Origin of the sequence: Faecalispora sporosphaeroides DSM 1294 (genome assembly GCA_000383295.1) — a bacterium.
Lineage (GTDB): Bacteria > Bacillota > Clostridia > Oscillospirales > Acutalibacteraceae > Faecalispora > Faecalispora sporosphaeroides.
Genome location: KB911069.1, coordinates 1 through 57333 on the forward strand (window position 1 = coordinate 1; position 57333 = coordinate 57333).

The window sequence follows — 57333 nt, forward strand, 5'->3', positions numbered from 1 at the left end:
AATGTGAATTTTTAGCCATGGTTATCTCCGTTTCTGTGCTGCCGCCATCGGAGAAGACGAAGGGGCTCCGCCCCTTAAACCCCGAGGTTTATCGCTTTTGTTTCCAGAAAGGCAGCAAAAAAGCAGCACCTGTTGAAGATGCTGCCTTCCCGCAAACCCTATGCGCCGCTCAGGTCGCTCCTCAGCGTTGCCCTATCCTGCGCATAGGTAAAGTATTATTATTGTAAGTTACCGTTGGGTGTGAGTCAAGAGCTGCTGCAATGTTTGTAAGAGTTACTTCCGGGTGCTTTTTTGCAAGAGTAACTTCAGCCCGACTGCCCATCCAACCGGAATTTAGTTTTTCTATTGAGGTATGTGAAATTAATTTCTCCCTTTTGAAAGAATGCTTTATCAATAAAATGAAAGATTTAATCTGTGTAATTTCATAAACGGGCAATCTTATTCGATGAGAAATCTGTCGGAACACCCATATTGCATGCCGAAGAGCAGCGGCACCGTTTTTTTGGCAGTCCTTTGCCGTATGAATCCCCTGCCACTTTAAAAATGGCAGGTTTCCTCTGCGGTTTGGGGCGGGGGAGGGACGCTGTATTCGCATGTCCGTTTAAAAAAGAAACTGCCCATTGAGACATTGCACACGGAAAATACGATTCATCATAGGACTAACGATAAGAAATAACGATAAAAGCAGACGAAATATTTCGGGCGGAAGAAAAAAGCGGCATTCAGGAGCAGTGCTCGCCGGAGTTTTAAATTTTTTTTTGCTTTTATCCCCTTTGAAATTTCAATTGATGTGCAGCAAGTTTAGAATGTTTTTACTTTGTAGAATATATTCAGTGATATTGCAAAAATAATGCAGCACTGCGCGATTCTGTTGATTAACATTTTAAAATCGAGGTATGTAAGGGGGGGACGAATCTGTTCAGACAATATGGTCTGGAAGAGGATCAAAAATGCGAAATGATGTGTTATATGCTTTAGTAAGTTAACTTGATAATATAGTAGGGCAATAGATTTATTCGGAACTCAGACGAAAATGATGATTTGCTCATCATGAGAAAATCAATGGATACCATTGTTTTTTTTGTGAGAAAATTTACTGCTCATAAAAAAAAATAGTATTTTTGGTATTTCAGAATACCAAAACAGCCCAATTTTTTTTCCCCTGCGTTTTGATGGGAAAATCAACAGTGTGAATATGAAATGAATAATAATACATATCGCTTACTGAAAGATGGGGCGATATTTGATTTTTTGATAATTTTTTTGTAATAAATTGTTGCTTGTCCCAAAGAAAATTTATAAAATATTCAATAATTTATTCGTTTTTCACACGTTTTTTAGACGTTTCTTTGACAGATGACAATTATAATTAAAGAACAGTTAAAAGAAGATTCTATAAATATTATCTCTTTCCAAAGTATCATAAGTCATCCGTTTTCTTTTGATTTAGCATGCTGATGGATTAACTGAATGCTCTTCCCACAGGGTAACCTGCGGCCGCTCGTTCTCTTTTGAGAATGCCCGGCCAACCGATTGTATCCCATCCAGTCTTATTGGGACTGAGAATGATAAAAAGGAGAAAGAAATATGAGGCTGACACAAGAACAGCAGGATATGCTGGACGGTAAATACGGCAAAGGAACCGCATACGCAATGAAAATACAGGTTGCGATCGGCGAATCCTTTGGCGCGGAACGGATGGTGCCCATCACAAGGGCGCACGTTGCGCTGAGCAATCAGGAGGCAGACCTTTGGTTTGCGGAAAAGCTGCTGAACGCGGGCGCAAGATGCAGGGTAGCGCCCACGGTGAACCCCGGATTTTGTCTTTCGTTTTTCCAAAGCCGCGACATGGTTTCCCCCGAGTACGCGGATTTGATGCAGAGAACCCACAACGCTTACAAGGGCCTCGGTGCGGTACTTAGCTATAACTGTACGCCTTACATTGATACGAACGTTCCGAATTACGGGGAGATTATCGCGTTCTCAGAGTCCAGCGCGACACCCTACGTCAATTCCGTGTGGGGAGCGAGAACGAACCGCGAAGGCGCAAACAGCGCCCTGTGCGCCGCGGTTACCGGCTTTGTGCCGGAGTACGGCCTTCTGCTGGATGAAAACAGAAAGGGCAATATTCTTGTCGAAGTTCAGGCAGAGATGAAAAATGACTACGATTACCACATGCTTGGCATGATGGGAAAGAAAATCGGCAACGGAATCCCGGTATTCACGGGCCTGCCGAAGCACATCAGCAAAGAGGCGCTGAGAAACCTCGGCGCAGAGCTGAACACCTCCGGTGCTTACGGCATGTATCATATCGTCGGCTTCACGCCCGAGGCCCCCACGCTCGAAGCGGCATTCGGCGGCAAAGAGCCGGAGCGCAAAGTGGTCATCACCAACGAGGATTTGCAGGAGGAGCTCAAGAAGATTTCCCTCGAGGGCAACCGTCAAATCGATTTTGCCATGTTCGGGTGCCCGCACTTTACATTGGAAGAGGTAAAGCACATCGCGGAGCGCATTGAGGGCAAGAAGCTCCGGAAAGAAATGTGGATTCTGACCTCGAGCCATGTCAAAGAGATGGCGGTGCGCATGGGTCTGGACGAGATCATCACACAGGCCGGCGGCTTCATTGTTCCCGATACCTGCCCCGACCAGCCCTGCTGGGGCCATCTGAACGGCAAGGTCGGCATCACGGAATCCCCCAAATGCGCGTACTATCCGCAGCGCAGAGGAATCCATTTCGTCATCAGAGATCTGGATACCTGCATCGAGGCGGCATTAACAGGTGAGGTGAAATAAAATGGAGAAAAAGGTATTTCAGTGTCATAAAATTTCGGAAGGTGTTGTAGAGGGAGAAGCGGTCGTGTCGAAGGATGACATCATGTTTTACCTGATCGACCCCAAAACAGGCACCGTTATTGAGCCCGGTCACGATTTGGAAGGCAAGAGCATCGCCAGAAAAATTTTGATTTTCCCGAGCGGCAAGGGCAGCTCCGTGGTACAGGCCGACGGCATCTACCAGCTCAATACAAAGGGAAACGCGCCGAAAGCGATGATCATCCAGCATCCGGAAACCGTTCTGGTATCCAGCGCGATCATCATGGAGGTTCCGATGGTCGATAAGGTAGACCCGGCGTTCTACGATGTGGTGAAGGACGGAGATATTATTCGCGTGGATGCCGACCACTCCGTCGTAGAGATTTTATCGGAATAAAGCGCGCAGGCAACCCCCCGCCACCGTATGAAGGAGGAAAATGAAAATGAATCGTCCGCTGTTTTGGTTTATCGATGAGGAGTGGAAGGACTATGAGATAGAAGGAAACGTCCTGCGGCAGCAGTACCCCGATTGTGAGCTGCGGTTTTCCAGCTATGATTATGAAAAAGATCTGGAGGAATTCGGCTGCCGCGCGGATGCCATCATCGCGCAGGTTTACGCGCAGATTCCCGCTTCTGTGATCCAGCGGCTGCAAAACTGCAAGGGAATCGCCGTGCTCGGCGGCGGGTATGACCGCATCGACACAGCGGCGGCCCGCGCAAAGGGAATCGGCGTCACAAACGTGCAGGGCTACTGTGCGGAGGATTTGGCCGACTACGTGCTCGCAGCTATTTTCCATTTCTATAAGAGTTTGACCTTTTACCACGACAACTTGAAGAATGGGGAATGGGGGGCGCAGGCCGCGGCCCGGGTTCCCCGCCGGATTTCTCACTCCACCCTGTTTGTGATCGGGTGCGGAAGAATCGGCAGCACGGTGGCAAAGCGCTGCCGGAGCCTTGGCATGAGAGTGATCGCCTATGATCCGAGCCGGAGCGACGAAGCGCTCCGGAAGCTGGATATCGAGCCGGTCACCATGGAAGAGGGCCTGCGACAGGCGGATTATGTCAGCCTCAATGTGAAGCTGGACGAAAACACAACCGGCCTGATCGGCGAGCGGGAATTCTCGCTCATGAAGCCCACCGCCTATTTCATCAATACCGCCCGCGGGGCGATTGTGAAAGAGGAAGAGCTGATCCAGGCGCTGGAAAATCATGTGATTGCAGGGGCCGCGGTCGATGTGATCGCCCATGAACCGCCCAGAGAGCAGGAGCCGATCTTCAGCGCGCCGAATTGTATCGTCACGCCGCATATTTCGTATATTTCTCAGGAATCCTTTGAAGAACTGCGCAACCGGGCCGCGTGGAATGCCATTCGGATGCTGCGCGGCGAACACCCGGATGACCTGGTCAACTAAACCCGTCTGCTCGGCAGCGGCGTCCTGCTCCTGAAAACGACAGTCATTGAGAAAGGAACTTTGCCATGAGATTGCGTTGCCGCGATGTAGTGGAGGGAATGGACAGAGCCGAAAACAGGGCCTTGTTCAAAACAATGGGATATACGGATGAGGATTTGCAAAAGCCTCTCATCGGGGTCGCCAACACCTGGAGTACGGCCGTTCCCGGGCACTATAACCTGCGGCAGGTGGCGGACGCCGTTAAAGACGGCATCCGCATTGCCGGAGGAACGCCTGTGGAGTTTGGTTTGATCGGCGCCTGCGACGGGATTGCCGAGGGACATATTGGCACCAGGTACATCCTGCCCACCAGAGAATTGATTGCCGACAGCGTGGAGGCAATGTCGCAGGCCAACCGATTTTCCGGAATGGTGCTGCTCGGTTCCTGCGATAAGATCATTCCCGGCCTGCTAATGGCAGCCGCCAGAATCGACCTTCCCGCACTGATTGTCAACGGAGGGCCCTCGCTGGGGGGCTGCGACTGGAACGGCAGAGCCGCGGACGCCACAAGCCTTGCGGTAGCGCTGGGCGCTTATCAGGCCGGAAAGATCACACAAGAGGAATTCGAGCGGCTGGAGGACAGAGTTATGCCTACCTGCGGCTCCTGTTCCATGCTGGGTACGGCAAACACCATGAGCTGCGTTGCGGAGGCTCTGGGAATGATTCTGCCGGGTACGTCGACGATTCCCGCCGTTTATTCGGAGCGGCTGCAGGCGGCGCAGAAATCCGGCAAAGCTATAGTCGAGCTGGTTCGGCGGGGAATTGCCTCCAGACAGGTTATGACACAGGCCAGTCTGAGCAACGCGGTGCGCCTTAGTTCAGCGATCGGCGGTTCCACCAACGTTGCGCTGCATCTTCCCGCCGTCGCCTACGAGCTGGAGCTGGAATTCGACATGAAAGAGTTTGACGCTCTGTGCAGAAGCACTCCGCTGCTGGTGAAGCTCAATCCCGCGTCCCCCTATAACATGGTCGATTTTCACCTTGCCGGGGGCGTCCCTGCCGTATTACAGGAGCTGAAGCCTCTTCTGGACTTGAATGTGATGACCTCCGCTGCCCGATCGTTAGCCGATGTTTTGAACGCGTTGCCCTCTTTCGCGCAAACCGATCAGGCCATCATAAAGAGTCTGGAAACACCGTATGCGGGTTCCGGTGGTTTGGCCGTTTTATGGGGAAATCTCGCGCCGGATTCGGCCGTTACAAAACCCGCGGCGATTGCCCCGGATATGCAGGTGTTTCGGGGAAAGGCCCGCTGCTTCGATTCGGAGGCGGACGCTCTGAAAGCGGCTCAGGAAAACCAAATTCAACCCGGCGACGTGATTGTGGTGCGGTATGAGGGGCCCGTCGGAGGGCCCGGTATGCCCGAGCTGTATCTGCTGATGAAGCGGATCGACGGTTTGGGGCTGGCAAAACAAGTCGCGCTGATCACGGACGGCCGTTTTTCCGGCACAAACAGCGGGTGCTTTGTAGGGCATATCTGTCCGGAGGCCGCTGTCGGCGGCCCAATCGCTTTGCTGCGGGACGGAGATTCCGTTGTGATCGATATCCCGCGGCGTTCGATTCATGTGGATCTCAGCGATGAGGAATTGGCGGCCAGAAGAGAAACGTTCCAAAAAGAGGCGCCCTGCCGCATCAAAAGCGGGTATTTGAATAGATACCGAAAACTGGTGGAACCCGCGTGGAAAGGCGCCGTGATCAAACATAGGGATCTGTAAACAGGGGCGAGTCAAAGGCTGAAATGCCGGTGATAGCCAATGAAACAGATCGCAAATTCTGTTTGTCCCATGGCGGCACAGGGGATCAAACAGTCATCTCAAAACACGCGAGGATGGAGCAGAAGATCGAAACTCGCGTGACGAGAGGAGGGGAAATTGCCCGGGTTGACGTAAATCAACCGAAGGGCGAAATGCTTTCAAAAGGGAATCGCGTTGTTTTTCCGGCAGTTCAGTGTGGTGCGTGGTAAATCAGCCGGGGAGCATTCCAACGGTAAAAGCAGAAAAGTTGTAAAGAAAAAAGGAGGGTACTTAATGATCGCATTATTGACTAACCCGATTATGGTAGCGGTTATTGTCATGCTGGTTTTGTGTTTTGTCAAAGTCAACGTTGTTTTTTCACTCATTATTTCTTCCCTGATCGGCGGGCTTTTGTCCGGAATGAGCGTTTCCGATACGATGGGCCTGTTTACGGAAGGTATGGCGGGCAACGGTGAAGCGGCGCTCAGCTATGTGCTGCTGGGAGCCGTTGCCGTAACGATTGAGCGGTGCGGCCTCACGACAAAGCTGTCCGGGAAGATGGGGGGCATCATCAAAGGCAGTAAAATGAAGCTGCTGGCGATTTTGATCTTCATGTCTTTCCTCTCACAGACCTTTATTCCGATCCATATAGCGTTTATGCCGATGATCATTCCCGCCATGCTGGTGCTGATGAACCAAATGAAGCTGGACAGACGCCTCGCTTCCTGTGCGCTGGCGTTTGGCCTCAAGGGAACCTGGGTCACGTTCCCGATCGGATTCGGTTTGATCTTCCACACCATCGTATCTCAGAACATGACAAAGTTCGGCATGCCGATTGCGGTAATGGATGTTTGGCACTACACCTGGTTCCTTGGCTTGAGCACGATTGTCGGCTTTATTGCGGCATATTTCCTCTACAGAAAGCCCAGAGAGTATGTGATGGAGGGCATCGGCGGTGTGCCGGAAGAAATCGTTGCTGAGGATGCCAACGCACCGGGCGAAAAGACCCTGATGAAAACGCAGTGGGCAACGATGATCAGCGTGATTTTGATTGTTGTGGTTCAGCTCGTTTTCGACTCCATGATCTTGGGTGCTCTGGCCGGTTTGCTGCTGTTTTTGCTGCTGGGCGTGGTAAAGATGAAGGATATGGGCGATGTGGTTAATCAGGGCATTGGCATCATGGGCTTTATGGCGTTTGTCATGCTCACGGCAGCCGGGTTCAGCAACGTGCTGAGCAGCAGCGGACAAATTGACGCTCTGGTTCAATCCACCATCAGCGTGGTTGGTACCAACAAGCTCGTCATCGCGATTGTTCTGATTCTCGTAGGCCTTGTACTTACCATCGGTACCGGCTCCTCGTTCGGCACGGTTCCGATTTTGGCGGCGCTGTATGTTCCGTTCGCGCAGGTGATCGGCTTCAGCGTCGGCGCAACTGTCATCCTGATCGTCGGCGCGGCGACGATGGGCGAGGCAGGTTCCCCTGCTTCCGACTCCACCCTGGGGCCGACGGCTGGTCTGAATGCCGACGGGCAGCACGACCATATTCAGGACAGCTGCATCCCGCAGATCATCACCCTTGTCTCGAGCGCTTTGGTCTTTGGCATTGTGGGAGCAATGATTTTCTAAGGAAAAACGGCTCGGGGCAGACTCATCCATTGCGGATGGGTCTGCCCCGAATACATACTTGAGCTTGCCGTGTGCGGGTCGCACCCGGGTTCGCTTTTTTCCTTCTCTAACTTTTGGGTTGCTCATCTCACGGTAAATGAAAAGGAAAGCCGGTTTCCCCAATCCCCGAATCAATTGCTTCGCCCGAGCAGCAGCTTTCGGGGAGGGGACACTCCGCCAGAGGCTGTTCCTTTTCAGCTTCCGCTCTCGTCATGCGCGATGGTTTGCCCCCCTACTGAATGACGACCTTCGTATCATTTTTGATGTTGTCATAGAACCATTTTGCGTTGTCCAGCGAGAGACGCACACATCCGTGGGAGGCGGGTTGTCCCAATTTTTCAGCTTCTCCCGCGATCATTTCCCTGTTTTCATCGAAAGGGGGACTGTGGAACAGATAGTTTCCGTAGAACTGCGTCCAGTAATAGGCGCCTTCCTTCAGGCTTTTGTTATAGAACGATTCACCGCGGTTCGTAACCGTATAGGTTCCGGTGGGCGTTTCATAGCCTTCCATTCCGGTGGAACAGGGAAAAACCTGAACGACGAGGTCTTTTGCGTCCACAACGGTAACTTTCTGATCTCGTATTGAAACATAGACGGTGAGCGGCTGGGCCGCCTTTGCGTAGGAAACCTGCGCGAAAGCGGGGAAGGTCTCCTGCTCCCTTGCCGCGTTTGAAGCATCGGGGAGATCCGCCGGTGTGATTTTTAGATAATTCTTATTGCACCAGCCGGTTCGGCCGTCCGGCGCTTTCACTTTTACCCAGTCGCCGTCGGCTCCCTCCAGAATGCTGAGTCTGGTTCCTTTTGAAACGGCAAACACAACGTTCTGATCCATTCCGGCGGAAAGCCGAATGTTCAGGCTGTCCAGCGCTTCCCCCTGGTACACCGGTTTTTCCGGCGGAGTTTCTCTGCGCGGGGCTTCCGAGTCCGCCGCCGGGGGCGGTTGGGAAGACGGGGAAGAGGAGGTTGGGGCAACGGCACTTGAATTCGGCTGCGGGGTGTGAAGCACGTCCACATTTTGCAGCGCGTATCCCGCAGTCAGGCAAGCGGCGGCAGCCAGCAGCAGCGCGATCCACTTTTTCGGTTTTCTATTTTGTCTTCTCATCATTCCCGGTTCCTTTAATCAAAATTTCGGCATCTGTCATAAATGCACCTATTTTGCATTTGAGCCCATTATAGTTGGATATGATTTTCTTGTCAAGCATAAGGAGCCCGAAACAGTTTCCCAGTGCGCGGGATCGTCCCCCTTGCGTCCTGTTCCCTGCGGGAGAGAAGGGGAAGATAAAGTCTGCGCAGACCATGGCGCTTGTGGCAGCCGGGACAGGCGAGTCCGGCTGGAACCCGTGCGGCAGAAAAATGCCGGGAGTCACTTCCTTTCGTGGCTCCCGGCTTTTATAGAAATCTGTATTTTTCAAACGGCCCCTTTTATACGGTGCCAACTTCAGAACAATCCTATTTTGAAGCGCACGGGGAATCGTGCGGCGCCGGCCCCAACGGCGGTTTGCTGCCGCTGATCGCCCTTTCGCGCCTCAAAGATGCGCTGCGGGAATCGCAGCTTGAAAAGCGGATGATTTTCAGGTGAATGGATTATAGGGCAAGCGTTTCGTTCATGCTGCCGGTGCGGTAGCCTGTTATATCGATCGAAACATAAACAAAGCCCAGGGCTTTGAACTGGTCGGAGATGGTGTGCCGAAGCTCGCGGTCGAGCAGCTTCGGGTACTGCTCCTCCTCCACCTCAATGCGGGCCAGATTGCCGTGGTGACGCACGCGTACCTGGCGGAATCCCAAGTCCAGCAGGATCTGTTCGGCCTTGTCAATCTGAGAGAGCTTCTCTTCCGTGATCCTTTCGCCGTAGGGAAAGCGGGAGGAAAGGCAGGCAAAGGAGGGCTTGCTCCAGGTGGGAAGACACAGCTCCTTCGACAAAGTGCGGATTTCCGCCTTGGAGAGATCACAGTACCGCAGGGGGCTTTTCACATTCTGCTCCGCCACGGCGATCAGCCCGGGGCGGTAATCGCCGTTGTCGTCCAGATTGGAGCCCTCCACAATTTCGTTCAGGCCCAGCCGGTTCGCCACCTCCCGAATTTTTTGGAACAGCTCGGTCTTGCACAGGTAGCACCGGTTCACCGGGTTTTCGGAAAACCCCGAAATGTGCAGTTCTTCCGAATCGACAAGGATGTGCTGAATCCCGTTTTGGTCGCAAAAGCGTTTGGCCTCGTTCAGCTCCCGCTGCGGAAAGCTGCAGGAGCGCGCCGTGACGGCCACGGCTTTCTCCCCCAGAGCCTTGTGCGCGGCGGCCAGCAGAAAGGTGGAATCCACGCCGCCGGAAAACGCCACGGCGACGCTTTCCAAAGAACGCAGGTACTGCTCCAGCTTTTCATATTTTGCATGCAGCTCGTCCATGTGTATTCCTCCCACTAATCGGCTTCATTGCGTTTGAGCGCGTCGTATACTTTTTGAATCGGCACCCCGTGCCGCTCCGCGGCGGCCTTGACATCCTCGAATTCACCGTATCTTTTGACAGTCCCGCCATAGGTCACTTTTTTCACCCGGATTTTCCCATAGGGAGTATCTGCGGTTTCATGAACTCTGTCCATCACGGTTCTCTGCACCGGAATTCTGCGGATGCCGATCGTCGAGGTTTCTTCAAATACAATCTGCTCCAACGCCTGCACCAGAGACGCTTCGCATAGGAAAGAGAGCGTGACGGCGGGGCGGCATTTTTTCATATAGATGGGGGTGAAGAATACGTCCAGCGCGCCGGCCTCCAGCAGGCGGCCCATCACGTAGCCGAGCACCTCCCCGGTGGTGTCGTCAATATTGGTTTCGGCCAGAATCACTCCGCTTTGGGGCTCCGGTTTCTCTTTGACCGAAATCGTCTCGCCCAGAATCAGCCGCAGGGTGTTGGGGATTTCCAGATCATACAGACCGGCGCCGTAGCCCACGGCGTGAACCTCCATTTCCGGCTGCGGGCCGTATTCCCCGGCCAGAGCAGCGAGGATTGCCGCGCCGGTGGGGGTGGCCAGCTCCTTTTTGATCCCGTTTGCATAAACCGGTATGCCGCCCTTTTGGATAATCTCCAGCGTAGCCGGAGCCGGCACGGGGATCAGGCCATGCTGGCAGCGCACAAAGCCGGAGCCGACCGGCAGGGGAGAGGCGACGATGCGGCCGGGATTCAGGCTGTCCACACAGATGGCGGTACCGACTATGTCGATAATAGAATCGATGGCACCCACCTCGTGAAAATGGACCTTCTCAATCGGCTTGCCGTGAACCTTCGCTTCCGCCTCCGCCACATAGGAGAATATTTTTTTGGAGAGCTGCTTGACCCGGTCAGACAGCTCGCTGCCGTCGATGATTTCGGTAATATCCTGCAAATTGCGGTGCGGCGCGTGCGTATGTCCGTGTATATGCTTGTGCCCGTGCTCATGTTCGTGCTCGTGCAGGTCGTGTTCATGGTGCTCATGATGATCATCATGAGTATGGTCATGGTGCGCTTCCCCGTGCCCAAGCAAAGAGTACACTTCCTCTGTGTGGGAGTGTTTGCCGTCGTGACTCAGGAGGTACTTATGTTTTTTCTTGTGCTTCTTCTTTTTTCTGCCATACTTATCCGGCAGCTTGTTTTTCCCACAGATACAGTAGGCACGGTGATGCTTACAGGTGCATCTGGGCAGAGCCTTCTGTTCTGCATCCGATTCCTGATCTGCTCCCGGCACATCTTCCTGGTGAGAGGAGGGGGCTTCCTCCGGAATGACGTCGAAATAAGTGCCTGTAATCCCGTTTTTCTGTTTTTTGTTAATTTCAATCCGGTAGCCGTCCACATGCAGCTTTTCAAGCTCGCGCAGCAGCAGCTCCTTATCCACGCCCAAATCCAGAAACGCGCCGATCGTCATGTTGCCGCTGATGCCCGAAAAGCAGTCCATATACAGAGTTTTCATTCCATTTGCCTCCGTTTCATCGATTCATTTATGCCTGCCGGATCCCCGGCAATATCGTCCATTCTTTTGAAAGCCGGATGGCTTTCAAAAGGCTGTTCCCGCAATGCGCCCTTCAGGTGCGAATTCACCGGGAGGGGCAGCAAACCGCCGGCGGCGGTTCCCCGCGCTCCAAAACGCTCTCGTTTAGAGGTTTGTTTGTACAGCGCTGATGTGAAAAGCGGATATAAGAAAAACCACGAAGGAACAAGCTGCATACGGCAGCTAGAACCTTCATGGTCAGATTCATCTTCCAATCCTTTTTTCGCCGTTTTCCGCATGCTTGGGGCGGCCGGAGAATTCGTTCCCCGTGGGATGATTTCCGGATGATCATTGCCGAAAGAAAAGGTGTTTTTTAGGAAGTGTCGTTTTGTGGGTGCGACCAGGCCTGTAAGCCGAGTTCTGTCGTGAACAGTCATCTATCTTGGCCGGGCGTTGCCGCCGCAGCTCAATGCCACCTGTTCGGGACGCGCCGGGCCGACGCATTTGTCCCATTCCGGTGTTGCTCCGAATAGGGTTTACATAGCCGCGCGGTCTCCCGCGCGCTGGTGGGCTCTTACCCCGCCTTTCCATCCTTACCCGCGCAAAGCGCAGGCGGTATCTCTCTGTTGCACTTTCCCTGGGGTCGCCCCCGGCGGCCGTTAGCCGTTATTCTTGCCCTGTGGAGCTCGGACTTTCCTCGGATAGGCCCTTTCGGGCGTTACCCGCGACTGTTCAGCCTGCTCGCATTGCTTATTTTAACGGTTTTTTATTTTGTTGTCAAGCTGTTGTCAGGCTGCAGTGCAATCTCATGCGCACATGGGGGATTTCGCCCTCCAAAAACTCGTCTGAAATCTGTCGGAACTCAGTGCTCTTCACAGAGCGGTTTTGTTCCGCCGCAAATACCAAGACTCGGAGCTTCAAAATCCGCACAGCCTTTCAATCGTCGGCTCACGATTCTTTTTAGGATCAGCTCCATGTTGTCCCATTCTTTTTCAAGTTGTGCGAAAAGCGAATTCTCCCCCGCCGGAGCGGGGGAGAAACAATTGTTTTTTTATGGCGCGCATCACACCAGATCGGCTGGCTTGTCAAAGTTGTGGTTCGTGATCAGCCTGTCTTTCATCTGCCACAGCCGCTGTGAAAGGTCAACATAATAGCGGTGCGGATTTTCAAAGCGGGTAACTTCCTCCCACAGCGTGTCTACCTGCGCGATGCAGTATTCACGGATCTCATGCAGATCGCGCGGCTGCATGATGCATTGCCCGGCCTTGAAGATCTGAGTCATCAGCGGTACCGCGCGAAAGTTCTCCACACGCTTGCGCTTCCAGATGTATTCGGGGTCGAAGATGACATAGGGCATTTTGTCGTCGATCAGCTCGTCGTGCAGCGTGATCACATCGGCAATCGCCTTGCCGCTGTGACGGTCGAACAGGCGCCACAGGCGCTTAAAGCCGGGCGTCGTGATTTTTGCCACGTTTTCGCTGATTTTGATTTTGGGCTCGATGCTGCCGTTTTCCCGTTCTACGGCAACCAGCTTGTACACCCCGCCGAACACCGGTTCCGAGGCCGAGGTGATCATGCGTTCGCCGACGCCGAAGCTGTCGACCTGCGCACCCTGTATCAGCATGTCGCGTATGATGTATTCATCCAGAGAATTGGAGGCGCAGATGCCGCAATCCTCGAACCCGGCGGCGTCCAGCATCTCGCGCGCCTTGCGGGAGAGGTATGTGATGTCGCCGCTGTCGATGCGGATTCCCGCGGGGCGAAAACCCTTCGGAACCAGCTCTTCGTTAAAGATGCGTATCGCGTTCGGAATGCCGGACTGCAATACATTATAAGTGTCTACCAGCAGAACACACTGGTTGGGGTATTCGCGGGCATACGCGCGGAACGCGTCGAGCTCGGTGTCGAACAGCTGCACCCAGCTGTGCGCCATGGTGCCCATTGCGGGGATGCCGAAATCGCGTTCGCAGATGGTGCAGGCGGTGCCGGCACAGCCGCCGATGTACGCCGCTCTGGCGCCGTACACCGCGCCGTCAAAGCCCTGCGCGCGGCGGGAGCCGAATTCCATCACGGAACGGCCGCTGGCGGCTCGCACAATCCGGTTCGCTTTCGTCGCGATCAGGGTCTGGTGGTTGACGCACAAAAGCACCATGGTTTCGATAAACTGCGCCTGAATCACAGGGCCGCGTACCGTGACAATGGGCTCGCCGGGGAAGATGGGGGTACCCTCCGGAACCGTCCACACATCGCACTCAAAATGAAAATCGGCCAGATAATCGATAAAGGTCTGGTTGAACTTTCCGGTGGAGCGCAGGTATTCCAGATCCTGCGGCGTGAAAGAGAGGTTCTGCAGATATTCCACAAGCTGCTGTACGCCAGCCATAATCGCAAAGCCGCCGCCATCCGGAATTTTTCTGAAAAACATATCAAAATAAACGATTTTGTCCTGAAAACCGTTGGTGAAATAGCCGTTGGCCATGGTTATTTCATAAAAATCGGTGAGCATTGTCAGATTCTTGCCAAATGGAGTTTGTGTTGTCTCCTCCAAATCCATACACCTCGTTAGTAGCAATGATTACAGCATAATCTCTTTGCGGTGTTTGTGCATATTATAAATCAGAAAGCAAAGAGGGAACGCTGCGCGGGATTCAAGCTTTTTGCCCGAAATCGGGGCAAGCCCCAAAAACATGCCGGACGCTTTGTTGAATAGTATTATAACAAGAAACCCTTTAAATAACAATGTTTTTTTGACATTCGACAAGGTTGGGGCCATTCCACGGGAAACCAGCAAATTAAACGGATTAATTCTTAAAATTTTGTATGATTTTTGTTGCGTTTTTCGATTTTATCTACTATAATGGAATGTATTCCGGATAGTGGTATTTTTATTTCTTATAATGATACTTTGCTTTCAAAAAAGCGACAGCAATTTTGTACCTTTTTTGTTGAAGAGGGGAAAACTGATTATTATTTTCTGGCCGGTAAAATACGGCCTGAGCAACGGGGAGATGAAAGAATGAGATTACGCAAGCAAGCCCTGGGTAATCGCAATTTGGTAGGTGCCCATGTGGAACTGGCCAGGAAGAACCTGGGCATGAAACAAAAGGAACTTTTGGCTCAGCTGCAGGTGAACGGAATTGACATGAATGCATCAGGCCTTTCTAAACTGGAGGGGCAGATCCGCTACGTAACGGATTTTGAACTGGTGGCTTTATCGAATATTCTGAACGTATCTGTTGACTGGCTGCTCGGTCGTGAAGACTGATTCCGGCGGCATCTTTGCAAGAGAATCGCATCCCGTATTTCTTCGCGGTGTTGCAGGAGTGTTTTTGTTAACCGTGGTGAAATTTGGGCAGTATGGATCGGCAGACAGTGGGTGTTCACTGTCTGCCGATCCTCTTTTGCGCGGCTTTTGCGAATATAATGGGTATGTATATGGTTTCTGAATCGCATTGTCAGGGAGGCCGACAGCAGATACAGACTTCCCGCGGGGCTGTTTCCCGTCACGCTCCCCGGCCCCGTACCCGCTCAAGCGTAAAGCCCGAAGATGCGTTGCTTATGTGCACGGCATGAGGAAAAGAGAACAGGAAAATCTGTTTTGCAGACTTCCCTGTGCATGATGAATCCCGAGAGGATCGGGCAGGGCAATTTTTACCCGCATGCCGCGAGCTCCTCCTTTTGCCTGCAACTCAGACAAACTTGTGGTTTTCCCGGCTTGCCCTTGTGACCCATAAATAGAAGCAGCCTCCTCGAAAGGAGACTGCTTCTATTTGGTTAGTGTGTATATAAGAAAACGAACTTCTACCAAACGGAAGGAGTTCGCTTTCTAAATATTATGGTGGACCCGAAGAGGATCGAACTCTCGACCTCCGCGTTGCGAACGCGGCGCTCTCCCAGCTGAGCTACGAGCCCATAGCATTGTAAAATCACGGCGAAAAACGCCGGCGAATTTCAACGCTGTTTATTATATCATGGGGTTTCTATTTTTTCAAGAAGATTTTTCAAAAAGTATGAATTATTTTTTTACCTTGGGTTCCGCCAACTCCGATATCCCTGTTTTGCAAAAACCGTTCATACAGCAAATTTCGCAGTGCGCTGCTCTCGCCTGGCATACGGCCCGGCCGTGCAGTACCAGCCGGTGACAGAAGTCGTTGGATTCCTCCGGCGGCAGCACCGCGCGCAGATCCTTTTCCACCTGCAGGGGAACCTTACTTTTCGTCAGGCCCAGCCGCCCCGCAATGCGGATGCAGTGCGTGTCGGTTACAACGGCGGGCTTATGATAAATATCCCCAACCACCAGATTTGCGGTTTTTCGCCCTACGCCCGGCAGCTTGGTCAGCTCCTCGACTGTGTCGGGGATCACACCGCCGTATTCCTCCGCAAGCTTTCGGCACATGGCAAGAATGTCGCGCGCCTTCGTTTTATACAGCCCGCAGGAACGGATCAGCTCCTCGATTTCCTCCACGTTGGCCTGTGTAAAAGCCTCCAGCGTGGGGAAACGGGCAAACAGGGCCGGCGTTACCAGATTCACCCGCGCGTCGGTACACTGGGCCGAAAGGCGGGTCGAGATCAGAAGCTGGAGCGGGTCGCGGTATTCCAGCGAACAGATGGCATCCGGATATTCTTTTTTCAGCGCTTCCACGGCCAGCTTGGCCAGCTGCTTTTTTGTCATTTTTGGCTCATCCTTTTTGCGGCATTTTCTTTCATTCTAATACAAAAATCGACAAAAGGAAAGATCATTTTATAGAAATGACCGGATTGCCTTTTGCCGAAATCGCGTGTATAATAAGCGGTAAGAAAACACGAGAGAGGGTTGCCAATGTTCAGTGAAATGATGGATACCATCGGATTTGTTTCCCGTTTCGACAGTGAGGTTGGGGCTGCTATGGAGCAGGAGCTGGGACGCCAGCAGAGAAATCTGGAACTGATTGCTTCTGAAAACATGGTTTCCCCCGCGGTTCTGGCCGCAATGGGGAGCATCCTGACCAATAAGTATGCCGAGGGTTACCCGGGCAAGCGCTACTACGGCGGGTGCCAGTATGTGGACGTTGCGGAAGAGATCGCGCGGGAGCGCGCGTGCCGCCTGTTTGGCGCGGAGCACGCGAATGTGCAGCCCCACTCCGGCGCGCAGGCGAACCTGGCGGTGTATTTTGCGCTGCTCCAGCCCGGCGACACCGTAATGGGTATGAATCTGGCCGAGGGCGGGCACCTGACGCACGGCTCTCCCGTGAATATGTCCGGCAGCTACTACCGTTTTGTTGCCTACGGCGTGGATGCCGAAACCCATCGCATTGATTATGACAAGCTGTACGAGCAGGCGATGGAAGTGAAGCCCAAAATGATCGTGGCGGGCGCTTCGGCGTATCCCCGCGCGCTCGATTTCAAACGCTTCCGCGAAATCTGCGACGCGTGCGGCGCTTACCTGATGGTCGATATGGCGCATATTGCCGGTCTGGTTGCGGCTGGGCTGCACGCAAGCCCGATCGAGTGGGCCGATGTTGTCACCACCACCACGCACAAAACCCTGCGCGGCCCGCGCGGCGGCATGATCCTGTGCAAAGAGAAATATGCCAAGGCGATCGACAAGGCGATCTTCCCGGGCACACAGGGCGGCCCCCTGATGCACATCATCGCGGCCAAGGCGGTTTGCCTTGGGGAAGCGCTTCAGCCCGAGTTCAAAGAGTACCAGCAGCAGATCATCGACAACGCGCAGGCGCTGGCCAACGGCCTGACAAAGCGGGGCTTAAGGCTGGTTTCCGGCGGAACGGACAACCACCTGATGCTGGTCGACCTGAGCGGCGAGGAGCTGACCGGCAAGGAGCTTGAGCACCGGTTGGACGAGGTGTACATCACCGCGAACAAGAATACGGTTCCGAACGAGCAGAGAAGTCCCTTTGTTACCAGCGGTCTGCGCCTTGGCACGCCTGCGGTGACCACCCGCGGCCTGAATACGCAGGATATGGATTTGGTTGCCGAGTGCATCGCAATGGCCGCGCAGAGCTTTGAGGGCAATCAGGACGCGATTCGCGCGAAGGTGGAGAGCATTTGCAGCCGTTACCCGCTGTATCGCTGATCCGGCCAGTTAACCCGATATTTGTCAGAAGCGGCGCAGCCCGAATGCTGCGCCGCTTTTTTGAAAGGATGGATTTCAATTGTCAGTGCCTTTGGCAGAGCGCCTGCGCCCGCAGACGCTCGATGAGGTGGTGGGGCAGCGCCACCTGCTGAACCCGGACAGAGCCCTGCGCCGCATCATCGATTCCGGCGAAATCCCGAATATGATCTTCTACGGGCCGTCCGGCGTGGGGAAAACCACCGTCGCTTCGATCATCGCCCGCAAAACGCAGCGCAAGCTGGTGAAGATGAACGGCACCACCGCATCCACGGCGGATATCCGCGCCGTGGTGGAGTCTCTCGGCACGCTGGAAACGCTCAACGGAGTGCTGCTGTATCTGGATGAAATTCAGTACTTCAATAAAAAGCAGCAGCAGACGCTGCTGGAATTCATTGAAAACGGACAGATCACGCTGATCGCCTCCACGACGGAAAATCCGTATTTTTATGTGTATAACGCGATTTTAAGCCGCAGCACCGTGTTTGAGTTCAAAGCAGTGGATACCGGGGACATTCTGCACGCGGTGGAGCGAGCGTTTGCTCTGCTGGAGCAGGAGCGCGGGGAGAAGATCACACGCGCCGACGGGGTAGACCTGCACATTGCCCAGTCGTGCGGGGGCGATGTGCGCAAGGCGATGAATGCGGTGGAGCTGTGCACGCTTTCGGCCAGGCGCGGGGCGGGCGGCCTTTTGGTGGAGCTGGAGGCCGCGAGCGAGCTGACGCAGAAAAGCGCCGTGCGCTATGATAAGGACGGCGACGAGCATTACGACCTGCTTTCGGCGTTTCAAAAATCCATGCGCGGCTCCGACCCCAACGCCGCGGTGCATTACCTGGCAAGGCTGCTCGAGGCCGGCGATCTGCCGTCCGTTTGCCGCAGGCTGCTGGTGTGCGCCAATGAGGACGTCGGCCTTGCCTGGCCGCAGATCATTCCCATTACAAAGGCCGCGGTGGACACCGCTCTGCAGGTGGGCCTGCCGGAAGCGCGGATTCCGCTTGCGAACGCGGTGATTCTGGTCTGTATGGCGCCGAAATCCAACTCCGCTTATTTGGCGGTAGATGCGGCGCTTGCCGATATTCGCGCGGGCAAATCCGGGCCGATTCCGCGCGGGCTGCAGAATAAGCACTTCGACGGGGCCGATCAGGCGAAGAAGGGGCAGTTTTATCTGTACCCCCACGATTACCCGGATCACTGGGTGGCGCAGCAGTATTTGCCCGATCTTTTGAGCGGGGCGCGGTACTACACCCCGGGCCTGAACAAAAACGAGCAGGCGTTTTTGCAGTACTGGAAAAAAATCGTGGAGGAAAAATAAAAATAAGCTCTTGTATCTTTGCACGCTCGGTGCTATGATATATATAATTTTGGACTCATGTTGGATCCATGGGGAGGGATACTGATTGGATAGTACGATTTTAACTACCTTGTCATACGGAATGTACGCCATTGGCGTAAAGGGTGAAAACGGGCCGTCGGCATGTATTGTGAATACGGTGATTCAGGTTACGAACACGAATCCTCCCGTTATTGCTGTCAGTATGCATCACGATAATTACAGCCACGAATGTATCCGGGAGACCGGAATTTTTTCTGTTTCCATTTTGTCGGAGGATACCCCCGGCACTGTCATCGGTGCGCTGGGCTTCAATTCCGGGAGAAATTCCAACAAGCTGAAAAACATCCGTCACCGCGTTTTGGCGGAGGGGGTTCCCGTCATTAAAGAAAACGCCTGCTGCTGGTTTTTGTGTAAGGTGGTCAGCCGGGTAGAAACCTCCACGCATACGGTGTTTCTGGCCGAGGTGATTGCCGGCAGCGACAAGGTGGTCGGCACGCCGATGACCTACGCGTATTACCATCGGGCGCTCAAGGGCTCCGCTCCCAAAAACGCGCCGACCTACCGTTCCATTGCGGAGAGCAACTCCGGTTCGGACGGCGGAAAGTTCATTTGCAAGGTTTGCGGTTATATTTACAACGATCCCGATGTTCCGTTTGAAGAATTGCCGGAGGATTGGCTTTGCCCCATTTGTGCGGCGCCAAAATCCGCATTTATCAGAAAATAGAAGACCAGATAAGCTCAATCCGATGTGCTTTGCACACCGGGTGGGCTTTTCTTTTGGCCTGCTTTCGGCATTTATTGCTGTTTGCGGCTGATTTGGTAGGCTTTTGACATCCCGTTTCATCAAAGGCCTACTTTTTTGGAGCCGTTTTTCAAAAGACCTTCTTTTGCAAAAAAGACATGAAAACAGGGATACCCCGCCGAAGACGGGGAAATACGCGGCTCTTTCTGCAGAGGAATAACGATATTCAGATAAAAGAAAAGGATGATTCAAGCTATGTCAAAACACATCATTCAAACCCATGAAAAGCCGCCGCTGAGGCAGGCGATCCCGCTGAGCGTACAGCACATGTTCGCAATGTTCGGCGCGTCTGTGCTGGTTCCCACGCTGTTTGGGATCAACCCCGCGGTCGTTCTTTTGATGAACGGCGTCGGCACACTGTTTTTCTTTTGGATTACACAAGGAAAATGCCCGGCGTACCTCGGTTCCAGCTTTGCGTTCATCGGCCCGGCCCTCATCGTCATCAACCGGTATAAGGACGCGCCCGGCGGCGGGTTTGCCTATGCGCAGGGCGGCTTTGTTGCGGTTGGCTGCCTGGTGGTGGTTTTGGCACTGGTCATCAAGCGGTTCGGCTCCGACTGGATCGACAAGCTTCTTCCTCCGGCCGCGATGGGCCCGGTCGTCGCGCTGATCGGTCTGGAGCTTTCCGGCACGGCGGCATCCACCGCCGGAATTCTGACGCAGACCAGCTATGTGCCGGTCGAGGGCTCCGCGGGATTGTTTCAGCAGGTGGTTACAGCGGTAGACCCCAAAAACGCCATCGTTTTTCTCGTTACGCTGGGGATTGCGGTGTTCGGCTCCATCCTGTTCCGCAACTTCCTTTCTGTTATTCCCATTCTGATCGCCATCATCGGCGGGTATATTGCGGCTGCGGTTCTCGGTATTGTGAATTTTGAGCCGGTAGAGCAGGCCAGTCTGTTCTCTCTGCCGCATTTTCAGCTTGCGCAGTTCCGGCTGGACGCGGTCGTCACCATGCTGCCGGTTGCGCTGGTGCTGATCTCGGAGCATATCGGCCACCAGATCGTCACCGGCAAGGTGATTGAAAAGGATCTGCTCAAAGACCCGGGCCTGCACCGCTCGCTGATGGGCGACGGCTTTTCCACCATGGCCTCCGGCATGGTGGGCGCGGTGCCCACCACCACCTACGGCGAAAACATCGGCGTGATGGCGATGACCCGCGTATACAGCGTGTGGGTGATCGGCGGCGCGGCGGTGCTTTCGATTGTCAGCTCCTTTATCGGCAAATTCTCAGAGCTGATCGCGACGATCCCCGGCCCGGTCATCGGCGGTATTTCGTTTTTGCTGTACGGCATGATCGGCGCATCCGGTCTGCGCATCCTCGTGGATTCCCGCGTGGATTTCGGCAAGAACCGCAACATCATCATGACCTCGGTCATTTTTGTCACGGGTCTGTCCGGCGTATCGCTGCATTTGGGCAGCGTGGAGCTCAAGGGCATGGTGCTGGCCTGTGTGGTCGGCATGGCCATGGGGCTGATCTTCTACATTCTCGACCGCCTGCACCTGACCAACGACAGCGAGGAGGATGGCTCCGAAGCAGTGGCAGATTAAGGCTTTGAAGATTCTTGATAGAAAGAGTGAAGTCATTAAAATGAAAAAAATAATATGTTTTCATAATGCAGATGAGCCGAATGGTTATTTGAGTAATTGGTTTCTTTCAGATTTTGAAAAAGACGGCATGAAATTTTCATCAATGGAACAATATATGATGTACCAGAAAGCGATGCTCTTTCAAGACAGTGAAATCGCTTCGCAGATTTTAGGAACATCTGATGTAGGAAAAATCAAGGCATTAGGACGCTCTGTTCGCAATTATGAGGAAGCAGTCTGGAGCGGTGTCAGACAAATTGTCGTATACGAGGGATTGATCGAAAAATTTGCACAGAACAGTGAGCTGAGAGACTTGCTGCTTGCAACTCACCAACATATTCTCGCGGAATGCGCGGTGCAGGACAGAATTTGGGGAATCGGTCTATCTATGAAGGATGAAAAGCGGTTTCATATGAATGAATGGAATGGGCAGAATTTGTTGGGGTTCTCGTTGATGAAAGTCCGAGAAAGATTGTAATGGTAGAGCGGCTTTGGTTTGCCAAGGGGCTGCTTGTAAAAGCAAAAGTCGGCGTTTTTCAATTTACAAACAGCCCTAACCGACAGATTTTTCGGTGCAAGCGTTTTGAATATACAAAAGCAAACAGCCCCTTTTCTGACCGGATGGAACCGAATTGGAAAGGGGGCTGTTTTTCGTTTTTGGATTATCCCAGCTCGGCGGCAAACGCGTCCAGCGACGCTTCATCGTCGGGCTTCGGCGGCTGGTCAATCCGCTGCAGGGTCAGATTTTCCACATGACGCACGGTGTTGCCCGGCTCAATGTGATATAAGGGGCTCAGCGATTCCATTTCCAGAAAATCGCCGTTGGTATAGGATTCATACGACGCTCCAAAATCCGGGTAGGCGGCGTGAACATTGTGTACGTATCGTTTGATGAGGGCGACGTTCTTTCGGAGATATGCGGCCCAGCCCACCCGGTTGTTCATACCGATTTTAAAGGCGGAGGCGACGGAGGAATCGTGGCGCATGGTGATGAAGCGGTTGCCCCAGAATACGCGGGGGTCGCGCAGATCGGAATACGGCCACAGAATCAGCGAGCGATCCGGCTGCAAAGGGTCTTCGCCCTGATTTTGCGGGATGATCTCGAACCCGCCGGGGGCCATCATCGTAATGGCCCACAGCGCAAGGGTTTTCGGGTCTTTCGAGCAGTTTTTGGCGCTGTGCACCACCATGATGTCCGAGGTGTTCTCGTTCATCATCACCTCAAAGCCGATCTGTATGTCGTTGTGCTTCTGCCGTGCGGGCAAAAAGCTGACACCCTCCGAAAGAATGCCGTACACCACCGGCTCGTTGTCCGGGTAGTAGGTGTCGGGGGTGCTTTCGGGGCTGAGCCAAAGCCGGTGGCCGCCGTAATTGTAAAAAACGGAGCCTTCCCCGTACAGCTGGTCGAATTCCTCCCCGAACGCGCGGTACTTGCGGTCCTGATCGGTGAAGAGCATGTTTTCTCCGTTGACCAGAGAAAAGTGAATGATCCGGGGGCCCACATCAATCGTCACCATTACTTCGATGATGCCGTTGCTGATATGTACGCACCGGCCGTAGTTCAGGTATTCCGTTTCCTTGATTTGAATTGCCAAAAAAATCCTTCCTTTCCCAATATGCGCAGGTCATTTCCAGCCCGCAGGGGCCCTTTTCCGGGGTGCAGAGGGAATAAAGATCCGTTGTGCTGCATTCTGTTTCAAACATCGCCCTGGCGCCGCCGCCAAGCCGGGTAAAATCGCCGGCGTTTGTCACAATCGGCAGGCTGGCCGTGTGCCTCATCACACGCAGCATTTCCCGCCCGGTTTCATTAAAAGCCAATACTCTAAGGTACGCAGGGGTTTCCGGAAGCTCCCGCTGATTCAGGCCTAAAAAAGCGGATAACAGGATTCTGCGGATTCGTGCATGGGAATATCGCTTGGATTTGATCGAAATGAGGAGCTGCTCCAGAGAAGCGGAGGTGCGGATGCTGCTGTAAATGCGGTTTTCCAGCCCCTCGCTGATGTCCGGCAGCAGGGAGAGCTCTTCTCGGCTCATGGAGCGGAGCCGCGCCAGAAGGGCGGTTTCGAGGGCGGAGAGGGACGCGGGCGCGCGCCCGGCCAAAAGCTCCCGCTGAAAAATGGGGTAGACCTCTTCCGGAACATAAGAAGCAAAGGATTCGTTTTGCAGCAGGCGCTGCCGAATCTGCGAAGCGGAGGCAATCTGGGTTTGGGGGGCGAAAGACTGCGCGTCGTGCGGAGCGCCGATGCGCTTTACCGTTTGCGGGCGCATGGAGGAATGGGTGCGAAGCAGCGCCTTGCAGTATTCAATGCCTAAAATATTGTTGGGCTCTTGCAGAAGAGCCGCCGGGTCGCCGAGAAGCTCCCGCGCCGCGGCCTGCCGCGCTGCCGCGAACGGTACGCCAAAGGCAAGGCGGTTTTTCACGGCTGCCTGAAATGCGGGGCTGAGCAGCGTTTCGGCAATGAAAAACAGTGCCTTTACATCGCCGCTTTCGCTGCCGAAGACGAGGCGGTCGACACAGCCCAGCGCGTTCAGTACCGAAACGGCACCAAAGGCGAACCGTTCGGCGCCGGCCACGGAAAAGCTGACCGGCAGCTCCAGCACCAAATCGGCGCCGCAGCGCAGGGCCGCCAGCGCGCGCGGCCATTTGTAAAAGACGGCGGGTTCGCCCCGCTGCACGAAATTTCCGCTCATAACAATGGCCAGCCCGCCGGGAGAGGACTGCTTTGCCTGCCGGATCAGATAACGGTGCCCCAGGTGCAGGGGATTAAATTCGGCAACTATGCCGGAAATCAAGGGTTTCTCTGTCATTGGGTAAAAAACTCCTTGAAATATTTGTGAAAATGTACTATGATAGTGTACGGTTCTATAGTACAGTATTGTAAACACACTTTCAAGCTGTTTTTTTACAATATTTAGAAAGTTTAGGAGGGAATCCGATGAAGATTCTGGTCATTAACGCGGGGAGCTCATCCCTGAAATATCAGTTGATTGATATGACCAATGAAGAAGTGCTCGCAAAAGGAAACTGTGAGAGAATTGGCCTTGGAGACGGTATTTTCGGCCATAAGACCGCCGACGGCCGCGAGAAGAAGCTGACGGTGGACATGCCCGATCACATTGCGGCGTTCATGCAGGTCAAGAACGCTTTGGTAGACGCCGAGGTGGGCGTGATCAAAGATCTGTCCGAGGTCACCGCGGTAGGCCACCGCGTGGTGCAGGGCGGCATGAAGTTCATGAACTCCGTTCTGATCAACCAGGAGGTTATGGATACCATCGAGGAGTTGATCCCGCTGGCCCCGCTGCACAACAGCGTAAACCTGCAGGGCATTCGCGCCTGCCAGGAGGTTTTTGGCGAGAAGGTTCCGCAGATTGCGGTATTCGATACGGCCTTCCATTCCACCATGCCGCCTGAGGCTTATATTTACCCGATTCCTTACGAGTATTTTGAAAAATACCAGATTCGCCGCTATGGCTTCCACGGCACCTCTCATCGTTTCGTCAGCGAGCGCTGCGCAGAATTGATGGGCAAGCCGATGTCAGAGTTGAAGATCATCACCTGCCACCTGGGCAACGGTTCCTCCATCGCCGCTGTGGATCAGGGCAAGGTTGTGGATACCAGCATGGGCCTGACCCCTCTGGACGGCTTCATGATGGGTACCCGCTGCGGCAGCTTGGATCCCTCCGTTGTCACCTTTATTCAGGAGAAAGAAAATCTCTCTGCGGAGCAGATGAGCGACATCCTGAACAAGAAATCCGGCCTTCTCGGCATTTCCGGCATTTCCAGCGACGACCGCGACGTGACCAAGGCCGCGGAAGAGGGCGTGCCGAGAGCGATTCTGGCCCACAAGATGCTGGTGTACCAGATCAAGAAGTTCATCGGCAGCTACGCGGCAGCTATGAACGGCTGCGACGCCATCGTGTTCACCGCCGGCCTCGGCGAGAACCAGACCGATCACCGCCAGAAGGTCTGCGACGGCCTGACCTATCTGGGCGTGAAAGTATCGAAAGAGCTCAATGAGAAGATGATCCGCGGCAAGGGCGGCAAGATCTCCGCTCCCGATTCAAAGGTGCAAGTGTTTGTCATCCCCACCAACGAAGAGCTGGTTATCGCGCGCGATACCAAGGAGATTGTCGGCAAGCTGTAATATCTCGTCAAATGCCTTGCGGCGGAGAATGCATTCTCCGCCGCTTTTATTTTTTTCTGCCTGTAATTTCATTGTCACGGAACAGCAGAGAGATGCACCATATTCCGGCAAGGCCCACGAGCGTATAGATGATTCGGCTGATGATCTGAGTCTGCCCCTGAAACGCCCAGGCAACAATGTCAAATTGGAATACACCGATCGAGCCCCAGTTGATTCCCCCGATGATCAGGAGGATAAGAGCAATCATGTCCAGCATTGTGTTTCCGCCTTTCAAAAAGATTTTGTTTGATTTAGTGTAATCCAAAAAGAGAAAAATATGCGATATGCGCAAGAGTGGGCAAGAAGGTTGAATAGCCGCTGCCGTTTATTGTACAATAGAACAATAAAATACAAGGAAAAGGCGGAGGAAAAATATGAAGACAAGAGAAATAGGAGAATCCGGGCTGATTACCGGTGTGTTGTCTTTGGGAGCGTGGGCCATCGGTGGCGGGAGCTGGTGGGGCGAGAACGATGATTCTCTTTCCGTGCGCGCCATCCACTGCGCGTTGGATCAGGGCATGAACTGGATCGACACCGCGCCGGTCTACGGCTTTGGGCACAGCGAGGAGGTGGTGGGCCGCGCGTTGAAGGGCCGCAGAGAAAGCGCGGTTCTCTCGACCAAATGCGGCCTGCAGTGGCGTGATGCCAACGGCACCAACCATTTTGAACGAGACGGCCACAATGTGTACCGCAATCTTTCCGCTCGTTCCATCCGGCAGGATTTGGAGGACAGCCTGCGCCGCCTGCAAACGGATTACATCGATATTTATTACACCCATTGGCAGGCCCCGGAGGGCGGCGCGCCGATCGCCGAAACGATGGCGGAGCTGTTGAAAATGAAGCAGGAGGGCAAAATCCGCGTAATCGGCGCTTCCAACGTGACGACGGCGCATCTGGACGAATACCTGAAATACGGCAAGGTAGATGTGATTCAGGAAAAATTCAGCCTGCTCGACCGCCGTGTGGAGGCCGCGCTGCTGCCTTACTGCGAGCAGCATAAAATTACCCTTCAGGCGTATTCGCCGCTGGAGCAGGGCCTGCTGACCGGCAAAATAACGATGGATTACGAGATTCCGGCAGGCTCTGTGCATGAAAACAAATTCTGGTGGATGCCGGAGCATCGCCGGTTCGCGCTGCAAATGCTGAACGGCTGGCTCGACCTGACGGAAAAATACGGCTGCACGCTGGGGAATCTTGTGATCGCCTGGACGGCGGCCCGCAGCAAATACCTGAACGTGCTGGGCGGCGCGAGAAAGATGGAGCAGGTGAAGGAAAACGCCAATGCAGGGGAGCTTGTGCTGGAGCAGGCAGATTTGGAAAGAATGACGCGCGACGCCGACGCGGCGATCGCAAACGCGGAATAAGCGCAGCGATTGCGTATCAGCGGGGAAGGGCTTTTCCCATCAATCAGTTTGCAAACAGCCGCCGACGGCCATATCGGCGGCTGTTTGCAATAAAAGAGGGCGGGTATCATCCGGCCATACCGTTTCAGGCAGAAGCGCTTTCATACTGAAATGAGCGGGCGATTCGGAAAAGCGCTGGAATTGCCAAAAAAGAGGGAGATTTTTAGGGAACGTTGTCTTTGCATGTCAATTGAAACCTCTTGTGAAAAATGATATATTTAATAACTGGTATGACCATAACACCAATTTATTCGATCCAAAGAGGGGCGTAAATTTCCAATGAAGTATTTAAAGCAATTAATGATCATCTTAGTTACCTATGTTGCGGGACAGGTGGTGCAGACCGTGCTTCATCTGCCGGTTCCGGGCTCTGTTATCGGTTTGATCCTTCTCTTTCTAGCGCTCCGCAAAGGAATCATTAAGGTAGAGATGATTGAGGATGTGTGTGAATTTCTGCTCTCGAATATGTCTTTTTTCTTTATTCCGGCCGGAGTGGGGCTGATCACCTCGTTTGCCGCGCTAAAAGGGAATTGGGTCGGCTTTCTCACCATTTTAATCACTTCAACAGCAGTGGTTTGGATTATAACGGCATCTGTCATCAGGCTATTCAGAAAAGGAAACTCCCATGAATGAAATTACCCATTCCCCGGTATTCGGTGTGCTGCTGTCGCTCATCGCTTACGAAACAGGCACTTATATCAATCAAAAAAGTAAGCTTTCCATTTTCAATCCTTTGCTGATCGCCATAGCGATTGTGATTGTTTTTCTTACGAAGCTGAATATCAGCTATGAAAGCTTTAACGCGGGCGGCCAATTCATCTCATTCTTTTTATATCCGGCGACGATTGCTTTGGCCCTGCCCATGTATAAAAGATTCTCTTTGTTTCGGGAAAACGCGCTGCCGATCCTTACAAGCGTTTTATGCGGCAATGTCTGCGGAATGACTTTTGTCATCCTGAGCTCCAAACTGTTTGGAATATCGGATGTGCTGACCAGATCGCTGATTCCCAAATCCATTACGACGCCGATTGGAATTGCCGTTTCACAACAGCTGGAGGGAATCCAGTCGGTTACCGTCGCAGCGATCATCCTTACCGGTATCATCGGTTCGGTGTTGGGCCCGGTTTTATACAGACTCTTTAAAATGGACGACAGGGTTGCGTTTGGCATTGCGATCGGGGCGTCCTCCCACGCGATCGGCACCGCAAGGGCAATGGAATTGGGAGAAATCGAGGGGGCGATGAGCAGCCTGACCATGGCGGTTTCGGGAATTACCACGGTGTTTTTGGCGCCGGTGATATGGAATGCGTTTGTTGTATTTTTTCATTAAACCATACGGAGGAAGTTTGATATGCGTTACTCTGGAATTGTTTTCGATGTGGACGGCACTCTGCTCAACAGCATTCAGGATCTTGCCGATTCCATGAATTTTGTATTGAGCAGACACAGATTCCCTATACACGACACAGAAAAATACAAGCAGCTTGTCGGGAACGGCATGAGGGCTCTGGCAATCTCCGCTCTGCCGGAGGAAGAACGCGAATCGGAACAAGTAGACCGGTATGTAGAGGAACTCGAAAAGCAGTATGAAAAAAAATGGAACCAGTCCACAAAGCCCTACCCGGGAATCGAGGAACTGCTCCGCCGCTTGGAGAAATCGGGAATACGGATGTTCGTGCTGTCCAATAAGCCGCAACGCTTTACCGAAGAAGTGATAGAGGCTTTTTTCGGAGCAAAGCGCTTTGAGCTGGTTTACGGCGCCAGAACGGGTATACCGAAGAAACCGGATCCCTGCGCCGCGCTCGAAATATCCAAGCGTTCCGGAATTCCGGTTTCGGACTTTCTGTATCTTGGTGATTCGGGGGTCGATATGAAAACGGCGGATGCGGCCGGCATGTATGCGGTGGGCGCGGCATGGGGATTCCGGGCGGCGGACGAACTGTGGAGGAACGGCGCCAAGGCAGTGATTCAAACTCCTTTGGAGCTGATTGAGATCATGAAATGACGAGCGAAATCCAGATCGCCCTTTCGCTGGGAACCCCTCCGGTTTTTCAGCCGTGATTCCCGAACGCGCCTTTCCTGCCTGCCGACTGCGCCGTTGGTGGTTCCCCGTGCGCTTCAAAGCGGTTTCGTTATGAAGCTTGTTTTGCATAAAACAGAGTTTCGGGAGGATTAAAATGTTTCGCGAAATTAAAAATACAAAGGTTTTCGAGCAGGTGATCGAGCAGATAAAGGAGATCATTCAAAACGGGGAATTGAAATGCGGCGATCAATTGCCTTCGGAAAGAGACTTGTGCGAACAGCTTCATGTCAGCAGGACTTCGGTCAGAGAGGCTTTGAGGTCTTTGGAGATGCTGGGGATCATTGAGTGCAGACAGGGGGAAGGGAATTTCATCCGGGAATCCTTTGAGGACAGTCTGCTGGAACCCATTTCAATCACCTTTATGCTGCACGGGAGCAAAACGAATGAGATTTTGGAATTGAGAAAAATCATCGAGCCGGAAACAGCCGCCCTGGCGGCAAAGAACATCAGCGTCGCCGAGCTCCAGGAAATTAAGGAGCTGATCCTCTTACTCAATCGCGAAGATGATTCTGAAAAGAGCGCCGAGATCGATAAAAAAATCCATTATAAAATCGTGCGGGCGTCGGGAAATGGCCTTGTGATCAATGTGATGTACGCGGTGTCCAATCTGGTGGACAGGTACATTGAAGCTGTGGTCGCGAACCTGTTCCAAACCCCGAAGAACAAAAGCATCGTCAAAGAGCAGCACGAAGCAGTCGTCAGAGCGATTGAAGCCCATGACGCAGCGAAGGCCGCCGCGGCAATGCGAAAGCATCTGGAGTATACAAACGATTTTATCAGCAGCTCGATCCTCCAAAACCAAAATGATTAAAAGGCAAAAAGAGCCGCAGGATTCTGAAAAATCCTGCGGCTCTTTTTCTTACAGGGAAAATATCCTTGCGGGAAATGACTCATCCGGAAAGTGCTTTGGTCAGCCGGCGGATTTCTGCCGCTTGATCACCTTCAGGCGGGAGAATTCCTCTCTGTCCTTTTCTTCCAGTGCGTCGGTAATGAACTTTACGGTCTCCTCAAAACGCGGAATCATAATGTTCTTCAGCGCGTTCGCGCGCTTCTGTGTCTTTTTTACATTGTCGGCCAGGCGGTAAACGCTGTTTTCTACCTCGGCCAGCTCCGCGGTAAGATACTTTACCTCCCGGAACTTCAGGTAGGCGTTATCCATCATGGCGTTTGTGTTCATCAGGCCGTAGTTGAGCGTGGGGGGCGTGTGCTCGAGAGACACCATGGGGATCTCTACGCCCATAACGCTGCGGTACGCCACATTCAGGTTGTCGTCGTAGGGGACGGTCTCCGCGATCTTGTCGCAGATACCCAGCGTAACGTTGGCCATCTGCAAAGCCGCGTAGGCTTCCTCATATGTTTTGTCGATTTTATCCTGAAGCTCGTTGGCCCGCTCAATCAAAGCCATCATTTCGCGGATCAGAATATTGCGCTTACGGTCCATCAGCTCAAAGCCGGTGCGGGCCAGACTAAGCGATTTCTTGGTGGCAAGAAGATTGCCCTTGGTTGGTACGATTTGAATCGCCAATGCCGCTCACCTCGCTTAGTTATTGGTGGTTCCGTTTTCTTCCTCGTCCAGCTCGTTCGGGTCCTTCGCCGCAGTTTCCGGATTGTAGAACTGGTTCAGAACCGCGTCGTCCACACGATCCAGCTCGGAACGGGGCAGGGTAGAGAGCAGCCTCCAGCCCAGATCCAAACTCTGGTCGATGGTTCTGTTTTCGTTGTGCCGCTGGGTCAGGAACTGCTGTTCAAACAGCTTGCCGAAGTGCAGATACTGTTTGTCTACGGGGGAGAGCTCTTCCTCACCGATAACGGAGGCCAGCGAACGGGCGTCCATTACCCTGGCGTAGGAGGCGAACAGCTGATTGGAAAGCGCGGAGTGGTCCGCGCGGGTAAAGCCTTCGCCGATACCGTCCTTCATCAAACGGGACAAGGAGGGCAGAACGCCGACGGGCGGGTAAATCCCCATGCTGTCGAGCGTTCGGTCCAGAACGATCTGGCCCTCGGTGATGTAGCCGGTCAAATCAGGCACGGGGTGCGTTACGTCATCGTTGGGCATGGTCAGAATCGGGATCTGTGTGACGGAACCGGTTTTACCCTCCACCATGCCGGCGCGCTCGTACAAAGAGGCAAAGTCCGAATACAAGTAGCCGGGGAAGCCCTTTCTGCCGGGGATTTCACCCTTGGAGGAGCTGAATTCGCGCAGTGCTTCCGCGTAGGAGGTCATGTCGGTCATGATGACCAGAATGTGCATGTTCAGCTCAAAGGCCAGGTATTCTGCGGTGGTCAGCGCGCAGCGGGGCGTCAGGGTACGTTCAATAATCGGGTCGTTGGCCAGATTGATGAACATGACAACCTTCTGCAAAACGCCGGATTCATCGAACGAGCGGCGGAAATATTCCGCAACGTCGTTCTTTACGCCCATGGCGGCGAACACGATCGCAAAGTTGTCGCCATCCGCGCCGGTGATCTTTGCCTGGCGGGCGATCTGCACGGCCAGCTCATTGTGAGACATGCCGGAGCCGGAGAAGATCGGCAGCTTTTGCCCGCGAATCAGGGTCATCAGCGTATCGATGCTGGAAACGCCGGTGTTGATGTAGTTGACCGGGTATACGCGCGACACCGGGTTGATCGGGGTGCCGTTGATATTCATGCGCTTGCGCGGGAAGATGTTGCCCAGGCCGTCGATTGGCCGGCCGGAGCCGTCGAACACGCGGCCCAGAATTTCGGGGGAAAGGGGCATCTCCATGGGGCGGCCGCGCAGACGTGTGCGGGTATTGCTCAAAGAAATGCCGCGGGTTCCGTCAAAAACCTGAATCACCACGCGCTTGCCGTCCATCTGAACGATTCGGCCCTGGCGCATGGTGCCGTTGTCCAGACGAATGTCGACAATTTCTTCAAAAGAGGCATTTTCCACATCGTCCAGCACAATCAGCGACCCGTTTATTTCTTTGACGCCAATATAATCAAGAATCATAAAAAAACCGCCTTCTTTCCGTGGGGCCGAATCAGTTGTTGATGATCTCCGCCACGGTGTTATCAATTTCTGCAATATAGTCATCAAACAAGTCCAGCTTGTCGTTCGGTACATCGTACTTCATCTTCACCAGCTTGTCAAACAGACCGGACTGCATTATGCTGGAAATGGGAACGGACGCTGCAATGAGCTGCCGCGATTTTTGGTACAGGTGCAAAATAACCTTCATCATCAGCTTCTGCTTTTCCAGCGGCACGAAGGTATCTTCGGCGTGGAACGCGTTCTGCTGCAAAAAGCCGACGCGGATCAGGCGCGCGATTTCAATAACGAGCTTCTGGTCATCGGGCAGAACGTCCGAACCGATCAGCTTCACAATTTCCATCAGCTTGTTTTCTTCCTGAAGAAGATTGTTGGTCTGTCTGCGGTACTCCAGAAAATCCTCGCCCACATTTTCTTTGAACCAATCCTGCAGGTCGGCGGAATATTCGCTGTAGCTGGTCATCCAGTTGATCGCCGGGTAATGTCTCGCATAGGCAAGGTTTTTGTCCAGCGCCCAGAAGCAGCGGGTAAAACGCTTGGTGTTTTGGGTAACAGGCTCGGAGAAGTCCGCGCCCGCCGGGGAAACCGCGCCGATGATCGTAATGGAGCCATCGGTGCCGTTCAGGTTTTTGGTATAGCTGGCACGCTCGTAGAATTCCGCCAGACGAGAGGGCAAATACGCCGGGAAACCTTCTTCTGCGGGCATCTCTTCCAAACGGCCGGAAATCTCACGCAGAGCCTCCGCCCAGCGGGAGGTGGAGTCGGCCATCATGGCCACGTGGTAGCCCATGTCGCGGTAATACTCTGCCAGCGTAATGCCGGTGTAAATGGACGCTTCACGCGCTGCCACAGGCATGTTCGAGGTGTTCGCGATCAGGGTGGTGCGGTCGGTCATGGGCCGGCCGGATTTCGGGTCGATCAGCTCTGAGAATTCCTGCAGAACCTGAGCCATTTCGTTGCCGCGCTCGCCGCAGCCGACGTAGATGATAATATCCGCGTCGCACCATTTGGCCAGCTGGTGCTGCGTCATGGTCTTGCCGCTTCCAAATCCGCCCGGGATAGCCGCGGTGCCGCCCTTGGCTACAGGGAACAGGGTGTCGATGACACGCTGACCGGTAACCAGCGGAATTCTGGGCTGCATGCGCTCCGCAACCGGGCGCGGGGTACGAATGGGCCACTTCTGGCAAAGGGTCAGCTCATGCTTGTTTCCCTTTGCGTCGGTGAGCTCCACAACGGTGTCGTTAACGCGGTATTTTCCGTTTGCGGCCACCTTCGTCACGGTGCCGCTCAGCGAGGGCGGTACCAGGCACTTATGCCGTATGATTTTTGTCTCCGGGCATTCGGCGTAAACGTCGCCGCCTGCAAGCTTGTCGCCCACCTGTGCGGTAACGGTTACTTCCCACAGCTGGTCGGGGTCAAGCGCGGGCACGTTGCTGCCGCGGGAGATAAACACAGAGCCGGAATCGTCCGCAATCTTCTTCAGAGGGCGCTCGATTCCATCGAAAATATTATCCAGAATCCCTGGGCCTAGCGTAACATTCATGGGGCTGCCGGTACCGAATACCGGCTCGCCCGGACGCAGTCCGGTGGTTTCTTCATAGACCTGAATGGTGGTCACTTTATCGGTAATGCCGATGATTTCACCCACCAGACGTTCCTTGCCGACGAATACCATTTCCATCATGGAAAAGCTGCGCGAATTTCTAACTGTTACGACCGGCCCGTTAATACCATAAATTACATCTTGGTTCTCCATCTTCAATCATCTCCGTTATCGTTGGTATTACGGCTCAGACCACAGACATTCCAGAGGTTTCTTCAAACCACTCCTGCTGTGATTCCAGCATCGTGTCCAGTGTTTCATCGGCCATGATGCCTTTTTCGGCATGAAAGGCGCGAACACCGCCGATCAGAATATCCTGATCCGCCTGAACAGTGCAGTCTTTTGCGAACGCCTGCCGGAGCAGATCCTCATATTGCAGATCATCCTTTTTCACGCAGAGAACCGTGCCGGATTCCGGGAACAGCTCGGAAAGGCCGCGGGTATACTTCTGCAGCAGGGAAGGATATTGAGCGGACTTGGTGTAATCGATCAGGCGGTTCTTCGCCTTGTCGAACACCTCCTCTTCAATCTGCCTTCTCTTCTCCAAAAGCTGCTTGCGGGCATTCATTTCGCGGTGCGCAATGTCCCGCACAATTTCATCCCGCATGGCAGTCATTTCGCCCTGAATGAGCTGGTACGCCTCGTGCAGCACCTGGCGCTCCGCTTCTTCCAGCTGCGCCTGCTTGTACTCAGCGATTTCCTGTTCGATCTTTTCCCGCTGTTCCTGCGCGTAATGATTGATAGCAGTACTAAATTTACTTAATTTTTCATCATTAGAAGCCATAGTAACCCCCCGTTCCGCCGCCTTGGCGGTTTAAATTTTTACTCCGATTGCCTCGCGGACATAGCGGGTAATAGAATCCTTGGTACGGCCATTGCCGTGACGGTCGGGTATTTCAACGATCAAAGGGCGTTTCAGGTTCAGCTTTAAATCGTAAACCAGCTCGGGGCACATGGAAATCAGGCGTTCGGTCATCAGAATCACCGCAACATCCTTCATTTCAATGGCGTCGTTCAAAGCCTTGCGAACCTCACCGACATCGTGCGCCAAAATGCCGGGAATACCGGCCAGGCGCATTCCTACCAGCGTGTCTGTGTTGTCGCTGATTAAGTAAAATCGCATGTCAGCACCTGCTTTCCTTTGTTTCAAACTCTGAAAAGACCGCTTAAATCTTATTCAGAATCAGGATGGAAATCAGCAGGCCGTACAGGGCGATACCTTCGCCAAGCGCAACGAAGATCAGGGATTTACCGAAGGATTTGGGGTCTTCTGCGGTAGCGCCGATCGCGGCGGGGGCTGCGGCGGCAACGGCAATACCGCCGCCAACGCCGGAGAGGCTGGTTACAAGGGCGGCGGCCAGCAGGCCCATGCCCTCTTCGCCTACGTTGGTGCCGTCGTTTGCGGCGGAGGTGGTGGCGTTTGCGGGCTCATCGGTAGCGGCGTTTGCAACGACTGGAACCGCAACGGTAACAGCGCATACAATCGCAAAGGCAGCCAACTGAGTGATGACGGCGGATTTTACCTTTTTGCCGTTCTTTACCGCTCTGAGGGTGAGGAAAACAGTGACAATCAGTGCCGCGATCGGGAGAATAAACAATACGTAGTTCATAAGATTTGCCTCCAAATATAATGTTTTTTAATTTTAACCGCTGGGAGCAGAAGCGGGCTTATGCCTGATTCTGCTCCTGGCGAGCGGACACAGGATGGAAAGGACGGCCGTTGCCGTCAAAAAAGCGGCTGAACATTTCATAGAACTCCAGCCTCAATACCTGAATGCCGGCCAGCAGCGCCTCCAGCGCCATGACAAAGATATTGCCCAGAACGAGAACCAGTAAATACCCAATCCCGGAGGACATCTCCGCCAAAGTAAATACGACCATCATCATGCCCGCGTGCACCAGAACGAACGCGCCGACACGAAGGAAGGACATGGTGTTGCTCATGTAGCTGAGCAGGCATTCAAACAGCTCGAAAAAGCTCTGCGTGAGGTATTCGCCCCAGCTGGCAGGCTGCCAGTGCTTGTGGCCCTCCACAATGCCGCTTAACACCTCCTGAAAGAAAATCAGCAGCAGCGGGAAAACGATAAAGCAGAGCACATACGGCGTGGTGACGACATTCCAGCCCATCAGAATTTGACCGCCGAGGCCAAACACGACTGAGCCGTAAAACAGCAGGCCGGCCAGCCCGTTCGGGCCGAACAAAGCGTTGCCGTACCTCTTTTTCTTGATGCTGGAGTAAATATTAATCAGCATGGCGATCAGCACAAGGGAGACGCCGATGCCGACGGCCGCGTAAATAATAAGATTGGTCGTGGCGGGGTGCATTACCTCTACGGGCTTGTCGTCAAGGCCGAACAACGCGTGGTAAACCGGGTTGAGCGCATGCTCAAAGCCGAACACCGAGCCGAAAAGAAAGCCGAATACCGCGGAGGAAAGGCCGCAGGGGATCAGGATTTTGCCGAGCCGCATGCGGAGCTTGTTCCACATGTACAGGCCAATCAGAGAAACACACAGCCCCTGCCCCAAATCGGCAAACATGATGCCGAACATCATGATATAGGTGATCCCGACGAAGATGGTGGGGTCAACCTCGTTGTAGGCGGGCAGGCCGAACATTTCCACAAAGAATTCAAACGGGCGGAACAGCTTGGGGTTTTTCAGCCGGACGGGCGGGGAATGCTCCAACTGCGCTTCCGCATTTTCGAAGGAATACTCCACCGATTCCAATGGTTCTAAAGACTCCCGGAATCCATCCTCATCCTTTGCGGGAATCCACCCGGTGAGAACGAAGCTTTCGTGGTAGCGGGCGCCGTAATGGCGGATGCCGAAATAAATGCTCTTTTCTTTCAGATGATTAAAGATCAGCTGGCATTTTTTCTGCTCCTGCTGCCAGTAGTCCTTCAGCTTTTCATCCGACTCCCGAATCAGGGCTTCCGCCGCGCGGCGCTGCTCCAGAAGCGATTCAATCGTTTGCTCCGGCGTACCGCTGAAGCCGGTCAGATTGATTCGCTTGAAAAACAGGCTGGAAAAAATCCGGTCTATTTCATCAATCTGCTCGGTGGGGGCAAAATAAGCGCCCCAATAAGAGGTTTCGTCGCTGGAGTTTGGAAAGAACGCCATATAAGGATTATCGTTATAAAGAGCGAGTTTGTTATAGCTATCCTTCGATAAAACACCAAAACGCACCTGAACAAACTTGCAGTCCGGAATTTTTCCAAGATCCACGTCCATGCCGGTAAAATGGGCCAGCTCCTGCAGCGAGGCGTCCAGCTCCTGAATTTTTTGTTCAGAATCGCTTTTCTGCTTCAGACAATCTTCGATATAAGAGGAAAACGCTTCCGCATATTCCAGCAGAACGCGATCCTCTTCCTCCGTATTGCAGTCGGGTGCCCCCTCAAAGGAGAGGGGATGCCCGATCTTCGCGCAGGCATCCGAAAGCTTTTGCAGAGAAGCCGTGTAGGGGTTATCCTCCCCGATCGGAACAAAGGGCGTTGTATCGGAGTAGAACGAAAGAACGTTGTCGGGATGAAACACTTCGGATTGACCGCAGCGAAGCGTCACCTCATCCAGTTCGTTCATTCGGCCGATAATACTGGCCATTTTTAGTTTTTGTACAGCCAAACAGCACCACTCCTTTCGTTAAAAATCAGAAAAAGCAAGCAGCTTTTTTATTTCTTCCGGCGGGAGATGATAGCGGATTCCCTCTACAATATTGATGATGTCCATCAGCTCGATCTGCAGATAGAAAATATAAGACAGCATGATAACCGACGCGTGTACAGAAAAATGGAGGTCATGCTGGCAGATCTTGTACAAAGCGCGCTCCGCCAGCTGATCGGCAAAATTGTACTCGATTTTGCTGGTCTTTTTGCCGATTCTCGTCTGTGCCAGAAGTGAGCGTACCTCCCCGGCGTCCCGAGCCTGAATCATTTTTTCAATTTGGTCCTTATTGAGGGAGCCGAATGGAAGAAGATTGCTGCGAATGTAATCCGGGCCGGCCTGAAAATACGTTTTAAAGCGCAGAATGCGGGCAAAGTTGTTCAGATCGAGATAAAGATCGACAATCTGCCGCAAATCCTGTTTCATGCTTTTATCCCGCAGATGCTCGATGGTCTCGTACAGCCGGCTGTACAAATAGGTGTTCAGCGCGTTTTCTGCGGCGGTAAAGTCGATGGGGTTGTCGTAAGTGGGGCGGAACGACTCCAGCAGCATCTGGTACGGCGTGTGGGCCAGTGCGGCAATGATGCTGTCGAAATTCTCCGCGCTCGAAAGCCGGACAAGATCCAGCCGCGAATGAATGGCAAGAGTGGCCGGCATGGAGAAAAAGTATTCCTTTGTTTTGTCGGCGTTCAGGTGCAGCAGCGCGTTCAAAATCTGCTCCACCTCACTGCGCTGCAGCAAATAGGTGGCCAGCGCGTCGCTGATGGAGATTTCGTAACGGCACAGGGCCGCCGAGTCCGCAAGCAGCTTGTGCTTGAGCCGGTTTTCCAGCTGGCCGCGGTGCACTTCTCTGTCGTTCATTCCCGCAAGCACCTTATCGTAATCGGTGTTTGCGGCAAGGTACCGGGCGATTTCCGTCACGCTTTTGCAGTTGAGCATTTCCTGGTAGTTCCGGGCGGTCAATCTGCGCCCGTACATTGCGCGGGCCTTCGCCGAAACCACATTGGAAGAGAGATGGGAAAGCATGAAATCACTCTCCTATCACATTGCGGACGATCGTATCCACCCATTTTTCGCCGTTCTGCGCATATTGCTGATCCAGCTGCTCCACCAAAGCCTGGTAGCGGTGCTCTTTGACCTGCCATGTTTTTTCCGCAGCGGCCTGCTCAAGAGGTCTGTTCTTTTCGATTCTGGCCCTTGCTCTGGCCAGGTAGCGATTCCGAATATCCTCCCGCGTTCTGGAGATTTCCTTTTCTGTGTCGGTTTTCTGTTTCTGGGCGGCGTCCGTGATCTGCCTGGCTTTTTCGTCCATTTCGATGATTTGCTTCAGCATATCGTTCATAATGACCGCACCTCCTTGATCAATAAAATCTATGTTACGTAAAATTCTCAGAAATCACATGCACAATTATAGCCCGCTCGTCACAAATATACAACTGATTTTTTGATAAATTTTACCTCTGTGACACATAACCTCAAGAAAAGTCAAAATGTTTTGATGTTTTTAAAGGAAATTTAATTTTTCAGACTCTGCAGCGGGGCCGGGATGCGCCCGCCGCGCTGAATAAACCGCTGCGGAGAGTACCGGTTGACTTCCATGACGGGGCCGCCGCCCAACAGGCCGCCAAAATTGAGCTCCTCGCCCACCTGCTTGCCGATGGCGGGAATCAGGCGCACGGCGGTGGTTTTGCTGTTGACCATGCCGATCGCCGCCTCGTCGGCGATGATGCCCGAGATCACCTCGGCCGGGGTGTCGCCGGGGATGGCGATCATGTCGAGGCCCACGGAGCAGACCGCGGTCATGGCCTCCAGCTTGTTGAGCGTCAGCGAACCGCGGCGCGCGGCTTCGATCATGCCGGCGTCCTCGGTGACGGGGATAAACGCGCCGGACAGGCCGCCAACGTGGGAGGAGGCCATAATGCCGCCCTTTTTCACGGCGTCGTTCAGCAGGGCCAGCGCGGCGGTCGTGCCGTGGGCGCCGCAGGCCTCAAGGCCCATTTCCTCCAGAATGTAGGCGACGGAATCGCCGACGGCGGGGGTGGGGGCCAAAGAGAGATCGACGATGCCGAACGGGACAAACAGTCGGCGGGAGGCCTCCTGTGCCACCAGCTGCCCCATACGTGTGATTTTAAACGCAGTTTTTTTGATCAGGTCGGCAATCCCGGTAATATCGCAGTCCCCCGCTTTTGCCAGCGCGGCGCGAACCACGCCGGGGCCGGATACGCCCACGTTGATTACGCAGTCCGGTTCGCCGGGGCCGTGGAAGGCGCCGGCCATAAACGGGTTGTCTTCCGGCGCATTGCAGAAAACCACCAGCTTCGCCGCTCCAATACAGTCGCGGTCGGCTGTTTTCTCCGCGCATTCGCGGATGACGCGTCCCATTTTGCCGACAGCATCCATATTGATTCCCGCCTTGGTGGTGCCCACGTTGACGGAGGAGCAGACAAAGCTGGTGGTGCTGAGAACCTCGGGGATGCTTTCGATCAGTGCGTAATCTCCCGGGCCAAACCCTTTGTGTACCAATGCGGAATACCCGCCGATGAAATTGACGCCTACCTCTTTCGCGGCGCGGTCCAATGCCTGGGCAAAATGGGCCGGACTCTTTGAGGGGCACGCCGCTGCAATCATTGAGATGGGTGTGACGGATATGCGCTTGTTGATGATCGGGATGCCGTAATCCTTGCTGATATCTTCGCCGGTTTTGACCAGGCTGCCGGCATAGCGGCAAATTTTATCGTACACCTTGTCACAGGCGGCTTTTTGGTCAGAATCCACGCAGTCCAGCAGGGAAATACCCATGGTAATGGTGCGCACATCCAGATTTTCGTTATCAATCATATTGATCGTTTCGAGAATATCGTGGGAATTAATCATGAAAGCGGTCCTTTCTCTCTATATATTAGCGCTTTTCCGGCAGGGCTTTCCGCAGTCAGAGAACCCGGCCCGCGCTTAAATACGGTGCATGGAGTTGAAGATATCCTCGTGCATGGTGTGGATTGTCAGGTTCATGCTGGTTCCCAGCTCGGTCAGGCGATCGGCCAGATCGCTGAAGGGAATGGTGCTTTTTGAAATATCCACCATCATAATCATGGCAAACATATCCTGCAGAACAGACTGGGTCACTTCGATCACATTTACTTGGTTTTCGGCACAAATGGCAGAGACGCGGGCAAGAATACCCACCATGTCTTTGCCAAGAACGGTAATTACAGCGCGCATGCGGCAGCCTCCTAAAAATAAAGAAATTCCATAATAACTGGTATTAATGCATTTATTATGAAGTAGAAACAATGGTATGTCAAGACGTTTTCGGCACCAAGCGCGTTAAGAAAAAAACTATTAAGACGAAATTTTGACTTAGAAAAAAATTAGAGGAAAAACTGTCTTTTTTCCCTGATTTATGCTAAGATAATAAAAATCGTCAAGAAGTATCCCCGCAGCCCGCGGGGAAAGGGGAGGCACAGGCGTCTTTTCCCTGCCGCGGGCGGGAGGAAGAGACCGAATCCTTTGCCCGCTTTTGAGGAAAGCGGGGCATCGGACCGGGCATTGACAGACTGGAGGCGGCAGAGCTTTGAAATACAGATATTGTTCCGATTGCCATTTGCACAGCGATTGCTCCCGTGATGCGGAAGACCCGGCCATGATGATGTGCGAGGCTGCACAGCGACAGGGCCTGTACGCCGTTGCCCTGACGGATCACTGCGAGTGCAATGATTATTATAAGGAAGAATACGACCGTTCGTCGCGCCAGTCCTATTTCGAGGCCAAAAAGGCCGCCGCGGTTTTTCAGGGCCGGCTGCGGGTGTACGCGGGCGTTGAACTTGGCCAGCCCCTGCAGGATGAAAAGGCGGCACAGGATGTTCTGACCACCTGCGGCTTTGACTTCGTTCTGGCCTCCCTCCATAATCTGGCCGGTATGGAGGATTTTTATTTTCTCGACTACGACCACCTGGATGTCGACGCGCTTCTCACGCGTTATTTTTATGAAATTCTCGAGATGGTGCGCTGGAACGGCTTTGATTCTCTGGCGCATCTCACTTACCCCTACCGGTACATTGTGGGCGATAAGGGCATTCCGGCCCGGCTTTACCCGGATCACCGCGAGATCGTCGACGAAATTCTCAGCCTGCTGGCGCGCAACCACAAGGCGCTGGAGCTCAATACCTCCGGGCTGCGCCAGAAGCTGGGGCAGACTCTGCCGCCGGCCGAGGTGCTCCGGCGCTTTCGCCAGCTGGGCGGCAAGTATGTGACCGTCGGCTCCGACGCGCACCGCTGGGGGGATATCGGCGCCGGGGTGGAAACCGGGCTCTCTCTGCTTTTGCAGGCCGGGTTTGATCGGTTCACCATCTACGTTGGGCGCGAGCCCGTAATGCTGCCGATCGAATAAACAGCGCAGGGCCAATCTCTCGAACTGTTCAGAAAATTTAAGGAGGAACCATAATGGAAAAATTGTTAGCTCTTTTAAGTGAAAATGCCAGACTGACCCCTGCGCAGCTCGCAGCAATGCTCGACACAACGCAGGAAAAGGTCAACGAAGCAATCGAACAGTATGAAAAGCAGGGTGTGATCAAAGGCTACCGCGCGCTGATCGACTGGGAGAAGGTCGACCAGAATAAAGTCACGGCGCTGATCGAGCTGAAGGTTGTGCCGAAGCCGGACCGCGGCTTTGATGAGGTTGCGGACCGCGTGATGAGCTTTGGCGAGGTGGAAAGCGTCTACCTGATGTCCGGCGGGTACGATCTTGCGGTGATCGTTCACGGGAAATCGATGCAGGAGGTGGCGCTGTTCGTCATGAACCGCCTGGCCGCGCTGGATTCCGTTGTCTCTACGGCCACCCACTTCATTTTGACCCGGTATAAAGACGGAGGGGTTATTCTTCACTCCGGAGAGGACAAAGACCAAAGAACGGGGTGTGTATGGTGATCGATTATCAATCTGTGATGAATCAGCGGCTGCAATCGCTCAAGCCTTCGGGGATCCGGAAGTTTTTCGATATTGCGAGTGAAATGGACGACGTGATCTCCCTCTCCATCGGCGAGCCCGACTTTTCCACCCCCTGGCATGTGCGCCAGGCCGGAATTCAGACGCTGGAAAAGGGAAAGACCTGGTACAGCCCGAACCGCGGCTTTATGGAGCTGCGTCAGGAGATCTGCAAGTGGGTCGCCCGCAAATACCAGGTGGAATACGACCCCGCAACGGATGTCGTCGTCACCGTCGGCGGCTCCGAAGCGATCGACGCCAGCCTGCGCTCGCTCGTGAATCCCGGCGACGAGGTTCTTATCCCCGAGCCGAGCTTTGTCTGTTATGTGCCGCTCACACAGATGGCCGGCGGTGTTCCGGTGATTCTTGAGACGAAGGCGGAGAATGATTTTCGCTTAACCGCCGAGGAGCTGCGCGCGAAGATCACCCCAAAGACGAAGGTACTGATTCTGCCCTTCCCGAACAACCCCACCGGCGCCGTCATGCGCCGCGGGCATCTGGAGGAGATTGCGGCGGTTGTCAAGGAACATAACCTGATGGTGATTTCTGATGAAATATACAGCGAGCTGACCTATGGCGACACGCCCCACGTCAGCTTCGCGTCCATAGACGGCATGAAGGAGCGCACGATTCTGATCAACGGCTTCTCCAAGGCGTACGCCATGACCGGCTGGCGTCTCGGCTTTGCCATGGGGCCGACGGAGATCATCGCCCAGATGACAAAGCTGCACCAGTACGGCATTATGAGCGCGCCCACCATGTCGCAGTACGCGGCAATTGAGGCGCTCAAAAACGGCGACGGCGATATTGAGGAGATGCGTTCCCAGTACGACATGCGCCGCCGGCTGATCGTAGACGGCCTCAATTCGCTCGGCCTGACCTGCTTTGAGCCCGAGGGGGCGTTTTATGTATTCCCCTGCATCAAGAGCAGCGGCCTTGGCTCAGAGGAGTTCTGTGAGCGCCTGATTTACGCGGAGAAGGTCGCAATTGTGCCCGGCAACGCGTTCGGCGACTGCGGAGAGGGCTTTGCCCGGGTTGCTTACTCCAACTCGATTCCGAATATCACCGAGGCGCTCAAACGGATCGAGCGCTTTTTGGGCACGCTCAAATAAATCCGCTCGTGTGGAATGATCCAACGGTTTTGCGCGTGGCTCCCGCCTTTGCGGGTGCGGCGGGCAAAGCCGTCTTTTTGCGGGGAAGAATGGAGGAATGCTTCATGCAGACGGGGCGGCCGATTTGTGTTTATGCAACGGCAAAACTGAATCTGACACTCGATATACTGGGCCGCCGTGCGGACGGCTATCATCTGCTGGATATGGTGATGCAGACCGTTTCCGTTTACGATACCTTGCTGCTCACGCCGATTGAAACTCCGGGAGTTGATCTGCTCTGTGACCGGGCGGGGATTCCCTGCGGGGAAGAAAACACGGTGCAAAGGGCAGCGCGCCTGTTTTATCAGGCGGCGGATCTGCCGAACGGCGGAATTCAAATCCGGATGCTGAAACGGATCCCCGATCGGGCGGGGATGGGCGGGGGCAGCGCCGACGCCGCCGCCGTGCTGCGCGCGATGAACCGGATCTACGATGCCGGCTTTACAATGGACGAGCTGTGCGCGCTGGGCCTGAGCATTGGGGCGGACGTTCCATTCTGCCTTCGGGGCGGCACCATGCGGGTCGGGGGAATCGGCGAGGTTTTATCGCCTCTTGCCCCAATGCCGCCGTGCTTTTTTGTCGTGTGCAAGCCGTCCGTCAGCGTCAGCACCGCCGCGGCGTTTGCGCAGGCGGATCGAGACGGCGCATCCTACCCGCGCTACACCCCGGCAATGGCGGCGGCGCTTGGGAGCGGCCAACTGCACCTGATCGCGGGCGGCCTCGGCAATTCGTTTTCGCTGGCGATGCCGGAGCCGCAGATCGAAGCGCTTCGGCAGGCGCTGCTGCACATGGGCGCGCTCGGCGCCTGCATGACCGGGAGCGGCTCGGCGGTGTTCGGCATTTTTTCGGAGCGTGTGTCGGCGGAGCGGTGCCGGGAAGAGCTGCGGAAAAAATACCGTCATGTGTTTGTATGCGAACCGGTCGGTGCCGAATAAAGGATCCATATCGGGTATCTTTCCCCAAAATGGCGGGGAAAGATACTTTTTTCTTTTTTTTGCTGGCTCGTGCGCATAAATCAAACAAAAGAGGACAATCCTTTGGTTAACATAAAGAAGGAGATGACTCTTTTGAATTCCACTCAGAATTCCTGGAAATTAAAAAACATAGAAAAAGCGCTGATCATCGCGTTTGTACTTACGGTTGCCTGCTCCTTTACTTCCTTTTTTTCCTTTGCGCGACAATGTGAAGATATTCCAAATCATGTTCTGCGCCTGCATGTGCTGGCCAATTCCGATACTTCCGAGGATCAGGAGCTGAAGCTCTATGTACGCAACCGCATTTTGACCGAATCCGCCGGAATGCTCGACGGCATTACCGACCGAAAGGAAGCGGAACAGGTAGTACGGCGGAATATGCCCCGGCTGAGGGCCGCGGCCGCTGAGGAAATTGCACAGCGCGGGTATCAGTACCCGGTGGATGTCGAACTGGAAAACATCTATTTTACCACGCGGCAGTATCGGCAGGTTACGCTGCCGGCCGGCACCTACGATGCGCTGCGCGTGACAATCGGCCAGGCGCAGGGGAAAAACTGGTGGTGCGTGATGTTCCCGCCCATGTGCCTGCCCGCCGCTGAGGAAAAGGAAGAGCTTGACGATGTGCTGAACCCGAAGCAGATGGAGATCGTTACCGGGCAGTACGAAATCCGCTTTAAATCACTCGAGCTGTACGAACAGTTTAAAAACTGGGCAGCCGGAAAAGGAAGGACGAATCCTTCGGGAATCCGGTGAATCATTTACCTTGAGAGCCCGGTCTGCCGGATTCCTTATAAAAAGCATTCCCTTCGCATTGAGCGCCGGGGAATGCTTTTTTGTCGTCTTTTTCAATGGCACACCTGTTATCCAAACAGGAAATCCGTTTGAGATTTCAAGATTTCTCCTCAATCGTATTTTCCTACCCTTTGACACAGCAAAAGCAGCCCATGGAGCCGACCGCGGTTACCGTTACCTCGGCATATCGTTGTTTCAGCCTGTTTTCGAGGCTGGCTGCGGTTTCAAACGGCGGGGTGAAAAAGCCCCTGGGCACGTACAGCGTTCCAAAGATTTTGTCAACAGTGAATGGAATGTTTCAAAGAAAGCTTCGGGGCTTCTTTCGGTGTGGGCGGTTTACGATCTTTCACACGCTTTTTTTCAAGGCTCTTTTATGCTATAATTACTACTTAAATGGAAAGTGCTCCTTCTAGCAGGCCGCACTTTACGAAATGGGGGATTGGGTTGCTTCATCTGCTGTTCGGGCGCTCCGGGAGCGGAAAAACACATTTTGTCCGGCAGGAGCTGCACCGGCTGGCCGGGCAGGGTGAACAAAAGCTGATGCTGTTGGTGCCGGAGCAGTTTTCTTTTGAAAGCGAGCGCGCCATGCTGCGTCTTTTGGGGCCGCGCCGTGCCGCGGAGGTAGAGGTCGTCAGCTTCACCCGCCTGGCGGACGCTGTGTTCCGCCGCTTCGGCGGGTGCTGCGGCAAACGGCTCGACGACGGCGGCCGCAGCATTCTGATGAGCCTTGCGCTGGAACAGACGGCGGATCACCTGCCGCTGTACCAAAAGCACACCCAGACTCCCGAGCTGGTGAGCATGATGCTCACCGCTTCGGCGGAGCTGAAAATGTGCGCCGTCGCCCCGCGGGAGCTGTCCCGCGCGGCGGAGCGGCTGGAGGACGGCACCCTGCGGGAAAAGATGAAGGAGCTCTCGCTGATTCTGTCGGCGTATGAGGCGCTGGTGGCGCAAAGCTACCTCGACCCGCAGGATGATCTGACCCGGTTAAAAGACGTACTGCTTGCACACCGTTTTTTTGAGGGCTACACCGTGTTTGTGGATTCCTTCAAGAGCTTTACCGCGCAGGAGCTCGGCATTCTGGAGCTCGTGCTCTGTCAGGCTCAGGAGGTGACGGTGGCGCTTTGTGCCGACGGCCCCCGGCAGGCGGATGCGGAAATGAGCCTGTTCACGCCGGTGTACCAAACGGCGCGCAGCCTGATGCGCCTTGCGCGGCAGAATTCCGTTGCGGTGGCGGCCCCTGTCACACTGAAGCCGGGCGTTCGTTTTCGCGGCGCGGGGCTGCGAGCGGTGGAGGAGGGCGCATACCGCGGCCGCCGCATTCCTCTGCGCGGGGATACGGGCGATGTAGCTTTGTATGCCGCCCGCAGCACCTACGATGAAGCGGCCTATGTGGCGATGACCATTCGCCGCATGGTGATGGAGGAGGGGTACCGTTACCGCGATTTCACCATTCTGGCCCGCTCGCCCGAAGCGTACCGCAGCAATCTGGATGCCGCGCTCGAGCGGTGGGACATCCCATATTTTATGGACGATCCCCGCGCGATCGACACCGAACCGCTGATGCGCCTTGTGCTGTGCGCCTTTCAGGCGGCGCGTTCGGGGTACCGCTCCGACGATGTGTTCGCGTGTCTGAAAACAGGGCTTTGCGGGTACACGGCGGAAGAGATTTCACTCATTGAAAATTATGCCTTTTTATGGAAGCTTTCCGGCAGGGAATGGCTGGGGCCATGGTCGCGGCACCCCCGCGGCTTTGCCGGTGAGCTGACGGAGCAGGACGCGCAGCAGCTTTCGCAGCTCAACGAGCTGCGGGAGCGCATCATCGCGCCGCTGCGCGAATTTGCCGATTCCGTGCGCATGGCGGACGGGGAAACGTCGGCCCGCGCGGTGTACCGTTTTCTGCTGGCGCTCGGTGTGCCGGAGCATGTCAAACAGATGTGCCGCAGGATGAAAGAGATGGGAGAACCAGAGCTGGCAGACCGGCAGTTCCGGCTGTGGGAGCTTTTGATGCGGATTCTGGATCAAATGGCGCTGGTGCTGAAGGGGCGGGTTCTCTCAGCACAGCGCTTTGGCGAGCTTCTTCGCCTTGTGATCGCCTCCGGCACAATCGGGAGCATTCCGCAGGGGCTCGATGAGGTGACGGTGGGGGCGGCGGACCGTTCGCGCCCGGCTGACCCAAAGGTCGTGTTTCTTTTGGGCGCGGTGCAGGGGGAATTCCCGCGCAACCCGTCGCCGGACGGCGTGTTCAGCGACGAGGAGCGCCGCATGCTGATTCAAATGGGCCTGCCGCTCAACGGCACGATGGAGGATTCCTCCATGGACGAGCGTCTGATGGCCTACACCGTCATGTCTGCCCCGACGGAGCGATTGTTTGTCACCTACCCGGCGGCGGATATGGACGGCGCGGCGAAAGCGCCGTCGTCCATCGTCAGTGAAATCCGCTCCATATTGCCGGATATACCGGTGCAAAGCCGCTACCTGCTGCCGGAGGAATCGTTCGCCAACAGCGAGCAGCCCGCCTTTGAAATGACGGCGCGGCTCTGGGGGCAGTCATCCGTGCTGTCCTCCACACTAAAGGAGCTGTTCTCCCGCCGGGAGGGCTATACCGAGCGAATGGCCGCCCTGCGCCGGGTGCACGAGCGCGCGCCGGCCGCCTTTGAAAATCCCGTGCGGGCGCGGATGCTGTTTGAGCAGATGCGCCACATTTCCGCCACGCAGATTGAATCGTATCACCTGTGCCGGTTCCAGTATTTCTGCCGCTACGGCCTCGGCGCGAAGGAGCGCCGCCCGGCGGAGCTGAACGCGCTCGAGTACGGCAGTTTGATCCATTACCTGCTCGAGCATCTGCTGCGGGAGCAGGGGGCACGCGCCCTTGCGGCGCTCGGGCCGGAAGAGCTGAAACAGCTTATTTTATCCTGTATCGAGCGCTATGTGGAGGAACAGCTCGGCGGCGCGGAGGACAAAAGTCCCCGCTTCCGCTTTCTGGTCGCCCGCATTGCGGATTCCGCGCAGGTGGTGATCGCCCATATCGCGAAGGAGCTGGCCCAGAGCAAATTTCAGCCCGCGGCGTTTGAGCTGGAGCTGAAGGAGGGCGGGGAGTTCCCGCCGCTCAAAATCACTCTGCCGAACGGAGAAACCGCAACCGTCGAGGGGAAAATCGACCGCGTGGACGTTATGGAGCTCGACGGCGTGAAATATGTCCGCATCATCGACTATAAAACAGGGAAAAAGGAGTTCCGCCTGTCGGACGTGCTGTACGGGGTCAATCTGCAAATGCTGATCTACCTTGCGGCACTGATTCAGAACGGGCGCTTTTGCCCTGCGGGAATTTTGTACATGCCCGCCGTGCGCCCTGTGATTTCCGCAGCGAAAGGACAGTCGATCCAAGCCCTTGAAGCGGCTGCTGAGAAGAAGCTGCGCATGAATGGTCTTCTGCTCGACGATTCCCGCGTGATTCAGGGGATGGAGGAGCAGGCCGAGGGCAAATATATTCCCGTTGCGCTCAAAGACGGTAAGCCTGCGAAAACCGAATCGGTTGTAAGCGCTTCGCAGCTCGGCGGAGTGATGGAATATATCAAAGACCTTACGGGGCGGATGGTGCAGACTCTGCACGGGGGCGATGTTGCCGCTCTTCCGCTGACGGGCGAGCATAACGCCTGCCAGTACTGCCCGTATTTTGCCGTGTGCGGCCATGAGGATGCCGACGGCGGGCGGGAGTGCCTGCGACTGGATAAGGCGGAAACGCTCCGGCGGATTTTAAAAGAAGAAACGGGGAAGGAGGGGGACGAACATGGCTGAACGAAGCTGGACGCCCGCGCAGGCGGACGCGATTCATGCCAGAGGCGGCACGCTTCTGGTATCGGCTGCGGCCGGCTCTGGCAAAACCGCCGTGCTGGTGCAGCGGGTGATCGAGCGCATCACGGACGAGCAGAACCCCAGCGATGCCGACCGCCTTCTGGTCGTCACCTTCACCAAGGCTGCCGCCGCGGAAATGCGCGAGCGGATCGCCCAGCAGCTCTCCCGCATGCTGGCGGAGGACCCCTCGAACACGGCGCTGCAGCGGCAGCAGATTCTGCTGGGCGGCGCGCACATCAGCACGGTACACAGCTTTTGCAGCGAGCTGGTGCGCGAGAATTTCTATAAGCTGAATATTTCGCACGACTTTCGCATTGCCGACGAGGGGGAAATGTCCATCCTGCGCGGGGAAGCGGTCACACAGGTGCTGGAGGACTGCTATGCCGCGGCGAATCCCGATTTTTATGAGCTGGTCGAAGCGTTCAGCTCTGACCGCGACGACAGTCGGCTGATCCGCGCGGTGAACCAGCTGTACGATTTCATCCGGTCGCATCCGTTCCCGGAGCGCTGGCTGCGGGAAAAGGCAGAAATGTATTCCGGCGCCGTTCCGGTGCAGGAGTCCCCCTGGGGGGCGTGTCTGCTCGCTTTTGCCGAAGAGGCCTGCGATTACTGCCTTTCGTTGGTGCGGGATTCTCTGGAATCGATGCAGGCTGACGAAAAGCTTTCGGCAGCATATACCGAAGCGTACCAGTCCGATCTTTCGGGCCTTTCCTCCTTGTACCGCGCGGCGCAGCAGCGGGAATGGGACAATGTGGGCGAGCTTGCCGCAAATTTTGTGTTTGCCCGCTTAAAGCCGGTGCGCGGCTACGCGGAGGACCCTTTGAAGCTGCGTCTTTCCGCCTGCCGCGACGAAGTGAAATCCACCGTGAAAAAGCTTGCGGCGCTGTTCTCCGCTACTTTGCAGGACTGCGCCGACGATCTGCGCGCGCTGTCCCCTGTGGTGGAGCAGCTGTTTGCCGTTGTAACGGCGTTTTCGCACGCGCTCGACCAGATGAAAGCGGAGCGCCGCCTTGCGGATTTCGGCGATCTGGAGCACTGGGCGCTGCGTCTTCTCGTGCGCGAGACGGAAAACGGCTACGAGCGAACCGAAGAAGCGCTGGAGCTTTCGCGCCGCTTTGATGAAATTATGGTGGACGAATATCAGGATACAAACGAAGCGCAGGATTTATTGTTCCGTGCGATTTCGCAGAACGAAGAAAATCTGTTTATGGTCGGCGACGTCAAACAGAGCATTTACAGCTTCCGCCAGGCGATGCCCCGCATCTTTCTGCAGCGGCGCGCCGACTTCGCCGAATATGACCGGGAGCACAGCCGCTACCCGGCCTGTATTGTGCTCGACCAAAATTTTCGTTCCCGCTCTACCGTGACCGACGCGGTGAATTTTGTGTTCGGGCAGCTGATGTCCTCGCAGGCCGGGGATGTGGAATACAGCGGCAAAGAGCTTCTCGCGGCCGGCGCGTCGTATCCGCCGCAGGAAGGCTGCGAAACCCGGCTCGACATTCTCGATTTGTCCATGGGCGAGGGCTCTGACGAAGCGATGGAGCTGCTGGAAAGCCGCCATATTGCCGAAACCGTTTTGGAGCTGATGGCACAGGGCTTTCAGGTAACGGAAAATGGGGTGCGGCGAAAGGCGGTGTTCCGCGACTTCTGCATTTTGCTGCGCAGCGCAAACCAGTATGCCGCCCGCTACGCACGCGAGCTGCAATTGTGCGGCGTGCCCGCCTGGGCGGATTCCTCCAGCGGCTTTTTTGAGGCGCCGGAGATTTCCACGATTCTGTCGCTTCTGCGCGTGGTGGATAACCCGGTGCAGGATATCCCGCTGCTTTCGGTGCTGATGAGCCCGATCTGCGGCTTTACGCCGGATGAGCTGAGCGCGGTGCGCCTGCGCCTGCCCAAAGCTCCGCTGTATCTGGCGCTGAGCGAGTGCGCCAAATCGGGTGAAGCCCGCGCCGCCGGGGTCATCGAAGAGCTCGACGGTTTCCGTTCCCTCGCGGCCACGCTCCCGTCCGACCGCCTGCTGAACGCCATTTACCAGAAAACGGGGTATCTCACGCTGGTGCAGGCCATGGCGAACGGCGAGCAGCGCCTTTCCAACCTGCAACTGCTCATGGAGTACGCGAAAAAATACGAGGCCTCCGGCTATAACGGCCTATCGGGCTTTATCCGTTTTATCGACCGCCTGCAGGAGCAGAACGGCGATCTGCCTGGAGCCTCCACAATTTCAGAAGCCTCGAACGTGGTGCGCATCATGAGCATCCATAAATCGAAGGGACTCGAATTCCCCGTGTGCATTCTGGCCGGGTGCTCGCGCCGCTTCAACAAGGAGCGCGGCGACGCTCTGCTGCACCCGGAGCTGGGCCTCGGCATCAAGCGCAAGGAGCAGGGCGGTCTGGCCCGCGTGACCACCCTGCCGCGCGAGGCGATCGCGCTCGAGCAGGAGCGGCAGTCGATGTCAGAGGAGCTGCGCGTGCTGTATGTCGCCATGACCCGCGCCCGGGAAAAGCTGATCCTTTTGACCACGGTGCGCGACCTGAACACAACGCTGGCGTCCCTTGCGCCGCAGCTCACGGCACAGGAGCGGATTTCGCCCTATGTGGTGCGTTCGGCGTCGAGCATTTCGGACTGGATTCTCTCCTGCGCCCTGCGCCACCCGAGCGGGGGGGCCCTGCGCGACCGCGCCCTGTGCAGCGGCGAGCTGATTGCGGATTGCCCCGGCCAGCCGTGGGAAATCCGCGTTCTGCCCGCGCCGGATTTGGAGGAAGGCCCGGAGCGGGAGGAATCCGTTCTGTCGGCCCCGCCGCCGGACCCGGAGCTGCTCGCCCGCATCACCCGGCAAATCGACTTTGTATACCCCGACGCGGTGCTGTTTGGGGTGCCGGCCAAGGTGTCCGCCTCCGAGCTTGCGGCGGAGAGTGCGGGGGAGGATTATGAAATCCTGTCGCGCCCCGCGTTTTTGGGCAAGGCGGGGCTTACTCCGGCGGAGCGCGGCACGGCGCTGCACCATTACATGCAGTTTGCCGATTACGCCGCGGCGGCCGAACACCCGCGGCAGGAGCTGGAGCGACTGAAATCCGGCGGATTTTTGTCGGAGGAGGAAGCGAACGCGGTGGATCTGCGGCATGTGGCGGCGTTCTTTCAAAGCCCGGTCGCAAAGAGGATGCTCGCGTCCGAGCAAAGCTACCGTGAGCTTCGCTTTACGGTGGAAATCCCCGCTTCCCTGCTGAAAGCGGATGTTCCCGCAGAGCAGCAGGTGATGTTGCAGGGCGCGGTGGACTGCGTGTTTGTCGAGCCGGACGGCGCCGTGATCATCGATTACAAAACAGACCGTGCCGCCTCTCCGGAGGAGCTGTGGAGCCGCTACCGCGTTCAGCTCGCGCTGTACCGCCTTGCTGTGGAGCGCGTGCTGGAAACGCCGGTAAAGGAATGCATGCTGTACTCGTTCGCCTTGGGGCATGCGGTAACGGGCGAACTGGGAGGATCGGAAAAAGCCGGCTTTGCGCTCTGAACGAAATTTATCTTGACAAAAGAAAGTACGGTTGCTATACTATTATCTGTAAACAAAGCAGGGCAAAATTTTGTCCTCACCTATGGGGTTTCGTCCGTCATGGGTCAATACATCGGTGCTTTCCCCATGGGAGAGCGTGAGATTTGGTATTGATGCGCGGATGGAGAATTCTGTCCGCGCTTTTTGTTAGCCTGAAACGTATTTTGGAGGTGCTTACCAATTAGCAACAAGGAACTGCAGATCAACGAAGAAATTCGGGATAAAGAAGTGCGTGTCGTAGACAAAGACGGCGCTCAGCTGGGTGTTATGCCGATTGCACAGGCCATGGCAAAGGCGGCGGAAAGCAATATGGATCTGGTGAAAATTGCACCGCAGGCCAAGCCTCCGGTGTGCAAGATCATCGATTACGGCAAATTCCGCTTTGAGCAGGCCAAGCGTGACAAAGAAGCAAGAAAAAATCAGCATGTTGTAGATATTAAAGAGATTCGCCTTTCTCTGAATATCGATACCCATGACTTTAATACGAAGGTGGGCCACGCAACCCGCTTTTTACAGGATGGGGACAAGGTAAAGGTGTCGATCCGCTTCCGTGGCCGTGAAATGGGCCACCCGGAACAGGGGCATCAGATCATGCAGAAATTCGCGCAGGCGTGTTCCGAAATCGCGAACGTAGAAAAACCGTCTAAACTCGAGGGGCGCAATATGCTGATGTTCCTTGCTCCAAAACCCACGAAGTAATTATTTTAAGGAGGGGCAACTGTTATGCCTAAAATCAAGACGCATTCCGGCGCGAAAAAGCGCTTCAAAATTTCCAAGAACGGCAAAGTGATCCGCGGTCACGCGTTCAAATCCCATATTTTGAACAAAAAGTCCACAAAGCGTAAGAGAATTCTGCGCCAGACCACTGTGACCGACGTTACCAATGTGGCGAAGGTTAAGAAAATGCTGCCCTATAAATAAGGAAGCAATCCCAAGTGAAAGAATCTTATTTTGACCATATATTTGGAGGTAACAGATCATGGCTCGTGTGAAAGGTGCGTTGGCAACACGCAAAAGAAGAAAAAAGGTATTAAAGCTTGCGAAAGGCTACTGGGGTGCGAAGAGCAAGCATTTTAAAATGGCCAAACAGGCCGTTATGAAGTCCGGCAATTACGCCTATATCGGCCGCAAGCACAGGAAAAGAGATTTTCGCCGCCTGTGGATCACCCGTATTTCCGCCGCCTGCAAAATGAACGGCGTGAATTACTCCTCTTTTATGAACGGTCTCAAAAAAGCGAACATTACCCTCAACCGCAAGATGCTGTCCGAAATCGCCGTTTCTGATGAAGCGGCCTTCCAGGCTCTGGTAGAGAAGGCGAAAGCGGCCTTATAATAAGCTGTGATTGCGCCCGGGTCGTGACCCGGGCGCATCATTTTTGATGACGATCATTTGTGTGGATCTTGCTTGCAGCGTGAAAAACCGCGTGTGCTTTGGTTGAAACCGCCCCCGGCCGCGCCGCAGATGCCTTTTGTACCAACGGGTGTTTGCGCGCGCTTTTTCGCCGGGCGCGCTGTCCTGAAAAACGCTTTTTTGACGATATGGGCAAGGCCCGGGTCTGGAGAGTAGAAATGATACCCTGTCAGGTAATTACCAGCCGAAAAAATGAAATAATAAAGACTGCCGCAAGGCTGCGGGATTCCGCTTCGTTTCGCCGCGAGCAGAACGCCTTCCTCGCGGAGGGCGCGCGCCTGTGCGCTGACGCGGCCGACAGCGGCCTTTTGATCCGCGCCGTGTTCTACACGGAGCGGGCGGGGGAAAAGTACGCTTCTTACCTGGATCGGATTTTCCCGAAGGCGGAGCAGGTTAATCAGATTGCCGATTCGGTGGCGGAGCTGCTGGGCGATACCCGCCAGCCGCAGGGGGTGTTCTGCACGGCGGAGCTGCCAAAGCGCGCCGCCGCTTCGGGAATTGAGAAGAACGGCTGCTATCTTGCGCTGGAGGAGATTCAGGATCCGTCGAATCTCGGGGCGGTTCTGCGCACAGCGGAAGCGCTCGGCGTTTCGGGCGTGGTGCTGGCCGGTTCCTGCTGCGACCCCTACGGCGCGAAGGCGCTGCGCGCCGGCATGGGCGCGGTGTTCCGCCTGCCACTTTATTACGAAGAAAACCTTGCGCTCTGCGTGCGCCGTTTGCGCGGGCAGAACTTTTTTACCGCCGCGGCCGTTCCCACGGAGGACGCCTTGCCGATTACCGGGGTTTCTTTTCCGCCTGCCGTTTTGCTGGCTGTTGGGAACGAGGGTGCGGGACTGTCACGGCAGGCCGTCGCCGCCTGCGACGCGCGCGTCACCATCCCGATGCTCGGGAGAGCGGAATCCCTGAACGCGGCGTCGAGCGCCGCCATCCTGATGTGGGAGATCATGAGAACGCGGGGGAGATTGGAATGAGTTGCGAAACAGCTTTCTGGGTGTGGCTTCAGCATGGCCTTGGCGCGGGCAGCGGCAAGGTTCGCCGCGTGCTTTCCTGCTGTACCGGCCTGCGGGAATTCTGGGAGGCCGGCCCGCAGTTCTGGGAGCTTCAGGGCCTTTTTACCGCGCGGGAGCTGAGCGCTCTGCGCGCCTTTTCTCCGCGGGACGCCCAGCGGATTGCCGACCGCTGCGAAAAGTCGGGCATCCGTCTGCTGACGCCGGAAGAGGAGGGCTATCCCCGTTCTTTGTGGGAGATCGCAAATCCGCCCTGCGTTTTATACGTCAAAGGGCAGCTCCCCGCAGTGGACGAGATGCCCGCCATCGCGGTGGTCGGCACGCGCGACGCGACCATCTCCGGCAAGAAAATCGCTTTTTCTCTTTCTTACCAGCTGGCCCGCGCGGGCGCGGTCGTCATCAGCGGCGGCGCGCGCGGAATCGATACGGCGGCCCACCGGGGCGCGCTACAGGCGCGGGGCAAAACGGTCTGCGTGCTTGGCTGCGGCCTGGAGCATCCGTATCTGATGGAAAACGCCGGCCTGCGGGACTGGATTGCCGAAAGCGGCGCGGTGATTTCGGAATACCCGCCCGACTCTCCCGCCTCCCGGGCCGCATTCCCAATTCGCAACCGAATTATCTCCGGCCTTTCCTGCGGCGTTCTGGTGGTGGAGGCCGCCGCGAAAAGCGGTTCCCTGATCACGGCGGATCTGGCTCTGGAGCAGGGGCGCGACGTTTTCGCGGTTCCCTGCGGAATCGATAATCCCGTTTCGCGCGGAGTCAACACGCTGATCAAAAACGGCGCGGTGCCGGTGGGCGGCGCCGCGGAGCTGCTGGAGCAGTACCTTGACCGCTTTCCGGGCAAAATCCGCATGTCCGGCAAAGAAAATCCCGACGCGCCGTTTGCCGTGATCCCAGAGCGCCGCCCCGCACAGGCGGTACAGCCTGCCGAGGCGAAACGGAAGGCGCCCCAAAAGCAGAAGGCAAACGCTTTTTCCGAGCTGATTTCCGAGGATATTCCCGGTTTGTTTACCGGCCTGTCGGGCGGGGCTGTCGCTGCTGCGCCTTCAAAATCTCAGCCGAGGCAGCCGCTGACGGCGGCGGATGCTTCGGAGGATGCTGTTCTGCTCGATTCCCTGCTGACGGCGGAGGCGGTTCATCTGGCCGTTCTGGGCCGGCAAAGCGGGCTTGCCCCGCAGCGCGTGCTGGCCGCCCTGACGGAGCTAGAGCTCCTTGGCCGGGTGCGCCCACTTGGCGGCGGAAGGTATTGCCGCTCGTGACAAATTGCTTTATTTATGGTAAGCTTTGTGAAAACCGTCTGTTTTCAGCCGGCTTTCACAGTGCTTAATGGTCCGGGGGTGGCAGTTATTTCCATATATTTTTGTCTGCCCCCTTGCGCGAATCCGCTTGAGTGGATACAATTTGAAAAGAAAGAGGTGGTTCCTATATGTCAAAACTGGTGATTGTTGAGTCACCTGCCAAGGCAAAAACAATCAAAAAGTATTTAGGCTCCGGTTACGAGGTCGTCGCGTCGATGGGACATGTTCGCGACCTGCAGGAGAATCGTTTGAGCGTGGATATAAAGAATGATTTTAAACCCAAGTATGAGATTATCAAAGGGAAGGAAAAGCTGGTTCAGGAGCTGAAAAGCGCGGCGGAAAAAAGTGAATCCGTACTGCTCGCAACCGACCCTGACCGTGAGGGAGAGGCGATCTCCTGGCACCTCGCCTATCTTCTGGATCTTGATACCGCTTTGCAGAACCGCATTACCTTTAATGAGATCACAAAGACCGGCATCACAAACGGAATGGAGCATCCCCGCTCCATCGATCTGGATTTGGTCAACGCCCAGCAGGCCCGCAGAATTCTGGATCGCCTGGTCGGCTATAAGCTCAGCCCGTTTTTGTCGCAGAAGATCCGCCGCGGGCTTTCCGCGGGCCGCGTGCAGTCCGTCGCCGTCCGTCTTGTTGTGGACAGAGAAGAGGAAATTCGCGCCTTTGTGCCGGAGGAATACTGGAGCATCGACGCGAAGCTGATCCCGAAGGGAGAGCGAAAGGCGTTTGCCGCGTCTTTCTACGGGAATGCCGACGGGAAAATCAAAATCACCAATCAGCAGCAGGCGGATGAAATCCTGAAAAGCCTTGAAAATGCGGATTTCTTCGTCTCCAAGGTAAAAAAGGGCTCGCGCAAGAAATCCCCCGCGCCGCCGTTTATCACCTCCACCCTGCAGCAGGAGGCTTCGCGCAAGCTGGGCTTTCA

55 protein-coding genes, 1 tRNA gene and 1 other RNA gene (1 of these 57 only partly in view) are annotated in these 57333 nt (G+C 55.0%); 35 read left to right on the top strand and 22 right to left on the bottom strand.

The window, feature by feature from the left end; all coding sequences use genetic code 11:
• From G340_RS18220 to G340_RS0108040, 7 genes are all read left to right on the top strand, one after another.
• Positions 1-227: hypothetical protein (locus G340_RS18220; protein ID WP_033402231.1), on the top strand; the 227-nt coding region annotated here is incomplete at its 5' end.
• A 1360-nt stretch (positions 228-1587) separates the two neighbouring features.
• A complete protein-coding gene (locus G340_RS0108020) occupies positions 1588-2793 on the top strand; it encodes an aconitase X catalytic domain-containing protein (protein WP_020073133.1) in 1206 nt (401 codons plus the stop codon).
• Position 2794: 1 nt separating this feature from the next.
• Positions 2795-3208 (top strand): aconitase X swivel domain-containing protein, encoded by a 414-nt coding sequence (locus G340_RS0108025; RefSeq protein ID WP_020073134.1) that lies wholly within the window; start codon positions 2795-2797, stop codon positions 3206-3208.
• Positions 3209-3254: 46 nt separating this feature from the next.
• A complete protein-coding gene (locus G340_RS0108030) occupies positions 3255-4223 on the top strand; it encodes a C-terminal binding protein (RefSeq protein ID WP_020073135.1) in 969 nt (322 codons plus the stop codon).
• Positions 4224-4294: 71 nt separating this feature from the next.
• On the top strand, positions 4295-5974 hold the full coding sequence (gene ilvD / locus G340_RS0108035; RefSeq protein WP_027103918.1) for a dihydroxy-acid dehydratase: 1680 nt from the start codon (positions 4295-4297) through the stop codon (positions 5972-5974).
• 113 nt (positions 5975-6087) lie between these two features.
• Positions 6088-6222, top strand: a complete 135-nt coding sequence (locus G340_RS18455; RefSeq protein ID WP_326522355.1) for a hypothetical protein — start codon at positions 6088-6090, stop codon at positions 6220-6222.
• 64 nt (positions 6223-6286) lie between these two features.
• On the top strand, positions 6287-7618 hold the full coding sequence (locus G340_RS0108040) for a Na+/H+ antiporter NhaC family protein (RefSeq protein ID WP_020073137.1): 1332 nt from the start codon (positions 6287-6289) through the stop codon (positions 7616-7618).
• Positions 7619-7889: 271 nt separating this feature from the next.
• Here G340_RS0108040 and G340_RS17245 read toward each other — a convergent pair whose 3' ends face one another.
• Positions 7890-8759, bottom strand: a complete 870-nt coding sequence (locus tag G340_RS17245; protein WP_020073139.1) for a L,D-transpeptidase family protein — start codon at positions 8757-8759, stop codon at positions 7890-7892.
• Between the two features lie 327 nt (positions 8760-9086).
• On the opposite strand from G340_RS17245, the gene G340_RS0108060 reads away from it, so the two are divergent.
• Positions 9087-9236, top strand: a complete 150-nt coding sequence (locus tag G340_RS0108060; protein WP_177309659.1) for a hypothetical protein — start codon at positions 9087-9089, stop codon at positions 9234-9236.
• Positions 9237-9241: 5 nt separating this feature from the next.
• On the opposite strand, the gene larE is transcribed toward G340_RS0108060, so the two are convergent.
• The 5 genes from larE to G340_RS0108080 all read right to left on the bottom strand — a co-directional run bounded on the left by larE (position 9242) and on the right by G340_RS0108080 (position 14161).
• Positions 9242-10054 (bottom strand): ATP-dependent sacrificial sulfur transferase LarE, encoded by an 813-nt coding sequence (larE, locus tag G340_RS0108065; protein ID WP_020073142.1) that lies wholly within the window; start codon positions 10052-10054, stop codon positions 9242-9244.
• Positions 10055-10068: 14 nt separating this feature from the next.
• Positions 10069-11589 carry a nickel pincer cofactor biosynthesis protein LarC gene (larC, locus tag G340_RS0108070; RefSeq protein ID WP_020073143.1) on the bottom strand — a complete coding sequence of 507 codons (1521 nt, stop codon included), beginning with the start codon at positions 11587-11589 and terminating at the stop codon, positions 10069-10071.
• Complete coding sequence (locus tag G340_RS0108075) at positions 11586-11882, bottom strand: hypothetical protein (RefSeq protein ID WP_154653145.1); 297 nt, start codon at positions 11880-11882, stop codon at positions 11586-11588. The genes larC and G340_RS0108075 overlap by 4 nt, the downstream gene beginning before the upstream one ends.
• Before the next feature lie 118 nt (positions 11883-12000).
• Positions 12001-12351: RNase P RNA component class A (gene rnpB / locus G340_RS17255), an RNA gene on the bottom strand.
• Positions 12352-12670: 319 nt separating this feature from the next.
• Positions 12671-14161, bottom strand: coding sequence for a nicotinate phosphoribosyltransferase (locus G340_RS0108080; RefSeq protein ID WP_051092149.1), 1491 nt, complete (start codon positions 14159-14161; stop codon positions 12671-12673).
• A gap of 276 nt (positions 14162-14437) precedes the next feature.
• Here G340_RS0108080 and G340_RS18460 point away from each other — a divergent pair, with 276 nt between their 5' ends.
• Positions 14438-14872: a helix-turn-helix domain-containing protein gene (locus G340_RS18460; RefSeq protein WP_326522356.1), complete on the top strand. Its 435-nt coding sequence runs from the start codon at positions 14438-14440 to the stop codon at positions 14870-14872.
• A gap of 571 nt (positions 14873-15443) precedes the next feature.
• Here G340_RS18460 and G340_RS0108105 read toward each other — a convergent pair.
• A tRNA-Ala gene (locus tag G340_RS0108105) sits at positions 15444-15519 on the bottom strand.
• 103 nt (positions 15520-15622) lie between these two features.
• The gene (nth, locus tag G340_RS0108110; RefSeq protein WP_020073150.1) at positions 15623-16279 is read right to left on the bottom strand and encodes an endonuclease III; all 657 of its coding nucleotides are present in this window, start codon (positions 16277-16279) and stop codon (positions 15623-15625) included.
• A gap of 147 nt (positions 16280-16426) precedes the next feature.
• Between nth and G340_RS0108115 the strand changes: the two genes are divergently transcribed.
• From G340_RS0108115 to G340_RS0108135, 5 genes are all read left to right on the top strand, one after another.
• On the top strand, positions 16427-17680 hold the full coding sequence (locus tag G340_RS0108115) for a serine hydroxymethyltransferase (RefSeq protein ID WP_027103920.1): 1254 nt from the start codon (positions 16427-16429) through the stop codon (positions 17678-17680).
• Between the two features lie 79 nt (positions 17681-17759).
• Entirely contained in the window at positions 17760-19028 is a 1269-nt protein-coding gene (locus G340_RS0108120; RefSeq protein ID WP_020073153.1) for a replication-associated recombination protein A, read from the top strand.
• Positions 19029-19113: 85 nt separating this feature from the next.
• A complete protein-coding gene (locus G340_RS0108125; protein WP_027103921.1) occupies positions 19114-19773 on the top strand; it encodes a flavin reductase in 660 nt (219 codons plus the stop codon).
• Between the two features lie 273 nt (positions 19774-20046).
• Positions 20047-21399, top strand: a complete 1353-nt coding sequence (gene uraA, locus G340_RS0108130) for a uracil permease (RefSeq protein ID WP_020073155.1) — start codon at positions 20047-20049, stop codon at positions 21397-21399.
• A complete protein-coding gene (locus tag G340_RS0108135; RefSeq protein ID WP_020073156.1) occupies positions 21374-21916 on the top strand; it encodes an NADAR family protein in 543 nt (180 codons plus the stop codon). Before uraA ends, G340_RS0108135 begins: the two co-directional genes overlap by 26 nt.
• Before the next feature lie 184 nt (positions 21917-22100).
• Here the strand turns inward: G340_RS0108135 and G340_RS16620 are convergent, their stop codons facing one another.
• Positions 22101-23033 carry a hypothetical protein gene (locus G340_RS16620; protein WP_020073157.1) on the bottom strand — a complete coding sequence of 311 codons (933 nt, stop codon included), beginning with the start codon at positions 23031-23033 and terminating at the stop codon, positions 22101-22103.
• Positions 22942-24246 carry a nucleotidyltransferase gene (locus G340_RS0108145; RefSeq protein ID WP_020073158.1) on the bottom strand — a complete coding sequence of 435 codons (1305 nt, stop codon included), beginning with the start codon at positions 24244-24246 and terminating at the stop codon, positions 22942-22944. Before G340_RS0108145 ends, G340_RS16620 begins: the two co-directional genes overlap by 92 nt.
• 128 nt (positions 24247-24374) lie before the next feature.
• On the opposite strand from G340_RS0108145, the gene G340_RS0108150 reads away from it, so the two are divergent.
• Entirely contained in the window at positions 24375-25583 is a 1209-nt protein-coding gene (locus tag G340_RS0108150; protein WP_020073159.1) for an acetate/propionate family kinase, read from the top strand.
• 46 nt (positions 25584-25629) lie between these two features.
• On the opposite strand, the gene G340_RS0108155 is transcribed toward G340_RS0108150, so the two are convergent.
• On the bottom strand, positions 25630-25839 hold the full coding sequence (locus G340_RS0108155) for a DUF378 domain-containing protein (protein ID WP_020073160.1): 210 nt from the start codon (positions 25837-25839) through the stop codon (positions 25630-25632).
• Positions 25840-25996: 157 nt separating this feature from the next.
• On the opposite strand from G340_RS0108155, the gene G340_RS0108160 reads away from it, so the two are divergent.
• The 5 genes from G340_RS0108160 to G340_RS0108180 all read left to right on the top strand — a co-directional run bounded on the left by G340_RS0108160 (position 25997) and on the right by G340_RS0108180 (position 29919).
• Positions 25997-26986: an aldo/keto reductase gene (locus G340_RS0108160; protein ID WP_020073161.1), complete on the top strand. Its 990-nt coding sequence runs from the start codon at positions 25997-25999 to the stop codon at positions 26984-26986.
• A gap of 318 nt (positions 26987-27304) precedes the next feature.
• Positions 27305-27658 carry a CidA/LrgA family protein gene (locus G340_RS0108165; RefSeq protein ID WP_020073162.1) on the top strand — a complete coding sequence of 118 codons (354 nt, stop codon included), beginning with the start codon at positions 27305-27307 and terminating at the stop codon, positions 27656-27658.
• Complete coding sequence (locus G340_RS0108170; protein WP_020073163.1) at positions 27651-28355, top strand: LrgB family protein; 705 nt, start codon at positions 27651-27653, stop codon at positions 28353-28355. The genes G340_RS0108165 and G340_RS0108170 overlap by 8 nt, the downstream gene beginning before the upstream one ends.
• A gap of 21 nt (positions 28356-28376) precedes the next feature.
• Positions 28377-29030, top strand: coding sequence for an HAD family hydrolase (locus tag G340_RS0108175; protein WP_020073164.1), 654 nt, complete (start codon positions 28377-28379; stop codon positions 29028-29030).
• Positions 29031-29202: 172 nt separating this feature from the next.
• Positions 29203-29919 (top strand): FadR/GntR family transcriptional regulator, encoded by a 717-nt coding sequence (locus tag G340_RS0108180; RefSeq protein ID WP_020073165.1) that lies wholly within the window; start codon positions 29203-29205, stop codon positions 29917-29919.
• 99 nt (positions 29920-30018) lie between these two features.
• Here the strand turns inward: G340_RS0108180 and G340_RS0108185 are convergent, their stop codons facing one another.
• The 11 genes from G340_RS0108185 to G340_RS0108235 all read right to left on the bottom strand — a co-directional run bounded on the left by G340_RS0108185 (position 30019) and on the right by G340_RS0108235 (position 40603).
• Positions 30019-30633: a V-type ATP synthase subunit D gene (locus G340_RS0108185; RefSeq protein WP_020073166.1), complete on the bottom strand. Its 615-nt coding sequence runs from the start codon at positions 30631-30633 to the stop codon at positions 30019-30021.
• Positions 30634-30648: 15 nt separating this feature from the next.
• Positions 30649-32082: a V-type ATP synthase subunit B gene (locus tag G340_RS0108190; RefSeq protein WP_020073167.1), complete on the bottom strand. Its 1434-nt coding sequence runs from the start codon at positions 32080-32082 to the stop codon at positions 30649-30651.
• Between the two features lie 31 nt (positions 32083-32113).
• Entirely contained in the window at positions 32114-33877 is a 1764-nt protein-coding gene (locus tag G340_RS0108195) for a V-type ATP synthase subunit A (protein WP_020073168.1), read from the bottom strand.
• 34 nt (positions 33878-33911) lie between these two features.
• Positions 33912-34508: a V-type ATP synthase subunit E gene (locus tag G340_RS0108200; protein ID WP_020073169.1), complete on the bottom strand. Its 597-nt coding sequence runs from the start codon at positions 34506-34508 to the stop codon at positions 33912-33914.
• Positions 34509-34538: 30 nt separating this feature from the next.
• Complete coding sequence (locus G340_RS0108205; RefSeq protein WP_009064315.1) at positions 34539-34847, bottom strand: V-type ATP synthase subunit F; 309 nt, start codon at positions 34845-34847, stop codon at positions 34539-34541.
• Positions 34848-34890: 43 nt separating this feature from the next.
• Entirely contained in the window at positions 34891-35334 is a 444-nt protein-coding gene (locus G340_RS0108210; protein WP_020073170.1) for an ATP synthase subunit C, read from the bottom strand.
• Between the two features lie 58 nt (positions 35335-35392).
• A complete protein-coding gene (locus tag G340_RS0108215) occupies positions 35393-37345 on the bottom strand; it encodes a V-type ATP synthase subunit I (RefSeq protein ID WP_027103923.1) in 1953 nt (650 codons plus the stop codon).
• 18 nt (positions 37346-37363) lie between these two features.
• Entirely contained in the window at positions 37364-38410 is a 1047-nt protein-coding gene (locus G340_RS0108220) for a V0D/AC39 family V-type ATPase subunit (protein ID WP_020073172.1), read from the bottom strand.
• A gap of 4 nt (positions 38411-38414) precedes the next feature.
• Positions 38415-38726: a hypothetical protein gene (locus G340_RS0108225; RefSeq protein ID WP_020073173.1), complete on the bottom strand. Its 312-nt coding sequence runs from the start codon at positions 38724-38726 to the stop codon at positions 38415-38417.
• 173 nt (positions 38727-38899) lie between these two features.
• A complete protein-coding gene (locus tag G340_RS0108230; RefSeq protein ID WP_020073174.1) occupies positions 38900-40258 on the bottom strand; it encodes a PFL family protein in 1359 nt (452 codons plus the stop codon).
• Between the two features lie 75 nt (positions 40259-40333).
• Positions 40334-40603: an ACT domain-containing protein gene (locus tag G340_RS0108235; protein ID WP_009064282.1), complete on the bottom strand. Its 270-nt coding sequence runs from the start codon at positions 40601-40603 to the stop codon at positions 40334-40336.
• A gap of 352 nt (positions 40604-40955) precedes the next feature.
• On the opposite strand from G340_RS0108235, the gene G340_RS0108240 reads away from it, so the two are divergent.
• The 15 genes from G340_RS0108240 to topA form a co-directional block, all read left to right on the top strand.
• Entirely contained in the window at positions 40956-41771 is an 816-nt protein-coding gene (locus tag G340_RS0108240; protein ID WP_027103924.1) for a histidinol-phosphatase HisJ family protein, read from the top strand.
• A gap of 53 nt (positions 41772-41824) precedes the next feature.
• Positions 41825-42307, top strand: a complete 483-nt coding sequence (locus tag G340_RS0108245; RefSeq protein ID WP_020073176.1) for an Lrp/AsnC family transcriptional regulator — start codon at positions 41825-41827, stop codon at positions 42305-42307.
• Positions 42301-43476, top strand: a complete 1176-nt coding sequence (locus G340_RS0108250) for an aminotransferase class I/II-fold pyridoxal phosphate-dependent enzyme (RefSeq protein WP_020073177.1) — start codon at positions 42301-42303, stop codon at positions 43474-43476. Before G340_RS0108245 ends, G340_RS0108250 begins: the two co-directional genes overlap by 7 nt.
• A gap of 104 nt (positions 43477-43580) precedes the next feature.
• A complete protein-coding gene (gene ispE, locus G340_RS0108255; RefSeq protein ID WP_033402238.1) occupies positions 43581-44450 on the top strand; it encodes a 4-(cytidine 5'-diphospho)-2-C-methyl-D-erythritol kinase in 870 nt (289 codons plus the stop codon).
• Positions 44451-44573: 123 nt separating this feature from the next.
• Positions 44574-45242: a stage II sporulation protein R gene (spoIIR, locus tag G340_RS0108260; protein ID WP_407635362.1), complete on the top strand. Its 669-nt coding sequence runs from the start codon at positions 44574-44576 to the stop codon at positions 45240-45242.
• A 58-nt stretch (positions 45243-45300) separates the two neighbouring features.
• The gene (locus tag G340_RS17885) at positions 45301-45663 is read left to right on the top strand and encodes a hypothetical protein (protein WP_154653147.1); all 363 of its coding nucleotides are present in this window, start codon (positions 45301-45303) and stop codon (positions 45661-45663) included.
• Between the two features lie 62 nt (positions 45664-45725).
• Positions 45726-49076 carry a PD-(D/E)XK nuclease family protein gene (locus G340_RS0108270; protein WP_020073181.1) on the top strand — a complete coding sequence of 1117 codons (3351 nt, stop codon included), beginning with the start codon at positions 45726-45728 and terminating at the stop codon, positions 49074-49076.
• Entirely contained in the window at positions 49069-52638 is a 3570-nt protein-coding gene (gene addA / locus G340_RS0108275; protein ID WP_020073182.1) for a helicase-exonuclease AddAB subunit AddA, read from the top strand. Before G340_RS0108270 ends, addA begins: the two co-directional genes overlap by 8 nt.
• 12 nt (positions 52639-52650) lie before the next feature.
• Positions 52651-52791 carry a hypothetical protein gene (locus G340_RS17890; protein ID WP_154653148.1) on the top strand — a complete coding sequence of 47 codons (141 nt, stop codon included), beginning with the start codon at positions 52651-52653 and terminating at the stop codon, positions 52789-52791.
• Positions 52792-52905: 114 nt separating this feature from the next.
• Entirely contained in the window at positions 52906-53376 is a 471-nt protein-coding gene (gene infC / locus G340_RS0108280; protein ID WP_020073183.1) for a translation initiation factor IF-3, read from the top strand.
• Positions 53377-53400: 24 nt separating this feature from the next.
• Complete coding sequence (rpmI, locus tag G340_RS0108285; protein WP_020073184.1) at positions 53401-53598, top strand: 50S ribosomal protein L35; 198 nt, start codon at positions 53401-53403, stop codon at positions 53596-53598.
• A gap of 58 nt (positions 53599-53656) precedes the next feature.
• Positions 53657-54010 (top strand): 50S ribosomal protein L20, encoded by a 354-nt coding sequence (gene rplT / locus G340_RS0108290; RefSeq protein WP_009063772.1) that lies wholly within the window; start codon positions 53657-53659, stop codon positions 54008-54010.
• A 236-nt stretch (positions 54011-54246) separates the two neighbouring features.
• The gene (locus G340_RS0108295; protein WP_033402239.1) at positions 54247-55059 is read left to right on the top strand and encodes a TrmH family RNA methyltransferase; all 813 of its coding nucleotides are present in this window, start codon (positions 54247-54249) and stop codon (positions 55057-55059) included.
• Complete coding sequence (gene dprA / locus G340_RS0108300; RefSeq protein ID WP_020073186.1) at positions 55056-56354, top strand: DNA-processing protein DprA; 1299 nt, start codon at positions 55056-55058, stop codon at positions 56352-56354. The genes G340_RS0108295 and dprA overlap by 4 nt, the downstream gene beginning before the upstream one ends.
• Positions 56355-56521: 167 nt before the next feature.
• A protein-coding gene (topA, locus tag G340_RS0108305) for a type I DNA topoisomerase (protein WP_020073187.1) crosses the window boundary here: on the top strand, positions 56522-57333 show its start. Its footprint extends 1270 nt past the window's final position; the window shows 812 of its 2082 coding nt (coding positions 1-812); its start codon is at positions 56522-56524; the stop codon falls past the right edge of the window.

What these genes read in the sequence shown, in the direction of transcription:
- G340_RS0108150 (WP_020073159.1), top strand. Translation starts at nt 24,375, where the DNA reads ATGAAGATTCTGGTCATTAACGCGGGGAGCTCATCCCTGAAATATCAG.
- G340_RS0108220 (WP_020073172.1), bottom strand. Translation starts at nt 38,410, where the DNA reads ATGCTTTCCCATCTCTCTTCCAATGTGGTTTCGGCGAAGGCCCGCGCA.
- G340_RS0108190 (WP_020073167.1), bottom strand. Translation starts at nt 32,082, where the DNA reads ATGATTCTTGATTATATTGGCGTCAAAGAAATAAACGGGTCGCTGATT.
- addA (WP_020073182.1), top strand. Translation starts at nt 49,069, where the DNA reads ATGGCTGAACGAAGCTGGACGCCCGCGCAGGCGGACGCGATTCATGCC.
- G340_RS0108145 (WP_020073158.1), bottom strand. Translation starts at nt 24,246, where the DNA reads ATGACAGAGAAACCCTTGATTTCCGGCATAGTTGCCGAATTTAATCCC.
- larE (WP_020073142.1), bottom strand. Translation starts at nt 10,054, where the DNA reads ATGGACGAGCTGCATGCAAAATATGAAAAGCTGGAGCAGTACCTGCGT.
- ispE (WP_033402238.1), top strand. Translation starts at nt 43,581, where the DNA reads ATGCAGACGGGGCGGCCGATTTGTGTTTATGCAACGGCAAAACTGAAT.
- rpmI (WP_020073184.1), top strand. Translation starts at nt 53,401, where the DNA reads ATGCCTAAAATCAAGACGCATTCCGGCGCGAAAAAGCGCTTCAAAATT.
- G340_RS0108020 (WP_020073133.1), top strand. Translation starts at nt 1,588, where the DNA reads ATGAGGCTGACACAAGAACAGCAGGATATGCTGGACGGTAAATACGGC.
- G340_RS0108115 (WP_027103920.1), top strand. Translation starts at nt 16,427, where the DNA reads ATGTTCAGTGAAATGATGGATACCATCGGATTTGTTTCCCGTTTCGAC.
- G340_RS0108080 (WP_051092149.1), bottom strand. Translation starts at nt 14,161, where the DNA reads ATGGATTTGGAGGAGACAACACAAACTCCATTTGGCAAGAATCTGACA.
- G340_RS0108180 (WP_020073165.1), top strand. Translation starts at nt 29,203, where the DNA reads ATGTTTCGCGAAATTAAAAATACAAAGGTTTTCGAGCAGGTGATCGAG.
- rplT (WP_009063772.1), top strand. Translation starts at nt 53,657, where the DNA reads ATGGCTCGTGTGAAAGGTGCGTTGGCAACACGCAAAAGAAGAAAAAAG.
- G340_RS0108195 (WP_020073168.1), bottom strand. Translation starts at nt 33,877, where the DNA reads ATGGAGAACCAAGATGTAATTTATGGTATTAACGGGCCGGTCGTAACA.
- G340_RS0108040 (WP_020073137.1), top strand. Translation starts at nt 6,287, where the DNA reads ATGATCGCATTATTGACTAACCCGATTATGGTAGCGGTTATTGTCATG.
- G340_RS0108160 (WP_020073161.1), top strand. Translation starts at nt 25,997, where the DNA reads ATGAAGACAAGAGAAATAGGAGAATCCGGGCTGATTACCGGTGTGTTG.
- G340_RS0108230 (WP_020073174.1), bottom strand. Translation starts at nt 40,258, where the DNA reads ATGATTAATTCCCACGATATTCTCGAAACGATCAATATGATTGATAAC.
- G340_RS0108295 (WP_033402239.1), top strand. Translation starts at nt 54,247, where the DNA reads ATGATACCCTGTCAGGTAATTACCAGCCGAAAAAATGAAATAATAAAG.
- dprA (WP_020073186.1), top strand. Translation starts at nt 55,056, where the DNA reads ATGAGTTGCGAAACAGCTTTCTGGGTGTGGCTTCAGCATGGCCTTGGC.
- G340_RS0108135 (WP_020073156.1), top strand. Translation starts at nt 21,374, where the DNA reads ATGGCTCCGAAGCAGTGGCAGATTAAGGCTTTGAAGATTCTTGATAGA.
- G340_RS0108200 (WP_020073169.1), bottom strand. Translation starts at nt 34,508, where the DNA reads ATGGCTTCTAATGATGAAAAATTAAGTAAATTTAGTACTGCTATCAAT.
- larC (WP_020073143.1), bottom strand. Translation starts at nt 11,589, where the DNA reads ATGAAAACTCTGTATATGGACTGCTTTTCGGGCATCAGCGGCAACATG.
- G340_RS0108210 (WP_020073170.1), bottom strand. Translation starts at nt 35,334, where the DNA reads ATGAACTACGTATTGTTTATTCTCCCGATCGCGGCACTGATTGTCACT.
- G340_RS0108155 (WP_020073160.1), bottom strand. Translation starts at nt 25,839, where the DNA reads ATGCTGGACATGATTGCTCTTATCCTCCTGATCATCGGGGGAATCAAC.
- spoIIR (WP_407635362.1), top strand. Translation starts at nt 44,574, where the DNA reads ATGACTCTTTTGAATTCCACTCAGAATTCCTGGAAATTAAAAAACATA.
- G340_RS0108165 (WP_020073162.1), top strand. Translation starts at nt 27,305, where the DNA reads ATGAAGTATTTAAAGCAATTAATGATCATCTTAGTTACCTATGTTGCG.
- G340_RS0108175 (WP_020073164.1), top strand. Translation starts at nt 28,377, where the DNA reads ATGCGTTACTCTGGAATTGTTTTCGATGTGGACGGCACTCTGCTCAAC.
- G340_RS18455 (WP_326522355.1), top strand. Translation starts at nt 6,088, where the DNA reads ATGGAGCAGAAGATCGAAACTCGCGTGACGAGAGGAGGGGAAATTGCC.
- nth (WP_020073150.1), bottom strand. Translation starts at nt 16,279, where the DNA reads ATGACAAAAAAGCAGCTGGCCAAGCTGGCCGTGGAAGCGCTGAAAAAA.
- G340_RS0108025 (WP_020073134.1), top strand. Translation starts at nt 2,795, where the DNA reads ATGGAGAAAAAGGTATTTCAGTGTCATAAAATTTCGGAAGGTGTTGTA.
- G340_RS17245 (WP_020073139.1), bottom strand. Translation starts at nt 8,759, where the DNA reads ATGAGAAGACAAAATAGAAAACCGAAAAAGTGGATCGCGCTGCTGCTG.
- uraA (WP_020073155.1), top strand. Translation starts at nt 20,047, where the DNA reads ATGTCAAAACACATCATTCAAACCCATGAAAAGCCGCCGCTGAGGCAG.
- G340_RS0108245 (WP_020073176.1), top strand. Translation starts at nt 41,825, where the DNA reads ATGGAAAAATTGTTAGCTCTTTTAAGTGAAAATGCCAGACTGACCCCT.
- G340_RS0108205 (WP_009064315.1), bottom strand. Translation starts at nt 34,847, where the DNA reads ATGCGATTTTACTTAATCAGCGACAACACAGACACGCTGGTAGGAATG.
- G340_RS0108225 (WP_020073173.1), bottom strand. Translation starts at nt 38,726, where the DNA reads ATGAACGATATGCTGAAGCAAATCATCGAAATGGACGAAAAAGCCAGG.
- G340_RS0108030 (WP_020073135.1), top strand. Translation starts at nt 3,255, where the DNA reads ATGAATCGTCCGCTGTTTTGGTTTATCGATGAGGAGTGGAAGGACTAT.
- G340_RS0108250 (WP_020073177.1), top strand. Translation starts at nt 42,301, where the DNA reads ATGGTGATCGATTATCAATCTGTGATGAATCAGCGGCTGCAATCGCTC.
- G340_RS0108235 (WP_009064282.1), bottom strand. Translation starts at nt 40,603, where the DNA reads ATGCGCGCTGTAATTACCGTTCTTGGCAAAGACATGGTGGGTATTCTT.
- G340_RS0108170 (WP_020073163.1), top strand. Translation starts at nt 27,651, where the DNA reads ATGAATGAAATTACCCATTCCCCGGTATTCGGTGTGCTGCTGTCGCTC.